Genomic DNA, 57,671 nt, shown 5'->3' with positions numbered 1-57,671 from the left:
ATTCCCGTACTTTTTTGTCAACATATCAACCGCAAATCAATCAAACAATAGCACCCCATCCCCCCTTATTTTTGCACGTCGTAGATACACCTCTCCAACTCAAATAAAAACTTTTTAAAACAACAAGTTGGAGTGAAATCAAGGAGTATTAACATCTTTAATATCGGCTATTACACTCCTTAATCTCACTTACTCATATGATAAATGCCTAACTCTGTTCCTACGATCTAAGGTGTTCCATGAGAAAGCTGCTCTATAAGAAAAGTGTACTGACCAGTTTAGTGTGTTCTTTATCCAGTATTACTGCGATGCCATCCCTTGCCCAACAATCTATTAATCCTGAAGAAGAGCTCGCTTACAATCTAGGTGTTCAAGCATTTATCTATGGTACAGGGCCATTAACCGTGGCGGCGGTTAGGCAAACAACCACATCGGTAGACGCGCCGATGGACAACGCCATGGCACCATTGAATGAGATGGGTAAAACACGCGTTCTGTCCGGCCCTCAGGATAGAATTGTGCCTACGATCAACAACGATACGCTCTACTCACAAGCTCACTACGATCTGGATTTGTCAGGCCCGATGGTGATTGATATCCCTCGCACTGATAACCGTTACTACATTGTTCAGTTATTGGATGCGTACTCAGATTCGATTGAAGATCTGCACGTGAAGAATGTCGGAGACCACGGTTCAAAAGTGCTTTTGGTCAATAAAGGCTGGGCAGGTGAAGTGCCAGAGGGAATTGATCGCGTCGTAGAGTCTCGCACTCCTATGATTTGGTTAATTCAACGAACGGGCGTGTTTGGCGAGCAAGATCTCAATGACGCGTTGGTTGTTCACGATAAATTCCTCAGCTACCCACTCGATCAACTTGGTGCAGAGCATAGCTTAGTTGAATTGGAGAAATCGACAGGTCGCATCCCACCTATGGCGAGGCCTGAAGGGTTAGAGTGGTATTCGCTAATTGACCGTGAGTTACGTAAAAATCCGATTCCAGAAGATGCCGCCATCGTTGATCAATTCCAACAAATTGGTATTGGAGGATCGACCCCCTTTAACCCTGAAGCGCTATCTTCAGCACAGAAAAAAGGGTTAATGCGCGCGATTGACTCTTCACAACAGATCATTCAATACGCAGGTCGAAGCATCGGTGATGTCAATAATGGTTGGTCGATGATGTACGAGGGAGGCCGCTACGGGAATGATTACCTGAGCCGAGCGAGCATCAATATGCGAGCGGCTGGTTTGAATGTGCCAGAACGAGCTCTTTATCCAAACCGATACACGGACTCGGATGGCGAGCAGCTGTCGGGAGACAATCAATATCGAATGACCATGCCTGCCGATGCACCCGCTGAGGCCTTTTGGTCGTTGACCATGTACGATGCTGACAACCTGTTCATGGTTGAGAACTTCATTCAACGCTACTCCATCTCAACCAATCGTAAGGATGAGCTGAAATACGCAGAAGACGGCACCTTGCCAATATGCATTCAATACGTAAAACCGTCCGATCCGACGTGTAACTGGCTACCTGCACCTCAAGATGACTTCTATCTTCACATGCGTCTGTATGAGCCGACTCAAGCCGTTCTCGACAATGAGTATCCACTGCCACAAGTTGAAAAGCTCTAGCCTCAATTAGGTTAATTACGTCGATTAATCCAACTAAGGCAATTAAGTCGATCAAGTCAATTGCCACAGTGTTCTTAGTGTTCGGTCGTGGCAATGACTTCAATCTCCAAAAACACCACTCATATCGCTAGGAGCACGACTCAAATTACTGGAAATATGACTCATACACTGAAAATGAGGTTTTACTCTTGAAAGTACATTTCATCACACTGTCTCTGTTGGTCACAGGGATAGTTAGCTCTCTCGCACATGCGGGAGGATTAAACCTATCTCAGATTGCGACGACCAAAAGCGTTGGCACAGCAGGAACAGGAAACGTAACAGCGAGCGACGCATCAGCCGTGATCACCAATGCTGCGGGGTTATCGGCCATTGAAGAAAGCGCTTGGATTCTTGGTGTTCAATACCTCAGTGTTGAAACCACTTTTGTCCGTGATGATAACTCGGCTTCGACCACGGGAAGCAGCGCAGATGTTCTCCCTCATTTGTCTTACGCCTCAAGGGTTAATGACCAATGGGTCGTGGGCGCAGCATTGCACGCTGCCGGGGGCACTGGTGTTGAATATTCACATGGCGTTGGAGCAAACCCGGCTTTATTGATCAAAGAAAATAGCATTTCAGCACTCAACTTAACGTCATCACTGTCATATCAAGTCAATGAACAACTGTCTCTTGGTGGTTCTTTGATACTGCAGCACGCAGCGCTTGAAACTCAAGCATTGAATGGTCGCGAGCTACAAGGGGATAGCCTCGACCTAGGGTTCGGCCTGAGTCTCAATCACCACATCAGTGACAACACACAATTGGGTGTCAGTTATCAGGGCCAATTTGATCACGACCTTTCCCTTGATACCGCCAACGCTTTTGGAATTAGCTCTGAATTGACGTGGGTTCGAAGCTTAAACTTAGGGTTGAAGCACTCATTAAATGACGACTTAAATCTTCTGCTCAGCTCCAACATGGAGACATGGCAAGATTATGATGACAAATACTCAACCACCTATTCTCTCGGGGTTGGTGTGGAATACGCATATGAGGATTGGTTGCTGTACAGTGGACTGAGCGGTGATACTAGCCCTGTAAGCAGTCAAAACAGGGATGTGTTACTCCCGCTCGATAAACAGTGGCGTATCGGATTCGGTGCTGAGAAAAAGATATCCAATGACTTGTATCTTGGGCTGAGCTACCAATACCAGGACTTAGGCCATGGTGAAATTAGTGCTGACTCCGGATTATTTCAGCCTTCTGGCCGCTATTCGACCAACAGAGTCCACTTCATCACGTTATCTCTTCGCCATTAAAGCGAACTCTTGATCGTTCCATTTCTAGCTTCTAGCTTCTAGCTTCTAGCTTCTAGCTTCTAGCTTCTAGCTTCTAGCTTCTAGCTTCTAGCAAAAAGTGGAACGAAAAAAGGATTGGCTGAGACAACAATCTTTGTCATTCCATGAATATTATGCTGCTAACCAGAAAGGCTCAAACATCCTTTACGCTTATGGCAATTGTCGTTATTGTGACTCTCTACGTCATCACCACAAGGACTGTCTGAGAGTTATGAACAGCACGATTGAAACTATTCTGGGGCACCGCTCCATTCGTCAATATACAAATCAACCGATTGAAAAAGCACAACTTGATGTGATTATTCAGGCTGGTCTCGCGGCTTCATCATCGAGCTTACTGCAGGCTGTTTCTATCGTGAGAGTGACAGACAAAGAGAAGCGCAAACTGTTAGCTGAATACGCAGGTAACCAAGCTTACGTTGAGAATGCGGCTGAGTTTTTAGTGTTCTGTATCGACTATCAACGCCACGCTCAAATCAACCCTGAAGTGAAAACCGACTTTACTGAACTGACCCTGATTGGCGCGGTAGATTCTGGCATCATGGCGCAAAACTGCATGTTGGCTGCTGAGTCTCTAGGTTTAGGTGGCGTATACATTGGCGGGTTACGTAACAGCGCACAACGAGTGGATGAACTGCTAGAACTGCCACAACACACCGCCGTATTGTTCGGAATGTGCTTAGGTCACCCGGCACAACAACCAGAGGTTAAACCTCGCCTTCCTGCTCACGTAGTAATGCACGAAAACCAATACCAACCGCTGAGCCTAGATGAAATTGCCAGCTACGATGATTCGATGCAAAGCTACTACGCAAACCGTTCAAGCAACCAAAAGCAGAGCAGTTGGTCACAACAGATCACGCAAAAACTGTCTGGCGAATCTCGCCCACACATTCTGCCTTACTTAAACAGCAAACAGCTGACCAAGCGATAAGTCTAGAGCAGAGCTTAATACAGAAAAGACTCAGATGAGCGAGCTCAATTTTCGCCATCACAAACAAAAATGTCAGCGCAATATACGCTGACATTTTTCATTTCTACGGTGTTAATTCTCTTACAAGTACTTCTCTATCGGTAACAACTGCAGGAAGCCTGACTGCATTCGTTCCCACTTACCTGTTTCAGGTTCGCTGTCCCAACTTTGCTCACCGGAATACCAATACACATCACCGTCTTCCAGTTCTAATCGCCAGCTGTTTTCTTCACTCATCGCTTGCTCAATGGTTTCTGCTAATGTTTCAGCGATAAGTTTATTCTCGATGATTAGAACCGACTCAGTATTAAGATACGTTGAACGTAAGTTGAAGTTAAATGAGCCGATACTCGCAATGCTGCGGTCAAATACGACTGATTTAGCATGCAGACCATAAGCGGTCGTTGGGGCGCATTTAGCCGCGTCTTGAGTCGATTCTTCACATAGCTTAGATTCTGGTTTCAGCTCAAACAGATCAATACCATGCTCTAGCATATCGGAGCGTCTTCCAGCGTAAGCAGAGTGGTTGCTCACAAGATCATTAGAGGCCATTGAATTGGTCAGCGCCTTTATCTCAACATTGTTGTTACTCAGAGATTGCCACTCATCAAGTTGACCATCATCAAACACTAGATAAGCCGATTCAAGCAAGATCTCTTGTTTCGATTCGCTCGCTAGTTTCCCAAGAAGAACCGCGGTCGCTTTCGGTTGATCGGTATTGTCTGAATCGATAGGCACTGGTGGATCGTAAACAAAACGCGCATTTACCCAAGTCATCTCACCAATCACCTCTTTCAGCAAGCTATCCGCAGCCTTACGATCTAATGGTAATTCAGGATAATTTTGATAATGCGGAACAACAATATTATCTATCTTTGAGAGATCAGGTTGTTCGTCATCACCCAACATATCGACAGGGTAAGACCAACGGCTATTCCAGTACTCGATAAAACTTGTTTGGATGGTGTTAACGACTGAGCCCATCACTAACACATCGCGATCTCGGAAGTTTATCTCGTCAGAAAGGTCGAAGTATTCATCACCAATATTACGTCCACCCACCACAGACAAGGTGCCATCTACGGTAAACGACTTGTTGTGCATACGGCGGTTTAAGCGAGAAAAGTCACCAACAAAGCTCAGCCACTTACTGAAACCACGTCGCGTTGGCGTTGGGTTGAAAATACGAATCTCGACGTTCGGGTGTGCATCTAGCGCCGACAACAAGCCTTCACGTTCGTTGAGGTTAATGTCGTCCAGCATCACTCGTACTTTCACACCACGCTCTGCAGCCGCCAACAAACGACTGGCTAAGTACCTGCCCGATTCGTCAGAGTTCCAAATGTAGTATTGGATGTCGATGGTGTGTTCTGCGCTTTCAACCAACGCCAATCGCTGAGCCAATGCATCCCAACCAGATTCTTGTAAACGAACGGCTGTAGTAGCCTGCTCTGATGCTTGAAGTTGATATTCATCCGCTAAAACCGACAAAGTGCTTGGTCCATAAGAGGTGTACGGTTCAGCTGGGTGGTCGATGCCTTCGGGTAATGAAGAACAGCCGCCGAGAATAGCGACTAAAACTAAGGTTAAACTGATGCGTTGGAGCACAGGCATGTATCTGACTTCCTTTTCACGATGGCGTCTTTAGAAACTTTCCGTACAGCTTTTCAATGAACAAGCTATTCCGATCTATTCATTGATTATTACTGCTAAAGCCTGAAATTTATAGGTAATTATCCAGTATAAATTTAAAGGTCGGTAAATTGGCCTACAGATCACTTAACTTGAGTGAGCGCCAAACAGTATAAACTCAGCGGCTTTTCGACCATTTCAATGGTGAGCTCAGTTCGGTCTGGGTTGCAGTTCAACGCCAAAGCGTAGCCGTGTAAATAATCCACCAGCAAATCCAACGCATTTTTGGTTTGCTCTTCGGTTAACGCTAACGGGCTCAACACCGCTTCAAAGCGTTCACTAAATACTTCCATTGGCCCGAGGGATTTCATGGTCAATAAGGTCTCTAACAAGCCTCTATATTCGTTGAGCATCGACAAGTAACTCACACTGAGTCGATAAAGGTTATCTCGCCAGTCTTGATTCAGCTCTGGCTGTGCCACTTCTTCAATCAAAGAAACTGTGATTGCCTCAAGCAAATCATTTTTGTTTTTGAAGTAATGGTATATGGCCATCGCATCGACCCCGAGTTCCGTCGCCAACCCTCGAATGCTTGGCACTTTGCCACTCTCTCGCATCATGCTTTTGGCAATAGTGAGTATTCTCTCGGCGCTGAGTTGGCTTGACCCACTCTTTGGCCGACCTCGTTTCTGATCCTTGACAGTCATACCGTCACCTCTTAAACTTTATTTCTACACTGTAGAATATTTTAATTTATTACCGTGTAAATGCCAAGTTTCTCATCAATATCGGAGTTAAAAATGTCAAATATTGTATTTATCGCAACTAGCCTTGACGGTTACATTGCAGACAAACAAGGCGGCTTAGATTGGCTGCAAGCGGTCCCAAATCCAGACAGTGATGACATGGGTTACAACGCCCTCACCGATCGTGTTGATGCGTTGATCATGGGACGTAATACAATGGACATGGTGTTGAGCTTTGGCATTGATTGGCCCTACAGCAAGCCAGTCTATGTACTGAGCAACACTTTGAATGAAGTACCTGAAGAACTGGAAGGTAAAGTGTTTTTGATGAAGGGCGAGCTTAAACAGATTGTTGCGGATTTGAACAACAAAGGCATGAACAACCTTTACATTGATGGTGGTGTCACCATCCAAAACTTCATGAAAGAAGACCTGATTGATGAGCTGATCATCTCGACGATTCCTATCGTTCTTGGCGGTGGTTCTCCACTATTTGGTGACTTGCTTTCTCCTCTCGACTTTACGCTGAAAGGCGTCACAACTTACCTTGATGAAATTATACAAACGCATTATCTGCGCAAGCGCTAGACTGCTGTTCATATAAGGGGAATGTAACGATCAACACTGAAAACAGTGTTCACGCTGCATAACCCTTATAGTCCCTACCAAAACCTCCCCTAAAGTAGTACCATTTATCGTATCTCATTCTTAATGGTATCTGGATCTTATGAAGCTTTTAGTCGATCGCACTGGTGAACAGTTTTTAGAAATTCTGGAAGAGTCAGGAGACAAACTGACGGTTCAATTCATTAGCAATGAAGGGAATCGAAAAGGTAAACCATTCCAAGATAGCTTGAGTGGCTTGTTCCTCACTGGTTGGAAACCTCGTACTACATCAACGGCTATTGGCTTGGAACGTTTTAAACAAGGAAAGCTTGAAGACCCAAAGGTAAGTTTTGCCTTACACCAACTCTATCCATTAGGTCGTGATGTAAAGCTACCTAGCGGAGAAATGGCAACCATTGCGAGTTACGCGAATACCCATGCCGACGGCTACTATATGTTTGTGCGCCTCAACGATGAGTTAACCCGACTCAAAATTACGCCCGATTGGGAACTGCAACCTTCTGTTCAAAGATTAGCTCTGCCCTATTATCCCTCCCCTAGAACCAAAGAAGAACTCGACAACATTGACGATTTTGATGCGTGGGCGGGCGGTTTTTAGCATTCTGCTGTATCCCGCGACCTCCCGTTTACTCGGTTTAATCGTTTACTAGCAAGAATAGTTAAAATAAAACCCGAAGCTGAAATGCCCCCCAATAGTTCGGGCTCTAGTCTAATTGGGTTTCGAGGCTAGTCGTTATCGATCGCTTTCAGCACTTTACATGGATTACCGACTGCAACCACATTGGCTGGGATGTCTTTAGTTACCACACTGCCTGCGCCAATCACGCTGTTTTCGCCAATGGTGACACCGGGGCAAATGATTACACCACCGCCAAGCCAAACATTGTTGCCGACGTTGATCGGAGTGCCAAACTCAACGCCTTCTTCTACACGGCCTTTCACATCAAGTGGATGACCTGCGGTCAGGATTTGAACGTTTGGACCAAGCAGCACATTGTCGCCAATGGTCACTTCAGCCACATCCAAAATCACGCAGTTAAAGTTAGCGTAGAAGTTCTTGCCCAACTTGATGTTCGAGCCGTAGTCACAACGAAACGGCGGCTCTAAATGTGCATTTTCACAGCCCGGAATAAGCTCTTGCGTTGCTGCTTCCCATTCAGGTGTGTCAGGAATACTGTTATTGAGTTTCTGGAGCACCTTACGACATTCGATACGAGCGGCATAAAGCTCTTTATCCCAAGCCTGATAAGGTTCGCCTGCTAGCATTTTTTGTTTTTCTGTTTTCACGTTACTTACCTGTTTTAACATTACTTATCTGGTTTCACATTACTTACCTAATGGTGGTCAATTCAACTACCAAAGAAGCAATATCGCACATCTAAATAACAGTGAATAAGGAGTGTTTAAGCTTGGTTTAAGAGATGCGCAGCTCGTCACTTTTTGTAGGTGAAATATGAAATTCGAACAGTGCTAATTTAGCTTCGCTATCGAATCACGTAACACCAAACTGCCGGTGGTTTTGATGGTGGTCGCTTGCTCTGTTTCACCGACAATTTGCAAGATCGCCTTTTGCGTCATTTGCTCTAATGGCACACTGACAGACGTTAAGCTTGGCGTTAAAAACGCGCCCACTTTGCTGTTATCAAAGCCGACAATAGAAACATCTTGAGGCAATGAGTACCCAAGTTCAGTTAACGCCTTAATCGCACCAATCGCCATATCATCGTTTTCCGACAAGATAGCAGTGAATGTGGCTTTGCTTTTTGCCAGAGCCTGAGCCGCGTGATAACCGCTCTCCATCGTCCAATCACCTTGAACAACTTTGGCCTCATCCAATGCAATACCATGTTTAGTTAGCACATTTTGATAGGCTTGGTAACGCAGCTCATCTGTCGAAGAACCGGCTTTACCTCGAATCACTGCAATGCCTGTATGGCCTTGCTCGATGATGTGTTCAACCATCAAACAAGCGCTCTGATAATGGTCGGTGGTAATGGCATGATTAGGCTTCGACGGCATTTCCCGATTGAGTACCAGAATCGGTGTGTCAGTGCTTTCGATGATCTTTGCAATCTCACTTTCGGTTAAGCACTGTGGGTAGATGATGATGCCCGCGCACTTCATATCCATCAGGAAGTTGATCGCCTTTATTTCGTCTTCAGCGCTGTGTTTGCCATCGGTGATCACCAGTTGGTGATTCGACTTTTCGCTATAAGAAGCCGCGTGATACATCAAGGAAGAAAAGTAAGGGCCATTGAACAACTCATTGGTGATTACAAAGCCGATGAAATTGGTCTTCTTGGTCGCCAATTGCTGAGCCAACAAGTTCGGTCGATAACCTGTTTCTTGAATCGCATCAAATACCTTTTTCACCACATCTGGGCGCACGATGTTCTTGCCATTTAAGACACGAGAAACGGTCGATTTAGATACGCCTGCGCGGTTCGCGACATCAAGCATGGTTACCATTGGCTTCTCTTCCTTTATAAAAAATTAGCCGACATAGGCCGACTAATTCATTGCAAAATGACAGCTCACAGTTCACATAACTGCGCTGGGAAATGCATTCTAAATAGTGGCACCGTTAGATGCAATCACGCCTTTATACCACTCGAACGACTTCTTGCGCTTGCGCTCTAGTGAGCCAGATTGATCGTTGTGCTTATCTACGTAAATGAATCCGTAACGTTTTTTCATCTCACCGGTGGTGAAAGACACTAAGTCGATACAGCCCCAAGGGGTGTAACCCATCAAATCAACACCATCAATCGCAACGGCTTTTTTCATCTCTTTGATGTGGTCGCCAAGGTAAGCAATGCGATAGTCGTCATTAATGCTGCCATCTTCTTCAATGGTATCAACTGCGCCAAAACCGTTTTCAACGATGAACAATGGCACTTCATAACGTTCATACAGAGACGCTAAACAGAAACGTAAACCCGTTGGATCAATTGGCCAGCCCCAATCACTAGACTGGATGAACGGGTTATCGACCGAGTTTTCATGACCGCCGTCCATCGCTTCATCGGTCGACTGATGCGAAGAAGAATCCAAGGTATTCGACATGTAGTAGCTAAAGCCAAGGTAATCCGCTTTACCTTCTTTCAAGATTTGCTCATCTTCAGGCTGCATCTCAATGTTGAAGCCTTTGATAGCCCAGTCACGCTTGGCGTAATTTGGGTAGTGACCACGCACCATCACATCTGAGAAGAAGTAACGATCACGCATCGCTTGCTGTGCCACCATGATGTCTTCTGGCTTTGAAGAACGAGGGTAGAAAGGCACCATCGCACACATTGCGCCGATCTGAAGATCTGGATTGATCTCGTGACCTTTCTTAACCACCAAAGCACTTGCAACAAACTGGTGGTGAACCGCTTGATACATCGCCTCTTGCGGCTTTTCGCATTGTGGAAACTTCACGCCTGAGCATAACCAACCGAAAATATCTGCCGAGGTGTTCATCTGGTTGTTGATCTCGTTAAACGTCATCCAGTATTTCACTTTGTGCTGGTAGCGTTCCATCACTGTAGTTGAATACTTAACGAAGAAGTCGATCACTTTGCGGTTCATCCAGCCGCCATATTCGTTAGCTAGATGGTAAGGCATTTCAAAGTGGCTCAGTGTGACCACAGGTTGAATGTCGTATTTCAACAGCTCATCAAACAGATCATCGTAAAATGCTAAACCCGCTTCACATGGCTCAGCTTCATCGCCATTTGGGAAAATACGCGTCCAAGCGATACTGGTACGGAAACACTTAAAACCCATCTCAGCGAATAACTTAATGTCTTCTTTGTAGCGATGGTAGAAATCCACTGCGACTTGGTTGGGATAGTTTTCACCATCAATCACACCATCGGTGATTCGACGTTGTACACCATGAGCGCCCGCTGTTAATACATCAACAACACTGACACCTTTACCATTCGCATCCCAGCCGCCTTCTAACTGATGTGCTGCAACTGCACCGCCCCATAAAAAATCGTTCGGAAATTCGTTGTTCATATCGTTACTCGCTAAGAAAAGTGATTGGTTTAGGGTCACAAACTTAAAACTCGCAACTCTGAAACCGTTTTCAACATAGAATGAAGATACACATTGAAACCGGTTTCAACAATGCCTTTTTTGATCTTTTTTTGATCACGAAGTTAGATCTAAGGAAAGTACTCATGGTTGATGGATAACGGTCGAGAACGCCTACACAGAATGCAAAAAAAGCCAGTTCAATGAGGATTGAGCTGGCTTTGTGTTGTTAGAAAAAAGAATAAATCAGACTACGACAATGGCAACTGACGGATCATTTGCTGAACCTCATTGCCATATTTTATTCGTTGTCGTGTCTCTTCGAGTGCGTACATTTGCGTCTTCTTGGCTGCAGGGTTGGCACTCCGACCTTCCGTAACCATGGTATCCGCTGAAGACTTTTCTTCATCTAATCGCCCTGGTATCGTTTTAACTGATGACCAACCTAAGCCACCAATCGAGCGCGCCGTCATTATGCCTTGATAGATGGTATAACCTCGGGCGCCCACTTTGACTTGTCCAAGAAGAATCTTGGTAAATCCACCATGGATTGGAGGAGGCGTGTACGTCATCGTCTTACCTCCTTGTGTCATTCTGGTCGCAATGACCTGTCCCTTAGAGCTGCCTATGCGCATAGCTGGGTTCGTTTTAGAGGCCCACGCAAGATTGTACTCACCAGAAGGTCTAATCTTGTTCATCAAACGAGAACCAAGACCGGGCTGAGTGACATCTTCCAATGCCCCACCCGCTCTTACCCAACGTAAGTTCTGAACCGACTTGTAGGCTGAATATCCACCACTCACCACACCAATAATATCGAATGGAATGGTCGCAATATCAAGCTTATGAGAGATGTCACCATCATCGATAACCCCCGAAGCAATTTGTAGCGCACCACTGGTCATCCCAGCAATACCACCGATAATACCCGCCGCCAATACTAAGCTAGAACCACCGGTTGGTGCCGCCAATGCAATACCCACAATACCCGCGATCACACCAAAAGCACCAAACAAGATCTTACTGATATTCAGGTGTCCGCTTGGGTCGGTGAAGTTAATCGGATCGTTATGGCAATACACATAAGCATTGTGAACCCCCTCATTGAAAGGGGCCAAACTGTCCGGTGCATTAAAGCGCATCAACTTCGGCTGGTAAACGCGATAGCCTTGGCCTAAATGGTAGCCTTGCAGGATAGGATCCAACCACTCGCCATTAAAGCCAATCTCCGAATGAGAGATGGTCATCGACTGCGCCATAGCCAAACGAACCGAAGTCGGAAGCAGTGAGATGCCACCAGCCACCGCTGCGGTTTGACCAATTTTAATCAGGAACTCACGTCGATTAAGTGGGGTAATAAATACCGAGTCTTTATTGTTCATTTGCATTCCCCGCTTGATCACGTTGCCCATATGGAGAGTAACGGTACATAGCCCCTGTTTTACCCGACGTATTTGATGCGATTACCGAACCATTTTGATCCGTGGCCAATAACGTGGTTTCCGAGTCCATCTCTGACCATTTAGGCACTCCTTCGTGATAGATATACTGAGTGAGTTTGCCATTTTCCTCGATCGAAGCGAGGTCACCCCATAGATAGTTAAAGTGACGAGATTCAGAAGCGGACTGTTGTGTAGACAGTCGGTCGTTGCTGTCATATTGATAGAGCCATTCGGCATTATCAGCTAACACACGCTGTAATCGGTCGAAATTGTCATATTCAAGAATTCGACCATCCGCATCTTCAATCATGTTGCCATTCAAGTCGTATTTCACTGTTACCTGACCGTCGAGTTGTGGGTGGGAATGAGTAATACGAGTCAACTGGCAAGGGTCATCCGACTCATAAAAGTAACGAGCGAAATCCTCAGATTCAGTAGTAGCTGTGCGTTGCGTCAGCATGTTACCTAGCTCATCATAGCTCCAATCAATAGACGTCATAGGCTGAGACCAATCGCTCAGTGGGCCCGCGCCGAAGAACTCGACTTTAGTCAACTGAGAAAGGTCATCATAGGTATAGATTTCCGTCAGATTACCTAAAGTTACACACTCCTTTTTACGAGAATTAAGCAGCCCTAACGCGTTATATTCTTGTGATTGCTCAAAGATATAATTATCGTTCAAGGCTATAGCTCGGTTGACTTCGCGACTATATTCATCCCATTCGAGTTCAGTGACTTGGGTTTGACTACCCGATATCAGTGTTTCTAATATCACTCGATCAAACTCATCATATTCGTAGTAAACCGTTGTTGAATTTGAACTCAACTTCACTAATCGTCCGAGTTCGTCGTAGCCATATTGGCGAGTGTCCGTGTCACTATCAATTGCAGCGATAACCCCACCATCGGAGTAGCTGTAATAACGAGACTGACCATCATTCACCTCGGCTTCAGGTAAGCCTTTCGTCGAGTAGGTAATGGTACTTTGATTGCCTTCACTGTCCTGACTCCCTGTCGGTAAGCCGGATATTGGGTCATGACTGTAACTAGAAGCTTGCCCATCAGACGACTTAGCACTTAGCACTCCCAATTGGCTATCGCGAGCAAATAGCCTTGTTGGGGCTGCCATGCTGGTTTCAGTTTCTGGGATATTGCTGCTATCCGCATAAGTCCACGCCAATGAAGCTTGGGGACTCGCTCCTCTGCGCAGGGATCGCGGCCGTCCCAATCCATCAATATCGCGTTGCCCTAAAGTCACCCCACCAATTTTCAGATCTACAACTTGTGACTGGTCGGTATGTTCAGCGTAAGTGATATCTTGATCGACACCGTTCGCTTGAGTCATGCGAATCACACGATCAAAACGGTCGTAATGGTAATGCTTGGATCGAGCGAGAGGATTCGTTTCTTTAATCAATCTTCCCCATGAGTCGTACTCATAATTCCAACTGTTGATGCCTTGCTCTTTTTTCTCTTCTAGCCCCCAGCTATTCAGAGAACTGACCGTCATGGTCAAACCTTCAATACCTTGGGTTTTCTTACGTGAGGCAAGATTATTGAACTCGACACGACGTTTTCCATTCGCTAACAGAGTCGCTTTAACCTGATCCCACTCATCGTATTCATAGCTTTCTGTTAAAACCACAGGCGCAGATCTAGAATGGCGATCAGGCAGCACATCGTAGGTACTCTTGCTTTGGAGTCTGCCCAACGCATCGTACATTTTGGTCCATACGACCGAGCTACCAACTTTAGCCTCTAATTCACGTCCTTGACCGTCCCAGCTTTGTTCACACAAGTTGCCTTTGCAATCCGTTAGCAACAAGGTTTGTCGACTCATACCAGTATCAACAATGTATTGATACGAACGGGCTGCACTTCCTTCAATCCGTTCTTGAGTAGTTCTACGAAGCGAATCATAAGTAAATGCACAGCTAACTCCGTCTGAATCGACATGACGCGCGAGTTCTCCAATATCAAGGTAGTGCCCAACCGCAAGATTGGTTTTCGTATTGTCGTGACAGGTCAGCTCTTCGTGTTCTTCAAGGACATCGCTATCCAACTCATAGCGATAGTGAGAAACAGCAGAATACGTGCCGTTAGGATGAAGAATGTCATTTTGGACTGAAGCCAATCGGCCGAAAGAGTAAGTCTCACCAGTATCAGTTTGATAAGCGTAATGACTTCTATAGCGTTGGACGTCTTCTTCCAAACTCAGAACCACATCACGATGGCCATTCAGCCCCTCAAGAGAAGCATATTGATAAGAGATCACTCTCTGTTCTGAACCATTGTTGAGCGTACGAGATTTGACGAAATTCACCATACCCGTTGGCGATGCGGGACAACCTGCCTCACCATTTTTAGCGTAGTATTCGTAACGTTCTGCGATGTCATTCTCATCAACGAACTTAAGCATGTTGCCATATTCGTCGTAATCCCATAATCGACTTTGAGCTTGGCTATCCGATCCAGAAAACCAGATTTGTTCCTCTTTACTGATCAAAGAATACTGAGCAGGTTGATCCGAAAACTGCTGGTTATCAATCGCTGGGTATTCCAGCCTTTTCAAATGAACAAGGTCTCCGCTTACCTGCCGGGCTTCTTCAACGAGTAGGTGAAATTGATTGTATGTTTGAGCGGTGACAATAGAGCCATTTTCGATTTTTTGTACGCGATAAGTATATTCGAAACCACGCTCAAGTAAGTTATCAAGCCCTTCACTTAATTCACCGCCACGTACACCGTAACCCATGAAATTGCGGCTATCTGTACCAACACTGTCGTAGGTTGTGGTAATAACTGGCGAATTAAGGGTAAGAACATCGAGTGCAGTAACGGCTGGTAAGTAAGTCATTGAGTTGACTCGAATACCATCAGCCTTATATCTCAAACGCTCGGTCAAGCCACAAGGATGGTTTACCTCATTGATTAACGTATATGAACCAATGCTTTCATAACCGAAACTATAGCTACCTGCTTGTTCTGGTAAATTGCATTTGACGAGCTTGTTATTGCTAAGAGTAAGACTGAAGTAAGCTTCATGGGTACTGCCAATATTAGTAAAAATATTAACGCGCCCTACCGAGATATACTCAACCCATAAAAGTGCGGTCTGTTTGGTTGTTCTGTCATCCCAAACTTTATCTAAGCGCTTATTTTGTCCCACGTTGAGCCAAGAAAAGTAGAGAGCATGACCATTACTTTGAGTGATCTTAATGATATCGCCATCTTTATCTAAAAGATCAGTACGGCCATTTTTATAGGTGATTTCATAACCATTCGCGCTAGACGATACCGAAAAATCGAGCAGTTTCTTGTAACGAATACTCATCTCTATATTGGCGTTTAATTCAGCACGGTAGGATTGCCCATTTGCAAGATAGAGCTGTTGGTTCTCGATGTCGTATCTTGGAAGATTCAATTTCCAGCCTTTACCGAAACCAAGGTTGTCTGTCGAGTAAGGTGAGAATTGAATGGATATATCGAGGTTTGGTCCCTTAAGCCAGTTACCAATAAGAGAGCCAAGTAAGATTTGATATGAATAGCTTCTGGTTCTTTGGTCTACGCCGCCCGAACAAAAGCTATCAAAGTTAAAAGCGTTTGAAGTCCAATTAGACATAAATTTCCCCTAAAGTTAATGAGTTAGCCCAAATGGCTGAGCTAACTCTGTTTTATCCGAATGTTACTGGCTAACCAGATTCCAATGGGTGTAATCCCATTTCTGGCCGCCACCGGTAAATTCACTTTGAGGATAAATAAGCTTTAGTGGTCCCTTATTTCCGTATTGGTCAAATACAGTAAATCGGTACTCTTTTTGAGAATCATTGTTCGATGTACCGCTATTTGAATAAAGCAATTGGCTCAGAGTCACTGATCTTAGTTGTTGGTTAACTCGCCATACCGCCGTGCGACCTTCGCCAGCGGCGCTATTCCAAACATATTCATCAGATACATTACGCTCTGAACTTGGAGCGAACACATAACCTTTCACTGAACGAAAGCCATTAGTACAATCAGAATAGCAGCCCAACCACTCATCGTTTAGGAACACCTTATCGCTGTCCGACTCGTCGAAGTTATCCATAGCAACCTCGACCAGTTTCACTGAAGTATCTTTGGGCGTCACATAGAAGTTATACATCTCAGCTTTTTCGAAATAGAACCCATCAGCGTTACTCTCTTCCCATACCTTGTCACCTTCTCCAATCTCTGAAAAGTCGGCGGCACTATAGGACTTAGGCTGTACGCTTTGATAGAAGGCACTTGATTCATTTGGATAAGCGCAGCTGTCGTAGTAGTTATTGTCATATTGGCTACCAGTATTGAATTTAACTTTCATACAAACTTCACGATACTGAGCTACCTCGTTGCTATAAACCCAAGCGGTTAATTTGGTATCAGATGCTGCAACCCGAGAGGTTGGTAGACCCTTAGAGTATCCATAACTGTTCCCCATTTGGTGAGAATAGTCATTTGGGTTCAATGTATACCCCCAGCAATCTCTTCCGTAGGTACAGTCTTTATTTTTGCCTAACTCTTGTTCACTATTCTTAAGGTAAAAAGATATCGCACCTTCTAAGTCACTCTTAGGTACTGTCACTGGTCTGCCGTAGCTATCAGCGAAGGAAACCGACACACTAAGTTTGGACTGCATTCTTCCATTGCCATAAAAAGGCATGGGTACACCGTTGCTTTCATTATGATCAGCCGTTAAGTCATCGGCCACCACATGATAATCACTATTAATTCCTGCAAAACTTGCACTAGAAAAAAAACACGCTGACATTGCTAGTAACAATGATTTATTCATCGACAACTTCATAGTATTAACCCTACATATTATTAGGTAAGAAATTAAAGAAAAGACAATGATATCTCTGGATATAACAATTTTTTTGATAGTTAAATTCACCCTAGGGTCTTTGCCCTATTTTAAAATTTACACTATCAACGATTACAAGTGCCATTATCCATTCTGATAACCATTGCTTACACGCCATTTAATTGATTAAACAGACAGCGCTAATTTAATTAATCAATTCATCAATGTAAAATTTCAAATTCTTCTTAGCCCTAGCCAATTAACAAAATCCAATGAAAAACTATACCCATAAAAAACAATAACTTAAAATTACATGTGTAACATTATTTCAAATTCATTCATGCAATATCCACAATCAGAATCGAGAGGGAATTACTTTTTATAAAAATCAGCCTATTTATTTGTTGTGACTCGCATCGTTACACCACCTTACTGTTAATACTATCAGCGCTTTTACATTGTTTTTATATTAAGAAGAACTATTCGAGATAATTACCCTTACCAATAAAATGGTAATATTCATTATTCAGCTGATATCCTAAGATATCTATCGCATTCGTTAATTACGTCAAAATATAAAAACCACCATAAAATTACCACTGTGTTCAATTATTAACCGACAAGATGATAATTTATATGCTTTTATCTAATTTATATTAATATAATTAATGAAAAGTTAATGAGTTCTTATTAATGATCTCTCTCAATATTTTGAAAACCTGTTTGCCCCTCTACCAGGGTAGACTTTAGACTTAACACTCTACAAAGCGAATCTCTGTTCTATGTTCTACGTTGGAACTCGGCTTAGTGGCCACGTTAGGCGCAACGATTGCCGCTATCTGCGTAAGGAAAATGGCGAATGTGGAATAGAAGGTCGTAGTGCTAGCTTATCAAGTGGGGAGAAGCGAGCATAGTTTCAAATATAGAGTACTCACAGATGATCTACTCAATGATTCTTGGTTACTGTTGTATGCCGAGTTGCCAAACACCATAGCGCTGATTGGCGCCGCGGTGATTGTTTTCAGTGCCATTATGCCTTTTGTAATCAAGCTCAAGAAAGGTCAATAATTCACGGTTCCATTTGCCCCGACCAATTCGATAGGGACGAATGGCACCCCAACATCAATGCAGCTCAAAATACTGGTCGTGTTGTGATTTGCCAGATTGGTCTTGAGTTCCTGGGTAGAACTGAACCAGCGTCTGGTCGGCTAGTGTGAGGTGAATCCAACCCTCTTTGACTTTCAGCCAATTGGTGCCGTTTGTCTCATAGACGATAGGAAAACTGCCCCAGCCTGACTCTGATACCTGCAGCTGTTGAAAGCGATTAATCGGCGTTAGCTTATTGCTGTCGAAGTTTGCGTCAGCATAGACTGATAAAGGCTCAATGGCATCGTTTGGCTTAAACGTGTAACAGCTCACTGCGGCTGAAATGCGATCAAACCACTGGTAGGGTTGTGCGCCTGTTAAATCGTAGACCGTGCAATCGTTAAATTGAATGGCCCACTCTAGATGGGCTTTGAAGCCAAGGTATCCAACGGGTTGGGATGGTTCAGGCTTCGAGTCAGCCTCTGGTTCATATACTGGTTCTGAGGTAGCACATCCCATCAGCCCAAGACTAAAAAGGAAAGTCAAAGCACGCTTCATCATTGTAATACCTCAGTTCCGTTAGTGAATTAAAAGCTATTCAAGCTCACTCCATTAAACGGTAAGTTCTAAGCGATTACCATCCGGATCGAGTACACAGCTCTCATAATAGCCATCGCCTGTTCTTCTTGGGCCATCTAAGCGCTCATAGCCGTCTTCGACCAAGCGACTTGTAAGCTCATCAACCGCTTGTTCCGAGCCTAATGAAATCGCCATATGAATGAAGCCCGTAAATTGATCATAGATGTCATCTTTCGATTCAGGAACCGAGTCCATTTCCATGATCTCTAAACGGCTCCCTGTTTCGAAAGAGAGGAAGTATGAAGAAAACCCTTTGGTTGGGTTGTGATATTTTACGTTGGATGTCGCGCCGAAATAGTTTTCATAAAACTGCTTCAACACGTCGAGTTGTTTGGTCCAAATTGCAATGTGTTCAATTTTCATTTCGTTCACCTAAGTTTGATGTCTAACGTTAGATTACTCATCAAATAAGGAACAATAAACAGAACAAAATTTATCAAAGTTGTTCCTATTTAATGGGTCAGTTGAGTTATCAAAATCACAACAATTAGCTGCACAGTATTAACATCTAAGCTTGTGTAATATATAGCTTTGATCAATAGTCGGTGTTTTACATAATCCGAGATTTGAACTGTGAGCTTTTTAAAACTGATAACGCTAGCTGCCATATGGGGAGGCTCGTTCCTTTTCATGAGAATTGCGGCTAATCCTTTAGGCCCAGCAGTCCTGATTGAAGCACGAGTTCTGTGCGCGGCGGTCACCCTACTCTTGGTTTCTTTTTATCTGAAAAGGAAGCTTTCTTTTAATGCTCACGCGAAACACTTTTTTATTCTTGGCTTGTTTAATACTGCGCTTCCTTTTTTGTTTTTCGCTTATGCGGCTCAAACTCTCAATGCGTCGACCCTTGCCATCCTTAACTCTACGGCTCCGATATGGGCAGCGATCATTGGGGCAATATGGACGAAGACTGCGCTCGAGAAGAAGGTGCTACTCGGATTAGGTATTGGGGTCACGGGCGTAGGCGTATTGGTGGGTTGGGATGCAATGAACATCGGCCAAGAAGCGGTTGTTCCTATTTTTGCCGCGGTTTTGGCGGCGTTTAGCTACGGTATCGCCTCTAACTACACCAAGACAGCACCAAAGGTTGAAGCCTTCAATAATGCCCACGGCAGCATGTGGGCCGCAGTATTAATCGTATTACCATTTGTGTTCTTTATTCCAATGAGAGAAGCACCCGATCTCACGATCGCGACTTCTGTCATCTTGCTCGGCGCGGTGTGTACTGGTTTAGCATACTTACTTTATTTCAATCTCATCTCTGAATTGGGCGCACCTTCAGCATTGTCGGTGACCTTCCTGATTCCAGTATTCGGTATTCTTTGGGGCAACTTGTTCTTGGATGAAGCCATCGGCATCAACACGATCATTGGTTCGATTCTTGTTATCACAGGCACGATGTTGGTGACAGGAATGTCGCCAATAAAAATGCTCAAAGCCGCTCGTCAAAAACGCGCGCAATAGTTGATTGTATCCAAAAGTCCTAATTAGAACCCTGATGTAACAGATACAAAAACGGCCTCTAAATGGAGGCCGTTTTTCATTGAATCGTTAACGACTTTGAGAACTCGTCATGTATTGCTGAATCTTGGTTCTTAACCATTGATGTGCAGGGTTTAAGTCTGTTCGTTTATGCCAAATCATATACTGCTTCATGGGCAAAACTTCGAAAGGCTGGTCGAGCACTTGCAATTGGAATCGCTCTGCAAACTGATTAGCAAAATCCCGAGACGTGCTACCAACACAATCTGAGCCCGCCACCAACACACACATGGTCATGATCGAGTCACACTCTGCACTCACTTTCCTTTGCTTGAGTGGAGATTTAGTGAAGTATTCTGCAGTGTACAAGCGAGTTCGACGCATCCGAAAAGTGATGTGCTTTTCGTCATAATACTGCTCTTGTGTTATCGAGCCATTGATTCTAGGGTGCCCTTTCCGGGCAATAAGCACTAGCTCATCTTGAATCACAGGCTGAGTAATATAGCCATTCACTTGCGGGTAATGGATATCGATCGCAAGATCCGCTTGCTGCATACTCAAACTCTGCAGAAGATCTTCTTCATTGCTTGGTACCATATTGAATTGAATCGAGATGTTACCAAGCGTATCGTCCTTTTCCACAAGGGGTTGCAACTTGGTTAGGCCAATTTCATTCACCAGAATTCGAAACACATGATGCTGCTGATTATCAAATGTCTTTAAGGTGCTGACTGCGCTGCTTATCCCTTCTAATGCGGGTTCAATTCGGCTTGCCAGTTGCACCGCAGCGTTAGTCGGAATGATCCCACGCCCTTCACGAATAAACAGGTCAGTATCAAGCTGAGATTGGAGTCGCTTCAAGGCTCCGCTGACCCCTGGCTGAGTCATACCCAGAGATTCTGATGCTAAGGTGATCGACTTCAATCTATACACTTCTAAAAACACATTCAGCAAGTTTAAATCTAATTTTTCAACATCACTCACAGTCACTCTCCATGTTAGGTCGCATCGAGCATACGACGAGCTGTTAGCTTCAATATGTCACTAATAAAGCATACAACACATAACGGTTCGTGATGTGTTAAATAAAGCTTACTTTATTTTTTGCTATATGTGTTAGTCATACAATTCCCTCATCAAAACGAAATCTCGAACTGAAGAGGCACCTATGACTCCATCACGCACTTTCAAAAATGCATCACTATTCCTTGCAATCTCTCTTGCGTTTCCTGCTGTTGCAGCTAACCATGACCACGCACACTTTAGTGAGATCGGTGATCAAGGTGGTAAAGATGCTACCGAGATGACGACAAAAGCAAACCAAGAATTCGCGAAAACGCTAAACTTCTCAGACACTCGCGCGTTCGACAATAACAACAAAGGTTTGATCGCAAGCTTCGACCAAGAAACTGGCGACATCATCCGTAACAGCTTCAACTTTATCGAACCAAGTGTCTCAAACGCAGACAAAGCGCCAGATTCAGTTAACCCATCGCTATGGCGTCAAGCAGTTCTGAACCAAGCAGCGGAAGGACTGTATGAAGTTGTTCCAGGGAAAGTTTACCAAGTTCGTGGTGCCGATTTAGCGTCGATCTCTTTCATCCGCAGTGATAGCGGCTGGATCGCTTATGATGTTCTTCTGACCAAGGAAGCAGCCGCTAAATCACTCAAATTCTTCAAGAACAATGTGCCTGATGGCGGTGAACTGCCAGTCGTTGCAATGATTTACTCTCACTCGCACGCTGATCACTTTGGTGGCGCAAGAGCAATCAAAGACGCGTATCCAGATGTAAAAGTGTACGGTTCAAAAAACATCACCAAAGAAATCGTCGACGAAAACGTACTGGCGGGTAACGCAATGTCTCGTCGTACCGCTTACCAGTATGGCGCAACGCTGAACCGACACGAACACGGCATTGTTGATGCAGCACTGTCTAAAGGTCTGTCAACAGGTAGTATTACTTACGTATTACCAGACTACGAGCTGAACCATAACGAAGAAATTGAAACTCTGGTTATCGACGGCCTAGAAATGCAATTCATGGACGCTTCAGGCACAGAAGCGGCATCAGAAATGGTGACGTATATTCCAAGCATGAAAGCACTTTGGACGGGCGAACTGACCTACCAAGGCATGCATAACCTGTACACACTTCGCGGTGCAAAAGTACGTGATGGTTTGAAGTGGTCTAAAAAAATCAACGAGATGCTCGTCACTTGGGGTGAAGAAACTGACGTGTTATTTGCCTCTCACTCAGCACCAGTTTGGGGTGAAAAAGAAATTTCTGAATACCTAAAGATGCAGCGTGACGCTTACGGTTTTACTCATAACCAAACGCTTCGCTTAGCGAATAACGGCGTGGTTCTGCAAGACATCGGTGACGAGATTTACAAGGTAATGCCAGACAGCATTCAACAGTCTTGGCACACAAATGGTTACCACGGTACTTACTCTCACAACGCTCGCGCTGTGTACAACATGTATCTTGGTTACTTCGACATGAACCCGGCTAACCTAAACCCATTACCAATCGAGCCAGAATCGGTGAAGTTTGTTGAGTACATGGGTGGCAGCGATGCTGTGATTGAAAAAGCGCAGCAAGACTTCCAAGAAGGCGAATACCGCTTCGTTGCAACAGCACTGAATAAGGTGATTCAAGCTGAGCCAGAGAACAAAGTTGCACGTGGCTTATTGGCAGATACGTACGAGCAATTGGGTTATCAATCAGAAGGTGCAGGTTGGAGAAACATCTACCTAACGGGCGCTCAAGAGCTTCGTATTGGCACACAACCGGGCGCACCAAAAACTGCATCTCCGGATGTATTGGCTAACATGACCATTGAGAACTTGTTGGATTACTTAGCGGTAAAAGTGGATTCATTGAAGGCGCAAAACACGCCATTTACGATGAACATTCAATTACCTGATGTTAAAGAGTTCTACTACGTTGAAATGTCTAACGGTAATCTGAACAACATTCAAGTATCAGAACTTCAAGATGCCGACACCACACTGATCATCAACAAGTCAGATGTGTCTGACATCGTACTTAAGAAAACGACACTCAATAAACTGATAGAAGCAGGTCAAGCAGGCGTGAAAGGTGACAAGTCGTCTTTGAACAAGCTGTTGTCTTCACTAACAGAAGCTGACACCTCGTTTGAGATTGTCCCACGTCCGAATAAAGGCGAAGAAATTGATGCCGAGCTATACCAAGATTCAGCTGTTCACGCTCATTAAGCCGCTCTAAGGTAAAATAATTACAACGTCAAACTGGCCTATATAGGCTGAAACAAGGCTAATAACGACCAAGCCTCAACCACTAAACCGGTTGAGGCTTTTTTGTGATTTAGGCTTTATTCAATATAAAGAACATTTAGGGAGAAATTCCACTTACAGCACTCAATAAGCATTTAGCAAACATTCTTAGCAAGCCCTGAAAAACAGTACTGTGTTTGTTAAACCACCCCCTTATTTCACGGTTTCTCAATAGCAACACACATCCGCGCTTTCTATATCTCAGCATGTGAAGTAGTAGAAACTTTGCGCAATAAAACTTTGTTATAAAAGTTGTCCGGACTCTTTATTCAAGGAAGGAAGATGCGAAAAAAGATTATAATTACAGGTGCTACAGATGGTATCGGTTTAGAGACAGCGAAAATGTTAGCCCAACAAGGGCATCACATCCTTATACATGGACGTAACCCAACAAAACTCAGCAAAGTAGAAACCGGCCTTTCTCGATTATCCAAGGATGCGATTATCGAAAGTTATGTTGCTGATCTCTCTTCTCTTTCTGAAGTTGAAGCCCTCGCCAACCAAATAAAGTCGAAGCATGAAGAGCTCGATGTACTCATTAACAACGCTGGCGTCTACAAGGTTTCCGAGATCACCACCAAAGACAATCTCGATGTTCGCTTTACCGTCAACACCATTGCCCCTTATTTACTGACTCAAAAGCTGCTACCACTTTTTGATGCCAACGGTCGCATCGTCAATCTATCTTCAGCCGCTCAGTCATCGGTCGATCTCGAGGCACTTGCCAGCCCAAACCCTGACGCTTTAGATGGCCCTATCTACGCACAAAGTAAGTTGGCGTTAACGATGTGGTCAATCCATCTTGCGCACCAATTAGGAGATCAAGGACCCCTAATCATTCCCGTTAATCCGGCCTCATTTCTTGGCAGTAAATTGGTTAAAGATGCGTATGGTTTGGAAGGCAATGACTTAGGGATTGGTGCTGATATCTTGTGCAGAGCGGCACTGTCGGAAGAGTTTTCTAATGCCTCAGGACGGTACTTTGATAATGATTCGGGATTATTCAAAGACCCTCATGCTGATGCATTAGATACGGAGAAAAATCAAAAGCTGGTGACAACTCTCGACCAGTTACTTGCAGAACAGCTCGAGCTGAAATCCCACTCTCGCTAGCCAGATACAATACAAGGAGTGCTCCATATTTAGGGGCACCAAAAACCCAAAACTGTCTGATGTCGTGACGAGAGAGCTTCAACTATTATTTCGATAGCATTGAAATGGTTCCTCTCCCAACAAATTGGCATAGCGTTAGCGAAATAGCGACATTACGCGTACTTGATAAAAGCTTGGCTCAACCGTTGAAAAAGTGAATCTACGTTGGGTAGGGTTGTGAGATGTTCGGACAATGGAGTATGAACCTGCGCATCCACCACGGTTGGGTTATCGCAAATTTGATTATAAAAATTTACGGGCGCAACGATGTTCTCTAAGTCGACGTCTAACACAATACAAGCTTGCGAAAGTACAATTTGGCCGCCCCCTTGTTTAAGCAATACGCGCTGCGCAGTACCCACTATTTTTTGTTTATTGATATTGAGGTTGTACTCACCATCACAATAAGAACCGGGGGTTGCGTGTACATCCACATCGATGCCTAGTTCTTTAAAAAACAAGGTTAAGACATCGCATAAATGTCGATACGCTTTTTGGATATTGTAGGCTTCATCACGAGGCCAATGGTAGATATGCGATAGGTTAATTATCCCCGGCAGTTGGGGAACGGGAGCGCCACCGGTTTTACGTGAGGTGAGTTGCCAACCTTGTCCCGCGAGTTGCTTTCTAGACTCTACCGTCACTGGCCACTTTTTACCTGCGGGCAAAACGAGTGTCGGCGTTTTTGCTTGCCACAGCATTAAGGCTTGCCCAATCTCACCCGCCTGTATCTGCTGCAATAATTCAGCTTCTTTTTCAAACGCACGATCAACATCAATGTGCGGGTAACGTACGAGTTTATTCGTTAACTTCAATGCACTTTCCTCTACAGATTGTAGTGACCTACCATTTCACGTTCTGAAATGCTTGATGATATATTGGACTATGTGGAATGGAAACAGCACCAAAAGTTAGTTATTGGCGCCATAATCTCTTGTCAACTGTACTACTCAGCACCAAATGGCTTAGCCGAAATTTTCATATAATTTATTGAATCTATGAACCGCTGCGCCTTTTCTAAACTTCTCGTATAAAAACGCTTAACAACCCGTTGCTCATCGTTTTTTAACTGAATGATAAACCAATCTCTTTTGCTATAGAGCTCAAGCGCCAATATCGAGTTGAAATAATATCTGGAGTTGATGTCTGATAGCCTTATGTTTGCAGACGAAATGAGTAAATTGGAAGCGTCATTATAATTGCTAACTGCCACTATTTTTGAATTGTGACCTTCAGATAATCCGATATAAGAACTGGTCACAACAAGGCCTTCAGGTCTAAATTTTGTAGGCTGTTCCATAACAACCTGTTCAATCACACTCGCCGCAACTTCTTCGCTTACCATATCGGAAGGAGAATAAGGCAGTTGCTTAGCAGCACATCCTGTAAGTAAAAGAACCAGAAACACAAACCACTTTTTCATTTTAGAAACGACCTATTTTTGTAGCAACTTGCTCGTAATTTTCATATCGAAATACAGTTAACATTTAATATCGTGCGAGCACGAATTCTTTGGCTAAACATATCAAAAAGATTGCTTATAACCAACTGAATAATATATACATAATATAAAACCACTCTACATTTTAGGTGCGGATTCGTGCAAGCACACATTTCCGCCTACGAGAGGCTCGTTATCACTCTGTACGTCCCATTGAGTTAGCTATTGATCAATACCATAAAAGTGGTTGATCGTTCTATTCGTGCTCAGCCATAGTTAAAAACCAATCTTTTTTAGGCCATGTTTTATTCTCGATAACACATGGCCTTGATAGCTTCTGTCTAGCAAAGTTGTCTGATATGGTGACGGCAGAACTTCAGCAATTGTTTAGATAGTATTGAATATGAAAACACTAACCATACTTGATGGCGGCATGGGCCGAGAACTCAAAGAAATTGGCGCGCCATTTTCTCAACCACTTTGGAGTGCTCAAGCGCTGATTGAAGCACCCGAATTTGTTAGCCAAGCGCATCAAAACTTTGTCGATGCAGGTGCTGAAATATTGATCACCAATAGCTATGCCTGTGTGCCTTTTCACTTGGGTGAAGAGCTGTTCGAGCAACGCGGTTTTGAACTAGCCGCACTGTCTGGTGAGCTGGCTAAAGCAGTTGCAGACAACGCTCCTCACACCGTGAAAGTTGCGGGCGCGATTCCACCGCCATTTGGCAGCTACCGACCAGACTTGTTTAAGGTAGAAGAAGCAGCGCCGATCATTCAAACGCTTTACGATGCGCAAGACCCAAACATCGATCTTTGGATAGCTGAAACCATCTGTAGCCTGCAAGAATTCGAATCCATTCATGCGGTACTTAAGCAGTCAGATAAGCCGTGTTACTACGCATTCAGTTTGGAAGACACCAAGGGCGATTGTGCCAATATTCGTTCTGGCGAGAGCGTAACAGACGCGATCAAACTTGCCTGCCAATCGAACGCAAAAGGCATTATGTTTAACTGCTCAGTGCCTGAAGTTATGGATCAAGCCATTATCGATGCTAAGAAAGTGATCGATGAGCTAGGCCGTGATTTAGAAATTGGTGTCTACGCCAACAATTTTGCGCCTATCAGCAACGAACATGAAGCGAATGATATGTTTCAGGAGATGCGTGAGCTGGATGGCCAAGGTTACTTAACTTATGTAAAACGCTGGCACGCATTGGGTGCGAATATTGTCGGTGGCTGTTGTGGCATCGGGCCAAAACACATTCAAGCCCTAGCCGATTGGAAACGCTCCCTACAGAGCTGATCCTGAGTTTCAGCTAGAATAAAATAAATAGAGAACAGGTTGAGAAATCTGTTCTCTATTTGTATGTGGCGTCTCTGAGTACACTGATACAAAACAACGATTTGGAGCAACTGATGAGCGACACGCAACGCAAAATTAAATGGGGCATCGCGGGCCTAGGTAATATCGCCAATCGATTCGCAACAGCTGTAACAGAGCACTGTCTGCATGGTGAACTGTATGCGGTTGCCGCGAGAGACCATAAACGCGCAGCCACGTTCGCCAACAAGTTTAGTTGCGACAAGGCTTATGGCTCTTATGAAGAAATGGCGCATGACCCAAATATTGAAGCGGTTTACATCGCTACGGTTCACCCATACCACCAGCCACTCGCCGAGTTGTTTCTAAAGAACAATAAACACGTATTGGTCGAGAAGCCGGCTTTCACCAATCTTGCTGACTGGCTTGAGATGAAAGCCCTCGCGAAACAAAATGGCGTGATGCTGTTAGAAGCGATGAAAACTGTGGTGTTTCCCGCATATCGTGAGCTTCAATCATTCTTGGTCGACAACAACATTCAGGTAGACTCAATCGAAGCCAGCTTTGGTAACCATCACGACTATGAGCCCGATTTGTTTATCTTCAATCCGGATTTGTCAGGCGGAGCAACGCTCGATGTTGGGGTCTATGGGCTTTGGTTCTTCTACGATCTGTGCCGCACTCTGGGAGTGAATCCTTCAAAACCTCAGGTAGAGATGTCATGTCTGTATGAGGGGGCGAATGTTGACACCGATGCGTGCTTTACATTCTCTGGCGATATAAACGGTAAGATATCGGCATCAACGGTGCAAAACCTTCCCCGAACAGCACACTTGACTGGGCCCAACACTAAGATCACCATTCACGAAAAATGGTGGAATCCGGCCTTTATTGAGATTGAACATCAAGGGCAGAAGTCGACCATCAACAAACGAGTAACGGGCAATGGGTTCGAATTTGAAATCGACCATTTTTCAGATTTGGTGCTTCAAGGCAAAACTGAATCGGATATCCTAAGCTCAGAGGTAACCTCTCAAGTGCTCGATACGATGGAGAAAGCACTCATTGACTCTGGCTATCAACACTTAACTCAACCTCGTCGTTAGGAAAAGCAAATTGGGCAACCTTAAGCGCAAGCTTGAACTGTATGAAAAGATATTTCAGGCTTTTGGGCCTGGAGTATCACATTGTCAGGTCAACCAACTGGCCACACTGCTGCACGTGAGTGAACGTCACGTTCAAACCTTACTCAAAGCGATGACAGCACAAGGCTGGATTGAGTGGCACGCCAGCTCAGGCCGCAGCAAGAAGGCACAACTCACGTGTCTGGTTGAGCCCATTGAGGCGTGTTACCAATACGCACAAACCCAAGCTGACGCAGGCAACATCGAACAGGTGTTTAGCACCTTGAGCTTCAATGGCCGCAATGCTGGCGCTGAGTTACAAGCCTTTCTAAGCAATACCAATCCATTGGCGCAGAATATCGCGTATATCCCATTTCACCGAGAACTCGAAGCGCTTCACCCTCAACGAGTACTTAGACGCACCGAACGTTTCTTAGTGATGCAAACTTGCCAACGCCTAACCTCCGTTCAACACGGTCAACTCAGCGGCGATCTGGCTTATCATTGGCAGGCTAATCAAGATGCAACACAGTGGCACTTTCAAATTCGCAATGGTGTTCAGTTCCATAACGGCAGAACACTCGAATCTCAAGACATAGCGCGCAACCTTAACTCGCTAATTCAAAGCAAAATATGGCGTCGTTGTTATCAGCATATTGATGAGGTCTCTGTCTCGGCAGGTAATGTAGTTGTCGTGAAACTGAATCAACCTGATTGGCACTTACCGCGCCTACTTGCCAGAGTTGAAGCCTCCATATTTGATCCCTCATCACCGACTGAAAGGCTGATTGGATCTGGCGCGTTCTCATTAGACATATTCTCGAGCAAGATGTTGAGATTAAGCCGCAATAGCGCGTATTCGCACAGTACACCCATTCTCAATCGAGTCGAATTGTGGGTCTATCCAGAATGGGCACAGAGCAAAGCTTGCGCTCAAAATCAGGTGTGCGTGAAACTGCCCGAGAAAACGGTCACCGTGCGTGGCAATGACCATTCTTCTCAACCGGATTTCGGCTCAACGTTTTTCAAAATTCAGAACCCAACATTGTCGAAAACCATTCGTGAATTCACTGTTGAAGACACCTCTGAATGCCAAACCCTTTTCGAGCAGTTGTCTGTGTCTGGCGACAACAAAACCAACGTGGAATATGGACACTACCTAACTAACTTCCTAACTACCAAAGACGTCGCGCTGTGCAGCATTATTGATGAGAACGACACCTTCACTTCGTGGTTAAGCTTTTTCATTCGCTTTCCGTTTGAGGACTTAGCTCTGCCTGCTGAGATGCTAGAGACAATCGAACAAGGCTTAGCTTCAATAAGAAACCAGCCAAACTTTGAATTAGCAGCGAACACACTGTTGAAGCTTCGGGATTGGTTGAATGACTCTGAGGTTGTGGTTGAGCTCAAGCAAGAGGTGTTCAATTTACAAGTTTCTGAAAAGATACACGGCGCGCAAGTGAATGGCTTCGGCTGGTGTGAGCTCGATCAGTTGTGGATTAACCATTTGTAAATCTAGCCATGTTCAAAAATAAGTCATTAGGCACAGCGACTTATCTTTAACACTCCCCTGCCAATAGCAAAGTGAGCGGGTGCTAATGTACTCTCGAAGTGAGACTCAACAAATATAAGTACAAACTAAATAGCCCCAATAAGAAGGTAAACCATGACTCGACACCTAAAAGGCTCATTACTATTTCTTTGCGCATTCTCTTTTAACAGCATGGCGAGCACCCAATGCGACGCGCTAACAGGCTGTGAAAAGAAGTTCTGTGAGATCGAATATCAGATAAAGAAAGCGGAGCAGTACGACAATCAGAACAAAGTAGAACGATTAACCACGGCCTTGAAAGCGGCGAAAGAAAACTGCACTAATGAAGGCTTGAAGGATGATCTCCGTGAGAAGATTGAATCCAATGAACAAGATTTAGCTGAATACCAAGCTGACCTAGAAGAAGCAAAAAGAGACGATAGAGCGGATAAAATCCGAAAGTATGAGGGTAAGATCGAAAAAGAACTGCGTAAAATCGATAAATTGAAACAAGAACTGGCTAAGATCCCTTAATCGATAATTGAAACAAAAATGGTCTTACTGCTTAGTAAGACCATTTAGAAAATACCGCTTTTTGACGACCTCAAGAATCAACCTAGCCAACGCCAGGCCGTTATTATCCTACCAGCGCTAATTCAGACTCTTTATAGATACGGTTAGCCACTTTGAAAGCCGCAGGTGACATCAATATCTCTTTACATCTGCGCTTAAACTGCTCGACTTCAATCGTTTGTTCTTCTAGTAAATAGTACAGCTCACTCAGATAGTTAGCTTCAAACACAGCTTGACCAAGTGGCGTGCATTCGTATCGGCTCGACTCTTGATAACCAATCACCGTCAGCACAGATTCTGGCAACTCCCAGAACTTAGCAATGGTGTAAGTCAGGCGAATAGAATAGCTATTCATTAAGCGCTTCAATGCTAACGAGTTAGGCGGAACAGACGGATCAACATGTTTAAATGCTTCTACCATCATTTGGAAAATGATCATCTTGCCTAAGTTGCGAATCAACCCAACAAAATATGCCGCCGCTTGATCTTCTTGGGATGAAGAGTCTTTCATCAACTCCCTAGAAAAAGACGCGGTTTGAACACTGTGATTCCAAATTTTCTCACCGAAATGACGCCAGTAAATATTGTTGCCCGGCGTGAAGTTCTTCATATAGCTATTCACAACCCCTTCAACAAGCCCTTGAGAACCCATATTTAGGAATGCTGTTTTTAGGTCAGTAACCTGTTTTTCACCACGCTTATAGAAAGCACTGTTAGACAGTTTAATCACATCGGCTGCCATACTCGGCTCGCGCTCAATCACTGTTAGTAGTGCGTCAACACCAAACTCGTCGCTCTGTAATTCTGCCATTAATGTGGTCACAGAGGCTGGCATCACTGGCAGTTCATTGAGCAAGGCTTTTGGAGACCGAATCAAACGTTCGATCTGACAAGCAACAAAATCACTAAACGGGTCCGACTCCGTTCGAAGACGAGACTCTCCAAACAAATAATCAAGGAACTCACCATCGTGAAGGCTAAGCGTCTTATCGACGATTAATGATGATGGTTGAGCTGACGACGGCGGCACAAAGGTTGAAGACTGAACGGAATCAGTAGCAACGGTTTGTTGTTGCTCTTTTTGGACAGGCTCTGCAGAGGGTTTGTTTTTTGAATCAACAAAAGGTGAGAATAATGCCTGCAATACCCTTTTAAACATCAATACGGCTCCTAGATGAATACAACATAGATAGGGATATATAACGGCGGTGATTATCGCACAGACAACTCATAAACCATACAGTGACAATTGAATCATTAACTATTTAACTGTATAGGATCTGTTACTCAACAGCCTGCGAGTCTAAGTCCTTCTATGCTCATCAGAAACAAAAGAGCGAGCAAATAACGTTTGCTCGCTCTTTCATAGATTAGCTGTGTGACACTGTCTAAAGTTAGCTCTGGGACACTTCCAACACGATCTTACCAACGTGTTTTTTCTTTAGAAACTCGTCTTGTGCTTTGTGGATATCAGCGAGCGGATAAGACTGCGCGACGATTGCTTCGATCTGCTGTTTCTCGATACGATTGACTAGATTCTGGAACACTTGTGGTTCTAAAACCGTACAACCAAAAAAGCTGAGATCTTTGAGATACAAAGTTCGTACATCGAGCTCGACCATAGCGCCACCAATTGCGCCAGATACGGCATAACGACCGTGTGGTTTTAGCACTTCAAGGAATTCCGGCCATTTATCACCGGCGACTAAGTCGATAACCACATTCACACTGCTTTCGCCTAGCACTTTAACCAAATCCGCATCACGAGCAATAACTTCATCAGCACCTAGTTCAAGTAACTGTTGGTTCTTGCTTGGGCTAGTGATGGCAATAACATACGCGCCACGAGCTTTTGCTAGCTGAATAGCCGCAGAGCCCACACCACCCGATGCACCTGAGATAAGCACGCGATCAGCTTCAGCCACGTTGGCACGGGTCAGCATGTTTTCTGCGGTCGAGTAAGAACATGGGAAAGACGCTAGCTCAACATCCGACATGGTGCTGTTCACCGCATAAGCGTGTTTCGCCGCCACTTTGGTGTATTCAGCAAAACCACCATCGCATTCCGAACCGAAATACCATGGTTGTGGTAAATCTCGTCCGTACACTTCAGTCAGACAAGGTTCAATCAGAACACGTTCACCAATACGATCAGCAGAGACTTCATTGCCGACCGCCACGATGAAACCACACACGTCAGCACCTTGAATACGAGGGAACTTCAACGCTTCACCCGACCAACTTGCGTCGTCTGAATCGTCGCTTTTTGAGTACCAGCCGATTCGTGTGTTGATATCCGTGTTGTTTACGCCCGCAGCCATCACTTTGATCAGCACTTCATTAGGTTCAATTTCAGGAACAGCGATATCTTCACGGTAACCAAGCATTTCTGCTCCGCCGTGTCCTAGCATCTCTACGCCTTTCATTGTTTTAGGTAGTTCGAATTTCATCGTGTTTCCTTGAGTAATTTTGTCACCATATTCTGTGCTGATGTCACCGCTTCTTCGCCTAATACTGGCCACGCGCTTGATACACCTTCATGAAGTAGAAAAAGCTCTGAAGCCAGATCATCTCGTTGACTCTGCTTACCCAGAAGTGCTTTTACTTCTCGTTTATGTTCAGTAACAGCTTGGTTAATTATCTCGTTGTCAGGAAAAGCCGCCATCGCATTCATCGACATACAACCGTGTGGCGCATACTCTTCCATCCACTGTTGTAACTTGTTGAAGATATCAAGCATCGACTCAAGGCCACCAGCAGGTACATTTTCTAATAGGAAATTTAGGTAACGGTGATGACGGTGCTCTAAGGCGCCCACTATCATCGCTTCTTTCGATGGAAAATGTTTATAGAGCGTACGTAGGCTCACGTTACACGCCGTCTTCAGTTGAGCAACGCTCGGTTCCGCAAAACCTTGCTGGCTAAACGCCACTTCAAGACTTGCTGCAATCTGTTCTCTTAACAAGCTGACCTCTTAATACTGAATACCAATCGTAGTAAGTAACAGTGATAGGTATAACAACAGGTAGAATGATTGTTCTACACATATAGTAGAGCGATCATTCTACCCATGTCAATATCCAAATTTACGAAGGGATAAAATGATAAATCCCGCATCAAATAAGACGCGGAATTTATCAATATGAATGAGAGACTTACCGTTAAATCTAGAGTCGACTGCGTATCAACATCATCGGAAACAAGAACCAGATAGTTAGTTCACTCAGTTGGAGAAAAGACCAAAACACTTACTCGATTATTCAAAGCCAAAACAGGCATTACTGTTCAAGAATAGCGATGCAATGGCGCCTTTATTGCTTTTTTCAAACAACAACAGGACAAACACCGCTGGTTTTTACTAAATCAGGAACGTGATTCTTTTTGTACCCACGCATTGACTTTGCGGATGACAAATACAAAAAAAACCAGAACGTGGGTTCTGGTTTTTGTTCGATATCTTGGGTTAATCAATCAACACCAATGAATCGAGAATGCCTTTTCCGCTGTGGATCCCGCCTTCGTTTTCGCTGGCTGGTTTGCTGCGGATCAAGTAGCCCGCGTAGCCGTCTAATTCGGTAACTGGCTTACCTTGGTAGTAAGCGGTGAATAGGCCGACTTCGCTGACTAAGTCTGTCACTAACATTTGCTGAGTGTCACGAACTGCAATGGTAGGTACGTCTCGTTCATGTGGGTACAAGCGCTGCATCAATGCCCATGCATCGTATTCTTCTGGCTTAAGTTGGCTCAGTTTTTCACTGATATCGTCACCGAATACACAATGGCCACCGCCCTCGCCTTGGTTTTTCAGCACCCACTCTTGCTTGTCGGCTTGCGTGTTAAACCATTCAATCGATTCACTGGTGATTGGTTTCATGTCCGCCAATACACTCTTCACCAATTCAGCCTCTTCTAGTGTTAAACCCCAACGTGCGTATTCTGACGCAGACATCATGGTCAGCAACATTTGCATGGTTTTACTGGTGGCGAGTTGTTGGCTTATCGTTGCATTCATTGCCACATGGTGCTGCTCTATGAACAAGCGAGTTTGGCTAAGCGTATGACAACAAATAGATTCGTTTAGCTCTGGAGCCCAATAGTCAGAATACTGATAGCCGGCGCGCAGATACACCACATCAATAGCGCCAATGCCTTCAAGTAATAAACGTTTGTTATCACCTGAAGAAAGCTGAGAGCTGAGCTGCTCAAAGGTACGTCGAACCGTGCGAATACCCTGCTTCTGCAGTTCCACTTCTAGTAAGTGTTGGTCATACACATTGTCTTCATTCTTCTGCACCACCATCAAAAATGTTGGTTTTTCAGGAGCATTTTTGTCTGAACAATTGAAGTCCGCTCTCACCTTTCTCGCAGAAGTCGCAATACCGAAAGCCAGTTGCTCAAGACCTTGGTTTCCTGCCGGAGTCGCCGATTTATCTTCCAACCATTTTTGGTAAGTTTCAGGCCATTGATTTTGCATATAGGCATGAAACTCTGTCGCTTTCTGACCAAACGGAGCCATGCCTGCCGCAATACCATTAAACTCAATCACTTTTGCACCGTGTTGACGGTCATCCATGAAATCAGTGCGCATTAACAACAGTGGCTGACGAGCAGGATTCAAGCGTTCATCAGCACTGCCATGCGCTTGTAAATGCAGCTCCATCAAACGACCAAAAAACGGGTCAGCCTTAGCCATATCGCTCAATGATAACTGCAAGAAGTCATGATCCTCAGAGACGTTACTCACCAACTTAGTCATCAGAGGCGTAACCTTACGTAAGTGCTCATATACCTTACGTTCCATTGTCATTGGCGCGATACTGAAAGGACAATGCCTCGCCGTATTATCAGCCTGACGGAAAGCGACACCATGCATAATTGCCCATTCGCAAGCGTCTTCAATCGTTTGTTGTGAAATCAATGATGCTTTTTCGATATTCATTATTTTTACTCTCAAGTATTAATGATTAGCCGTGTCATTCTTCTAATAACACGCCCATCAACTATGCTGTGGCAGCCGACAATCCTAGCTTGCTGCTTAGGTGTTCTTGTTCTTCTTGCGCCTTTTGGGCTAGATATAAATCACGGTAGTCGCCATCTTGAGCAACCAATTCGTGATGTGTGCCGCTTTGAACAATTCGCCCTTTGTTCATCACCAAAATTTGGTCAGCGTGTTTGATCGTTGAAAGTCGGTGCGCCACCGTTATAACCGTTCTGCCTTCTTGGATTTTCTCTAAAGCTATCTTCACTGCCTCTTCCGTATCACTATCAATGTTAGCGGTAGCCTCATCTAACAGGAAGATTTTAGGATCATGCGAAAGCGCTCTTGCTAACGCCAACAGCTGTTTCTCACCAACGGAAAACGAGGCTCCACCGTGACTGGGTTGATGGTCATAACCATTGGTTAAACGTTCAATAAATGAGTGCGCTTTGACTTGTTTCGCTGCATCGATAACCTTGGCTCTTGTTGCTCGCTCAGCTAGGTAGCTTCCAGACAGGTCTATGTTCTCAAGCACTGAACCACTGAATATGGTCGGATCTTGAGACACTAAACCAAACAGTTGCCGCAGTTGCTCCTCTGGGAATGCCGATAAAGGTTGTCCACCCACCAAAATTGCACCCTTTTGATGATCGTAGAAACGCATCAGTAGGTTTATCACCGAACTTTTACCACTTCCGCTATGACCAACAATCGCTGTGAATTGGCCGCCTTTAGCCGTAAAACTGACGTCGTTGAGTACTAGCGAACCTTCTTCATAGCTTAATTGAACATCTTTAAACTCAATGTCATACGGCTCTGAAACCTCTACCAACCGGTGAGAGTATCGATGATGTTCCGATTCATCATCCAGCAGCTCGAATACACGCTTAGAAGAAACCGTCGCCACCTGTAGCTTTCTTAGTTCCATGGATAACTGGCGGAATGGGTCGAAAAATCGTTCTATATAGTTAAGAAAAGCATACAAAGTACCGACTTCAACGACCGTGCTAAACGAAGCACCAGCAAACCAAGCCACAATGCCCGCAGCCGTTAATGTAGAGACTAAACGAGTGAGCGGGATCAGCATGAAGCTGTCTATTGCGATCGATTTAGCTCTAAATTCAAACCAGCTTTGATTTTCTTTTTCAAACTTTTCTTTAAACGACTTTTGCTGGCGGAAAGCTTGAATGAGCGCCATTCCCTGCAAAGATTCATTCAATCGACCATTGATGTTACTCACTTGAATGCGAATGCCATCAAATACTGACATCGAAATTTTTCGATACAAATGCATGGTCATCAGCAGAATTGGGATCAGCACTAAACTCAATAGCATCAAACGCCAATCAAGTAGTGCAATAGCAATGAAGATCACCGTAATACGTAGTGCACCTTGGATAATAGTCGGAAACGTAGAAACAAACATGTTGCGCATCGCTTCGGTATCATTGGTGATGTACGACACCAGTTTACCCGCCGCTAACTTATCAAAAGTATTGATTGGAAAGTTGAGCACATGGCTAAACAATTCTCGGCGAATATCATTAACCACCAGCAGTGCGCTATGGCGGAATGTGACAGCCTGCAGGTAAGTAAACAGGGCGGCAATGATGTAAAACATCATCACTCCCCCAGTTAATATAGCAAGGTGTTGCAACTCAAATGTCTGAGGGACAATCACATCGTCTAAGATAATTTTAGCGAGCCATGGGATCGCCATCTCAGCACTCACGGCAACGGTCAACATCGCAAAGGCCAAGATAAAACGTGCTCTATGTGGCAATGAATAAGCCAACAACCGACGGTACATTGAATTGGCCTTCATATCTGTTTGGCTTTGAGACCGTTGAGTTTTTTGTGTTGGCTTAAACATAACTTGCTCCAGTTTCAACAGCCTTAGAATTAAACGTGTGAGCCGTTTCTGTAACATCGATAATGGTCTGAATATCGTCTTTACCGAGCTGGCTTTGACGTTGATAAACCATTGAGTACCAACCTTGCTTAGCAACAAGTTCGTGGTGAGAGCCTTGCTCTTCAATTTGACCTTGATTCAATACCAGAATATGGTCAGCCTCTATCAAGTTGGTTAAGCGTTGAGTGACCAACAACATCGTTTTGTGGCCGTAATGCGCCTTTAAGTTTCGGCGAACCACCACTTCTGTTTTCATGTCCAACGCACTGAACGGGTCATCAAGCAATAAAATATCGGCACCTGAAAGCAATGCTCTCGCAAGGGTTAACCTTTGCTTTTGACCTCCAGACAAATTACTACCACCTTCGCGTAGTTCAGTATCAAACCCATCAGCCATAGCTTCAATCTCAGCTTGGATACCAGCCATTTTCGCCACATGCTTTATCTCTTCATCGGTAGCGTCGGGCTTTGCTAACGCAATGTTCTCAGCAATCGTCCCTGAGAATAAAAATGGTTTTTGAGGAACCCACGTCACTTTGCTTCGCAACGAATCAAACGTCAGGTCATCGATCGAATTACCGTCCAACGCCACCTTCGAATTTCCGTCCAACGGAAACTGCCTCATCAACAATTGCAATAGCGTACTCTTCCCTCCACCAGTCGGGCCCGTAATGCCGACTAAACCGCCTTCACTCACGCTGAATTTGATCGCTTCTAACGTTCGTCTGTTTGCACCTTGGTGAGTAAATGAATGAATGTTGACGTCAAGGCTTGATCTCACGTCGTCTGATAGGGTTTTTGTTCCTTCCGTTACGTCTTCTGGCTCTGATAGTAGGCTGTCGAGGCGTTCCCATGATTTACTGCCACGTTGGAATACATTGAACTGCCAACCAAACTGTAAGAATGGTCCTAGCAACTGACCAAGATACAAAGTGAACGTTGTGAACAAGCCCACCGTAATGCTGCCTTGCTCAATTAACCAAGCGCCATAACCCAACGAAATCACAAACGACAAGCCATAAACCAATTGGATCGTTGGAGCAAATGCCGAGTCCACCTTTGCCACTTTAAGGTTCGCTTCCAACGTCTCATCTAACGTCTTACCAAAACGTTGCTCTTGTCGTTGACCAATACCATGTGAACGGACGGCACGAATACCAGCAACGGTTTCACGAGTCTCTTCGCTTAGTTCAGAGAAGCTCGCTTGCGCATGTCCAAAGGCGGTATGTAAACGAGCACCATAACGACGAGTAAAGTAAACCAACAGCGGGAATGGTAATAACGCCACAGCGGTTAAGTGACCACTGACGACAAAAATCATCCCGAAGATCACGGTAAAACCAGCGATAAGAGAGTCAACCAGCGTCATGATGCCCATGCCTGTCGCCTCTTCCACGGCATTAAGATCATTAGTCGCATGCGCCATCAAATCCCCCGTACTGCGACGAGAATAAAATGATGGCGATAAGCGTGAGAACTTATGGAAAAGCTCGCTACGAATGACTCGTGTAATACCAATCGCCGCGCCATAGAGTTTGCTCTGCCATACATAACGCAACCCGTACATGGCAAATGCCGAACCCGCTATACCACCCACATAAAACATGAGCAATGATAGAGTCAGTTCACCATCACTGATGCTATCAACGATTCGACCAATCAGCCATGAGGGCACTAGGTTGAACAATGCGACCACTTGTAAAACAACAAAGGCGATCAAATATTGGCGGCTGAACATTTTAATGTAGCCACGTAATTTCCAAAGAATATCCATAACTTGTTAAACCATCATTTCTTGTTGTTTGCAGTCGCGCTGTAGTTGATTTTGCTTTTTCAAAAAATCATCAAAACTGATGTCTGGCTGCCTTTCCATTTGTTGCTGCTTGGAAAGCGATTCATCAACCAACGCTGTTAAGTTGTCCATTTTTTCCGTCTCAACTTGGTGTTGCAAATGCACTAACAAGTGCTCATCAGAAAGACGTTGCATTAAGCCTTGATGACTCAATCCTTGGTCTTTCATTTGTGCCAACAGTTTTGCCGAAGGGGTTAAGTCACTGTTTTGCAGTTTCATACGTTCACTGAAGATACTGGTTTGGTATGAATCCGTAGAAAAAGCATCATCAAACAGCGCTGCTATTTCTTGGATAGCGTCCAACAGATCAAGCCCCAAAGTTTCTAATGACACTTCGCCTTCTAATGTAGGAAGTGTTAAGTCCGGTTTTCGGCCTTGTGTTGCCACGAGTTCTTGACGTTGAACGACAATGGCGCGTTCCTCTTCGGTCAACTCGGGGCTTGGCGCTAATGCACTGTAAACCAGAAAAAGATCCAAAAAGTGGCTTTGCTCTTGCGCAATACCAAGTGGTAAATATGGATTGTTATCCATGCTGCGCAGCTCAACATACTGCACACCGTAATGACACATCGCATACAACGGACGCAATGTATCGTTAACGATTTTTGGCCGCACCGAGCCATACAATTCGTTTTCCAGCTGTAACACAGAACCATTCATTTGCTGATCGATGTCTAGATGTAAGTAGCGATCACTTGGACGAGTCAAAGCGTTATACAAATCAGATAAATACTGCTGCCTGTTATTAAAGCTGATTGGGTACGATGACTGCTCATCACTGCTGTAACCGAGATTACTCAGACGCAATGATGTCGCCCACGGTAAGTAACAAGTCTCGTCATCAAACACTTCAAGCGCATGTGCTTTGCCTTGCAAATAACTGTTATCTACCGCAGGGGAAGCACCAAATAAATAGGGTACTAACCAACCATGACGCAGCACGTTACGAATCATATGAAAGTAGCGTTCAGAAACGAATGCTTCCAGAGGCATTTGAGCGACACTGCTATCGATGCTCTTCTGGTGATCGTACAGCGCAATCCAAAATGCTTCCGGCAGAGAAAAGTTGTAATGAATTCCAGAGATAAGCTGCATGCGTTTGCCATAACGATTGGCTAGCCCTTCTCGATAACGTTTTTTCAGTAGGCCAGCATTCGAAGTGCCATAGCTAGCGATTCTAATCGCGCCCTCACTTTCCGCCTCATCATTCGGCAATTGTGGTGGCATGCTCGCACCCCATAAGGTTTCACCCTCAGGTAGGCGAGTCGCAACAAAATGATGCAGTGAAGCGAGCGAATCGAATGTCGCGGTTCGGTCATCCATCGCTGGAGTCACTAACTCTAACTGAGCCTCGGAAAAATCAGTGGTGATATAAGGATGTGTGAGCGCAGAACCAAGTTCGACTGGATGAGTTTTATCTGAGATACCACCGGTCGCTTGTGTGCGAATTAACTCTCGTTCAATACCGCGACGGATACCCGCCAAAGAAGCATGAACTTGTTCATTTTGTAGGAAGGAAGCAAGATTGGCTTCAATTTTTAATACTTGATTATTTTTCATTGTTTCGTCTTAAAAAATCTATAGCAACGTAATTAAGACGAGGCTCATGATAAAAAGACGAAATAAAAACAAAAAATATCCAACTAGTTTCTAATTCGATGTTTTTCTTTTAATTTTCAATAAGTAACTAATATTTACTCTTAATTATATTATTGTTTATTATTGAATCTGTTCAATGATCAAATCGCGAAGCCACTTATGGCTCGGCTCTGAATCGAAGTATTTGTGCCATAACAAGAATAAACCTCCCGGCACCAAATCGACTGGAACAGGCTTCATCACCAGTTCACCGCTATCAATGTAATCACGTACCGAGTTGTATGGGTAACACATCAGTAAATCACTCTGCTTACACAATTTAATGGCGCTGGTGATGTCTGACACGTTAGCGGCTTTATTGATTTCCAACTGCTTAGAGTTCAGCACTTCCATCAATAGCCAATCCCCCGCTCCACCCGTCACCAACTGTATGTGTCGATACTTCAAGAAGGTGTCGAGGTTCCACTCTTCCTTTAACGCCGGATGGCCATTACGCATCAAACACACAGAATAGTCCAAGCACAGTTCTACGTAATCCAGATCATCGGGAATACATTGCACATGGGTAGATGCTCGCTCATCCAGCTCAAAAATACCGATGCCAAAATCCACTTCACGTTTTAGCAAACGCTTGAAGCTGTCGCTGCTCCACGTTGAGCTGTTGATGGTAATGTGAGGCGCCTCCGCGAGAGCAGTCGGCATAAAGTGCGGATAAATCGCTGTGTAGGCGGTTTCGACAAGGTCTATAGTGAAAGTACGCTCACTGGCTTTAGGATCGAAAACTTCGGGAACGGTCAGCTTTTCAATTTGCAGTAGGATTTGGTGGACCTTAGGTGCCAAAGCGAGTGCTTTGGGCGTTGGGAACAACCCCTTTGATTCTCGCTCAAATAGCGGATCATCAAACAAAGCTCTGAGTTTAGTGAGCTGTTTACTTACTGCAGACTGGCTCAAAAAGAGTCGATCTGCCGTTTTGCTCACACTTCGCTCTTCAATAAGAACGTGTAAGCAAAGTAGCAAATTCATATCGCATTTAAGTAAGCTTTTCACATCTACCATGATATTCCCTAAATTCAGGTTAATGATGATTAATTGTCACTTTAAATCATATCATTGTCTTGGTAAATTTAGCGCATGTGAGTTAATACACTCAAAGAATAATAGAATTAAGGAATACTCATGGATTTTCTAGCACTACCAAAGATTGATTTACACTGCCACCTAGACGGAAGTGTTCGTCCAGATACGATTATTGACCTAGCAAAACAGTACAATATCGAACTACCTGAAGATCGCGATGCGGTTGTTCAATCTCTAACGGTGCCAGAAGATTGCAAAAACCTAGATGAGTACCTAGCTTGCTTCAGCCTGCCGCTACAAGTGATGCAGACTGAAGAAGCAATTGAACGTATCTCTTTCGAGCTTTACGAAGACGCAGCACTAGAAAACGTTAAGTACCTAGAAGTTCGCTTTGCACCAATCCTGCACGTAAACAAAGGTCTGTCTCTTGATACGATCATTGCAAGCGCAGTTAAAGGCATGAAGCGTGCTGAAGAGAAATACGACATCAAAGGCAACTACATCATGTCTGTGCTTCGTATGTTCCCTAAAGACTCTATCAAAGACGTGATCGATGCAGGTCAACCCTACCTAGGTAAAGGTGTTGTAGCATTTGATATCGCTGGCGGTGAAAAGCCAGGCTTCTGCGCTGAATTCCCTGAGTACACACAGTACGCTCTTGAAAAAGGCTACCGCATTACCGTGCACGCTGGTGAGCAATGGCATGGTCAAAACGTTTACGATGCAGTGACAATGCTTGACGCTGAGCGTATCGGCCACGGTGTTCACATCCAAGGTAACGAAGACGCGTACAACATCGTGAAAGAGAAGCAGGTTGCGCTTGAAACTTGCCCAACAAGTAACGTGCAAACTAAGTGTATTCACAAATTCAGCGACCACCCAATTGCTGAATTCAAGAAAGACGGCATCGTTGTTACGATCAACACAGACAACCGTACTGTGTCGAACACAACCATGACCAACGAAGTGAAGCGTGTGTGTGAAACATTCGGCCTAACAAAAGAAGATTACGCAGAAATCTACAAGTACTCTGTGGAGAGCGCTTTTGCTTCAGACCAAGTGAAACAGCATCTAATGGGTTTTGTTGAACAAATCTAATTTGTAGAGCGCGCCTTTTGCTGAATAGCTGGGCTCACTTAGCATTAGTGCTTAAAGGTACAAAATAGGAAGAGAAAGGCTGAGGCTTTTCTCTTTTTTTATATCCAAAAATCGCTAATCTTGCAGTATTCGTCATTTAGACCGAGACTCTCGGAAAGTGGGCAAGCATGAGTAATACAAACGATAAAACTGAACTGGATAAAATGTTATCTGGGCAAGTGTATGATGGTGCAGACCAAGAAATTGATACCATGCGTACCAATGCCAAAAAGGCGTTAATGGCCTTCAACAACCACCAAAACCCAGATCAACAACACACATTGCAAGAGCAGCTATTCGGTAAGGTTGGTAGTAGCAGCTTAATCCAGCCCCCTTTTCATTGTGAGTTTGGTAAAACCATCGAGATTGGTGACGACACCTTCATCAACATGAACGTGGTGATGCTGGATGGTGCGAATATCAGAATTGGTAATAATGTATTGGTGGGGCCAAGTGCCCAGTTTTACACGGCCTCTCACTCACTGGATCACCTCAGTCGCCGTAAGTGGGAAACGTTTTGTCTACCTATTACAGTAGAAGATGATGTGTGGATTGGTGGAAACTCGGTCATCAACCAAGGCGTGACGATTGGGGCTCGTTCGATTATCGCGGCTAACTCTGTGGTCAACAGAGATGTTCCGCCAGACTGTCTATACGGTGGCACGCCAGCGAAGTTGATTCGACACTTGAATACTGAACAATAGAGTTAAGTAGAAGATAAACTTATCTAAAAAAACGAATAGAAAAGAGGCGATGTCCATGATGAAACATCGCCTCTTTTTAATCGATTCGTTTTAGCTTTTATCAGTCTTTTCTATCCGTCGTTTTTCTACTTATCTTGCCTACCTAGATTATCTGTATAGATAAACCTGACTAAATATAGATAGCTTGAGCACTTCACTACATGGTCACGTAAATTCGATGCCAAGAGCACGCAGTTCGTTCTCGCATTGCACAGAATCGATAAACTGAATGCCTGCCATGCCTACGGCCTTTGCCCCTTCTACGTTGTAAGGCATATCATCAATGAACACCGTTTCTGAAGCTTCAAGTCCATTATTAGAAAGCAACGCTTGGTAAATCTCAGGCTGTGGTTTAAGCATGCCAAGTTCAGTGGATACGGCTGTGCCATCAAACAAAGGCCAAAATTCGTAGGTGGTTTTTAGGTGTTCAACAATCTCGGCCACGTTGTCGGTAAGTGCATACACACCATACCCAGCACGCTTTACACGCTCGATGAGGTCGACAGAACCATGCAATAAGATCTGCGTTTGCTTAACGTAATAAAACAGGCGGTCGCACTCTAATGAAGATAAATTGAGCTCTTGTTGGTAACGAAATTTTGCTTCACTTTCGGTTAAAAGGCCTTTGTTCAAATCCAACCAAATTGCGCTTTGGAAAATCGAAAGCGCTCGGGCTTCAGGGTCGGCAATATTACCAAACGTTAGTTGAGTAATTTCCAGCGGCGACCAACGCACAATCACATTACCCACATCAAATACGACATTTTTGATTTGATTCGAACTCATACCCTACTCCTGAATTATTCACTTAAAATAGCAACAACACAGACATTAAATGCCGCACGTTAAAGTTCATAATCTTGTTTTACAAAATGAGGACTAAAACCACAATATGTCACAGAGCTGGCACAAAGAAGACCATCACTAATGTACCTAGCTACCCTCAATTATCATCCCCCATTTAACCTTCTATGTTATAATTATCAGTCATTCAGAGCGTGCTGAATCCTTGATTTAGTTCACTATTCTTTAGTCACAGTGAATACACTTTAAAGTGATTGATCTATGAAAAAGTACGAGTTAGTTGTTCAAGATATTGTAAGCAAAATTTGCCAAAACAGTATCAACCATAAGCTTCCTTCAGAAAGAGAACTATCTGAAATATATGGATTATCTCGTTTTACGATTCGTAAAGCACTAGCCAAGCTAGAGGCCATTGGCATGGTGAAATCTAAAGTAGGTTCTGGTTACTTCGTAAACACTTCTCTCATTGGTACACCACTAGTGTACAACTCCATCACTGAAAACAGTTTTGAAGAAATCACTTATAAAAAGCTCCAACTGAATAAAGCGCTACCCGATAACCACGAACAGCAGATTTTTTCTTTAGACGACAATGACTACATTTGGAAAATTAGACGACTTCGATTAATTAACAACAAAGTAGTCCAGATTGAAGAAGCCAAGATACCTGTCAGAGTCTTCCCAGAGATGAATGCCGAGATCATTGAAAGCTCAATCCAGAAACATGCGCTAGCGAAAGGCCTTCAGATCGATAGCTACTTAACGACTTATCAAGCGATCAACGTTTCTAAAGAAGACGCAGAGCTACTCGGCTGCAAAAAAAATGCAGCAGCGATGAATATCACCAACCGAGGTTTCTTGGCATCGGGTGAACTGTTCATCGTCAGCGATATCATCGACATCAACTATCAATGCACCTACCACACGCCTTTTAACAGTGAGAGCATGAGCTTCCGAGACAAAAAGTAACGGTTTGGTTGGTATTCAAACCACTTTGCCTTCCCACATTTATTTTCCGTAGCTATCCTCCTCCCCAAAAAAACAACAACCCGCACAGTGGCGGGTTGTCAGTAGAATTGAATCAACTGTTATTAGAATTCGTAGTACAGACGTACACGAGCACCAAAATCATCGTCTTCAGAGAACGCAGACGTGTTCGTCGTTTTGTTATCGACTGTTGTGTAGTAAGTACCAAGAAGAACAGAGAAATCTTGTACTTCGAGCACATTCTGGAACTCATAAGATGCGTAGCCTGTGTTAACCGTCACATCGCCTTTCGCCCATGTCGAGTCATATTCGTTCGCACCATAGATGTAGCCGATCCCGAAGTTGTTATAAAGCGCGTTCAAACCCACAGTTGCATTAGCCTCATCGACAGCATCTAAGTAAGCAAAGTTAGCGTTAACGTTCCAAGAACCATTAGACCAATTACCTGTTAGACCGTAGCCAGTTCGGTCAGAGATATCTTTACCCGAACTGTCGACAACGGCATCGCTGACTAAGTTAGTTTCCATTGAGGCTGCAATAGCAAAGTCACCCATTTTATATGACACAACCGGGCGAACAAGGAACGCATCTTTAGCGTTGTCGTGGTCTACTTCCACACCATGGTAGCTATCAGAGAACAAGTCAGAGCGATCACCGATCATCGTTCCTAGTTCGACATACAAATCCCCAAAACTTTGGCTATACATCAACTGACCATCAGAACCACGACCGCGCGCTTCTTTCATCTGGTACACATAAGCGCTGCCACCCGTATAAAGTTCATTTGAAGTATCGCCTGAATATTCAAGGAAAACATCGAGGCCCACAGGGAACATATCGTAGGCTTCAAAACGACCCGCCTTTATCGCCCACCCGTCTTTTTTGCCGAACTCAAAATAGGTATCATCGAGTGCGACATTGCCTGTGCTTTCAAATAGAGGCTGCGCTTTAACCCCAACATAGTGACCATTACTGGTGTACTTTTGACCAGCGAATTCAATCAGAACTCGACCATCTTGGTTGAACTCTGCGTCACCGTTATCGTTAGACTCTCTATCTTGGTAGTTGAAGTTCAGCTCAACGTTACCACCGACAGAGAAGTTGCCTTCTTCTGTATCAACAATGGCAATGCCTGCATGAACCCCCATTGCAGAAGTAACTAAAACAGCAGCTAAAGACAGTTTGAATGTGCTTTTCATATAAACCCTAATATTATTTTATTGTTATTAGTTGCATAGCAACTTATTGGTCTTCAAGTTGAAATATATGGACAGTATTCGACTCGATTTCTAGGGCGTATATTTACTAATTAACTCCTCACCCACAATATTATCCATCTGAAATTGCAGACCTAAATCACTGTTTTATGTTCATCAAAATAACCTTTAAATTCAATACTTTAAATGTAAAATGCAAAATTAAAAACTAAAATAACCTCTATTACACAACACAGATTAAATAACAACCAATAGATGTGTGGTTTTATAGAAAATACGCTAAATCACTTAACTTTTAATACCATTAATCTATTTTAATAACAGCCAGTTTGTCGATTGAACTTTCAATAGCTAAAGGCGAATGAAACCGTATTAAAAATAATAACAGTGATAATTAATGTACATCACTACTTTTCCATTAACCGATCAAATAAAAATTAAAATCGTATCGAAAAGACAAGCCTAGAAAGTGGGGAAATTAACGTAAACTTATAATGAAATATTTTTCATGATAGTCAGCCTGTTATTACTGAACGATTTAAAGTCAGTTAATTGAAATTATATGAGAGATAATACTAAGAATTTAGATATGAAAAATTTGATAACTTTCTGATTAACTGTCTAGGCAAGCAACAGCAAAAAATCTAGAACGAACACTGACCCTGAAGCTAAAACCAGCGAGAAATCTCAGATAAAAAAACGGCCGCTTTAAGCGGCCATTTTGATTAACTCAATGAGTTATGGAGTGTGGATCGCGCCATCAGGAAGGCGACTTTGAGTCCACTCATGGGGGCGGTACATAACAGGGAACTCGGCTGCAACCTCTCGGTCGATCTCAACACCAATACCTGCGACTTCTGAAGCGTATAAGTATCCATTAATGGGCTCTGCAGCGTTCGGGAATACCTTGTGTGTGTTCTCGTTGTATTCAACATGCTCTTGAATGGCCGCATTGTGTAAATGCACATTCAAATGTGTGTTTACCGCTGCACCAATTGGCGTCATATCTGGCGGACAATGCCATGCAATACGAACACCGAAGTTCTGACATAGATGGCCTAGTTTCAGAGCAGGAGTAATCCCACCAATTTGTGAAACATGGCAACGAATGAAATCAATGCGGCGGTTAGCAATCAGAGATTTCCACTCTTCAGGGTTATTAAACAACTCCCCTAAACCTAATGAAACTGAGCTTTGACTACGAATATTATCCAACCATTCAGTTTGATTGGGCGGCAGAATATCTTCAATGAAGTAAGGCTTGTATTGCTCGACTTCTTTGGCAAATTGTATCGCTTGATTTGGGAAAAGGCGTTCATGAACATCATGCAGAATATGGAATTGGTTACCATATTTTTCTCTCAGCGACTTAAACATCGTTAGAGTATTGTCCATGTACTGATCTTGGTCGTAGTACGAACCTTCAGTCGGGTTTTGAGTGGTATGCAAATCGGTTGGAACACCGCCATAGAAACCAAGCTGACAACGAATGTGCTTATAGCCTTTGTCTAGGAAAGACTCCACCAGCTCATAAATACCTTCCATCGTGTCGCTAGTCGCATGTGTGTATACAGGAATAGCATCACGAGACTTACCACCAAATAATTGGTGTAACGGCATACCCGCCAATTTAGCTTTAATATCCCACAGTGCCATATCAACACCGGAAATTGCATTATTGATGACAGGGCCATTTCGCCAATAAGCGTTGACCATCATCATTTGCCATAAGTCTTCAATATTATTGGCATTTTTACCAATAAGAATAGGTTTTAAATATTCATCGACCATTGTTTTTACAGCAAGTGGTCTCTGTTGGAATGTCGCACAACCAAATCCAGTCACGCCTTCATTCGTTTCAACTACCACGGTAATGAGATTGTGTCTGTCTGGTTTAGTAATAATACAATGGATATCAGATATAATAGTTTCTTTCACAATTAAATAACCTAAACTTAAGTCAACTCCTATTATCTAACCGCTTTAAAAACCACATTTCAAGCGCTAATTTTTCGTAAAAATAATTGGTACGTTAAGAGTATTTTTTTGATAAACAAAACATACCAATTGGCTAAAAACGGTGGAAAAATAATTTTTCGAATTTTAAGTGTGATTGAGATCTCTTTTTACTGCGTTGGATTTAAATTGATTGTCGTTATGATTGCTCGAGTTAAATATATTCCAATAACAGGTGTAGTATGCAAATGGTAGAAAAGAGTGATGCCGTTATTAATAACTCGAAGTCATCATCGAAAAATAAAAATTTCAAAGAAAATATACAGTTATTAATCACTGCACTTGGTGGTGAAGACAATATCGTGAGTATCACGCACTGTATGACAAGGCTACGATTCAAATTGGCAAACGAGTCTCTGGTAGACGAAGAGGCTATCAAGAAGATCGCTGATGTGAAAGGTGTGGTCCTTCAACAAGGCCAAACTCAAGTTATCATTGGAGTTGAGGTAGAGAAATGGTTCAACGCGCTCTCGAATACTCAACAAGCTGACGCTAATCCGGCCGATGAGCTAGAGAAAGGCAAGCTGTTCCAAGGCGTGATGCGCATTGTCGCGGGCATCTTCGGCCCTGTAGTTCCAGCGATTGCCGGTGCAGGTATGTTGATGGGTTTACTTTCTGGCCTTATCGCAACCAATGTTATCTCTGAAACCTCAGACACGGTTTATTTCTTCCGCTCAATCTCTGTTGCTGTGTTCTTCTTCTTACCTATGCTGGTTTCTTTCTCTGCCGCTAAGGTATTCAAAGTAAACGAGTACATAGCACTTGCTGTCTCCTCTGCAATGCTAGCACCCAAGCTAGTAGATAAAGCGGCGATGCTAAAAGAGGCTGGCGCTGCACCTGAGCTGACGGTGCTAGGCGTAGTACCCATTGAGCTGCTCAACTACGGTGGCGCTATCGTACCCGCTATTTTGGCGATTTGGTTGTTGTCTAAAGTCACGCCGATGGTTGACCGACTGGTACCCTCTTCAGCGAAACCAGTATTTACGCCACTGCTTGCGTTTACTGTGACTTCTACCATCACGCTATCATTTGTTGGCCCTGCTGGTATCTGGCTAAGTAATGGTGCAGGTTGGGTTATGAGCTCGCTACTGGAAATCTCTCCGACGTTAACAGGCTTTGTGTTTGGTCTGACTCGCCCGATTACGATTGTGTTTGGTATTCACCACAGCATGACACCAATCAGCCTGAACAACTTTGCACTGTATGGTAAGGATTTACTTATGCCGATCATGTGTTTAGGTAACATGGCAATCGCTGGTGCAACAATGGCCATCTGGCATAAACAACGCAAGACGGTTTCTAAAGAGCAGTCTTCAATTACGATGGGCTCAAGTGTTACCGCTATCTTAGGCATCACGGAGCCGGCTCTATTTGGTGTCCTAACGAAATACACCAAAGCAATGATGACGGCGAGTTTGGCTGCGGGTGTGTTCGGTGCTATCTCGGTAACGATAGATACTCACTTAACGAGCTACATTCTTTCTTCTGTCTTCAGCTTACCGGCTTACCTTGCAGGCGGTACGCAGAACTTTATCCAAGCGATTATGGGTGTGGTTGGTGTGTTTGTACTGTCTTACGTATTAACACTGTTGTTCGTAAAGCTAGACAACAAGTAACACTTCATCCCAACCTATTGGGAAAAGAATCAACGTGGCTACCTTCCTTGTAGCCACGTTCCATCATTTATTCCTAGCAATACCAATCTTTCTGTAAGGGCACACTATGAGCCACATTGCGATTATCGGCGAATGCATGATAGAACTGAACGGCGCTCCATTCGGTTCCATGCAACAGACCTATGGTGGGGATACGCTCAACGCCGCTGTTTATTTGAACCGAAGTGCCACCAGCTATTCCTGTTCGTCAGACGCACCTATGATTCGTACCAGTTATGTCACAGCGCTAGGCTCAGACGCTATCAGTCAGCAGATGCTTAACCGATGGCAGGATGAAGGGCTATCAACTGATTTCGTACTGATTGACGAGCAGCGCTCGCCAGGCCTGTATCTGATTCAATTAGATGACGTTGGTGAACGCACATTTCTGTATTGGCGTAATGACTCGGCTGCTCGCTACATGGTACAGCACCCAGATTTTGACAAAATAACCGCCCAACTTGAAGATGTCGATATGGTGTTTTTGAGTGGAATCTCTCTGGCGATCTTGCCTCATGGCGATCAGCTAAAGTTACTCACTATCATCCAAGGTCTACGTGAACGCGGCGTTGCCATCGCCTTTGATAGCAACTATCGACCAAAGTTGTGGAGCTCACAAGACGCAACCAAAGAAGCTTATCAGCTGGCCTATCAAGCGACCGATATAGCCCTAGTCACGTTCGATGATGAACAACTGTTGTGGAGCGATCAAACGCCACAAGACACCATAAAAAGACTGCATACACTCGGCGTCAAAACCGTTGTTGTAAAGCTTGGTGCTGAAGGCTGCTTGATCAGTAAAAACCCCAAAGATGTACCAGTAAAAGTCACAACGACACCTGTCGAAACTGTGGTTGATAGCACCTCTGCAGGCGACTCTTTTAACGGTGGTTTCTTATCTTGCTATCTCGCTGGAGGTTCTGTTTCAGAAGCCTGTCAACAAGGTAATGCACTAGCGAGACTAGTTATTCAACACCACGGTGCAATTATTCCAAAAGCCATCACCGATACTCTTTCAAACCCTATTAAGAAGTAAACCATGCCTACAATTAATGACCAATTAAAAGCACTTAAAGTTATCCCTGTTATCGCGATTGATAACGCAGAGGATATTATTCCACTAGGTAAAGTCTTGGCTGAAAATGGGCTGCCTGCAGCAGAAATTACTTTCCGTTCTGACGCCGCAGTTGAAGCTATTCGACTGTTACGAGAAGCTCAGCCAGACATGCTGATTGGTGCTGGCACCATCTTAAACCGTGAGCAAGCACTGGCCGCGAGAGAAGCGGGCGCAACCTTTGTGGTATCACCGGGATTTAATCCAAACACGGTTAAAGCATGCCAAGAGATAGGCATTGATATTATCCCGGGAGTGAACAACCCAAGTACAGTGGAAGCGGCATTAGAGATGGGCTTAACAACCTTGAAGTTCTTCCCAGCAGAAGCTTCTGGCGGTATCAGTATGGTGAAATCGCTAGTCGGACCTTATGGCGATATTCGACTGATGCCTACTGGTGGTATCACGCCATCAAACATTGGCAACTACCTAGTCGTTCCTCAGGTATTGGCATGTGGTGGTACGTGGATGGTGGACAAAAAGCTCGTTGAAAACGGAGAGTGGGATGAGATTGCCCGCCTAACGCGAGAGATTGTTGAGCAGGTGAATCGCTAAGCTAACTAAGCCAAGCCAAGCCAAACCGTTAGCGGGATTTGAGAATACAACGCATACAAAAAGAGCGAGAAGCTTGCCTCTCGCTCTTTTTTCTAAGCACAGAAATTATCCACCAGCACCTTGATTGAGTAACCAATAGCTCACCGGGTTATCCGGACACTGATATGGCCCACACTCCACAAACGTAGCAATAGCATTCAAGGCTACCACCGCGATTGCCAGAAGACACACAATCCGCCCGAAATTACCCATCTTGTATGGTTCATGAGATTCGGTCTTATTGGTCAGTATCAAAATAACCGACACAGCAAGAATCGTCGCCACAAATAGTACAAATGCCCATGTGTAATAGTGCATTCCCAAAATAGGACTGCCGTAGCCTGGAGTTCCGGGAATTACGTGCAAAGAGACTTGTCTTAGCGATGTGGCCACACCATACAAAGCGCCAATCAGAATGACACCATAGTGACGAGATTGAGGCCCATAAACCACATTCAGCATGAAGCCAAACGCCACCATCACAAAACCAATGCGCTGCAACAAACACAAAGGACAAGGGAGTTCATTTAACACGAACTGCAGAACAAAGCCGATCAATAAAACGGCTGTCATGCCTAGCAGGCCAAGTGTATTCAAGAGAGTTAACTGATTTCGATTCATGTTAGCTCCTTACAATAAGATCGAGAGTGGGTCAGTCGCATGATGATTGAACCAATACAAACCAAGGATCACTGAGCTAGCGAAAAAGCCATACGCAGCGGTCTTTGTACCAAAAAAAGCACATATCATCGCTACAAGTAATAACAAAAACAGTAAAGACATCATAAGGGGCATCCCCTCCTTATTTATCGAGTTCAGTCATATTGAACATCATAAAACACCCGCACCTACGTCCTTAGTCATTCAACTTAGGTGAACCAATGGATTACGGATTAAAAATCATCAACTTAATAGTTGTTAGTAACCTCCAAACTGTCAAGTTAGAAGCTACGTTCTGATATCTATTCGAGCTAACCTTCAGAGGTAAACCCAACCTCAATACCGTGCTTTGCTACACTGACATAGCGTGAGATGCTTAATTTGGCTGATATTAAATCGCTCCCATTGTGGCTAGGAAGCTTGATGAAAAAACACCGTACTCGACTACTATTGGCCCTTCCCTTTACATACCTTGTGTCTTCAAACACTAGCTTGGCAAGCTATACCATTGTGCTACCAAGCCAACATGAAAATGGGTTCAACTTACATGGCTCCCCCTTATCAGCCAGAGAGGTGATCGATTGGGAGGTCAACAATAGTGACTTGGTGTTTGGGGCTTACGCCGATAAAAATGATAACGAAAGCGTCAGCGCGATTGGTTATATGTACAACCAAAAATTGGATCTGAATTCAGGAGAATTAGAAAACGAAATTAGAAATGCCGCAGAGCGAAATGGCATTGATTACGAAGACTTTTTCCTACACTTTTCAGAAGATACTATTCTTGCAGAGCTGGATACAACGCACGGTGAAAATACGCTTTTAAGCCGTAAGCCTATGATCGTTGGCTATACCGCAGACGAAAAACATACGGGCTATGCACTTTATCAGCAGCCGCCTTGGGATGCTGATGTGTTTGAACATTTCGAACGTGGCGGAGCACTCTACGTTTACCATTCGGAGAAGTTAGATAGCTTAACATTCGAATTTTCACGCTTTGCACAAGGCGGAGAATTCCATATTGAATATCCAACATCGACGAATGATCTAGGCCAATCTACGACATGGGCTCGCTTAGAAATAATTAACGATCACACACAGAATATGACCCAAAGCCAAGCTTTGAGCTGGCGAGTGCCCTCGAATTGGGTCAGAGCAACAACTCATGATGGGAGTGGCCAGAGTTACGGTGGCGGGCAGTATTTTGGTTCTACATTTGTGCGAGATGGCGGCCGTTTATACGTTGTCAGAATCCGTTGGCAAGGCAGTTCAAGCGATATTCGACCTCGCTTAAATCAAGTTCAATTAAAAGACAGTTTCCCCAAGTTCGATATCAAGAACCTACCGTTTCCCATTTCAAATGTAGATTCGAAATCATCCGGTAAAGCCAAACATTGGCGCAAGATCCGTGGTTTTGACCAATCAGCCGATCTCGACCAAGACAACTATTTATCACCTTCTGAATATGAAAATAGGAACAACAAATTAGCTACAGCTCGCTTTCGCTGGGAGTCACGCGTCATTCCTTTCGGCCGAATGTGGAACCAAAACTCATCATGGTCATTGACCAACCTTGCTAACCCAGATCTACTGATGTTGATGCGAAACTACTATTCCAAACATTGGGGGCAACAAGGGCTCAATGGTGCCTACAACGACGATACCAATAAGCTTTTAGGCGGCAATCAATTTGAGGTTCATTCAGGAGGAACCATTCAAGAGCTTGGTCTTGTCGTAGGGTCTAATGAAGCAGATAAGCAATACAAAACGCAATTCGCAGCCTTTCTCAAACAGTTATCAGCTAACGACGATACTCTTTCAATTGGCCTTAATATTGGAACGGCCAACCTTTATGGCCAAAACGGGCAATCACACTTAATTGACTCAGGAAACCTGTACTTTAGGGAGCACTACTTATTCCCCTCCACAGGCTTTAGTGGTTATGCCGGATTGTCTAAGTTTTGGGATAACTCAGCGTTAGCTAACACTGATTCAAACGTTATATTCCAAGCCACTACTCGCTATGGGCGCGTTCAATACCTAGGTAACAGCCAAGATAACTGGCAACAAGACCAGTATTCAACCCTCGCTATTTATTACCTCAGCTACCAGCCACAACATAGTTATTTTAACCAGTGGAATAGCAGTTATGTGTATGGCAGCGGCAATACTACCGAAGAGAGTTTTTGGAAGAGTGGTGTGCCGAAAAACATGGCTTACCAACCGACACAGCTGCTCAAGGCCGACCTAGGCTTTCCAGCCAACCGGATTCCGAATAAATTAGAGCCCATTCCGTTGATGCTTTCGACCACACACTCAACACCCAGTGACTACACCATTGTCGGCGATTCAACCAAGCATCAAGTTGTGCATGCTGATCTGCCAAACGGTAAGGTTCAGCTGTTACCAACCTATACCTATTTTCTTTATCGTTCGGAAACAAACATCGTAGAGGGCGGTCCAGAAGAGATGGTGCTCGCGAGAGAGTTTGAGCATGGGCGCGTACTTTATCGAACCGATTTCTATGGTAAAAATCGTGACTTCTATTCGGCACCGAAACTCAGTATTCCATTAAACAAGCCAATGAGGCCCATCGATATGAATGGCAAGGTTGGTGAGTATGTGAAAGAAGTTAAGCTTGGGGGATATCAAGGGCTATTTCTGCTTTATTGAATACACTAAAACTAAAAATGACGTATCCAAAAACAAAAACCTAACGAGAGCTCGCTAGGTTTCTTATCTAACATGTCTGTGAATAATGCACTCAGATGAAACGAGATCAGAAATATTCACTTGGAAAAGGGTTACTTCAGGGGGTCATTGTCAGGCAATGCTTTATGTATCCATAGCGCCAGACGCTTTTTAATGTTTGCCCCATCAAGCTTACTTTCTGGTAACGGCGTGATCTGATTTACTTCAACAAGAAACAAATACACCGCTTTAACCTTTATTGGTTGAGATGAATGTGGCAAATCAAAACCTTGTAGTTTTGCCATCTTAAAACCGACCTCAACTGCTTTTTTTACCAACTTATCTTCATTAATGATCTTCGCGGTTTTCGACATATCATCTCCATCACATTTATCGAATATACATTGAGTATATCAAACAGAATTACGAACGAGATTGCCGCGATCTCAAATCAAAAAATCTCTTTGATAAATAACATAAAACCCATCACAGACTAAAAACTGATTCTAATTATGTAGACATTGACGAGACAAATAATGATAAGCAAACGGTCTCTTAATAGAACACTCAATAAATGAGACCTTCAGTCAAGAAACCAAAAATCGAACAATTTTTGACTTATCATCATAAAGAATACGGAATATTATGAATTATCATATAGATGGTAACCATTCTATCAACAAGCGATAACTTTATGTTATTTAATCAGTTTTATAACACAAAGGCCTAGATCATATTTACAGTCACCTGTAGTGAAAAAGATATTTACAAAACACTCACTAGGGAAATAGAATAAACCCACTAATATTATACTGGTGTTAAAAATGCGTTACCTATGGGCTTCATTCTGTCATAAAAATCCAATCCCCGGTCGGATCGTTCATATCTTTATTATCTTAGTAGCGTTAGCTTCTATCGTCGTTCCACTGGTTTCAAAAGACGCAACAACGATCTTAGTATCACTAGGTGTCGCTCTAGTCTGTTTTGCGCTATTTGTCTTCTTTGCACTTGCCGATAAAATGCGCTCAGGCATGCACTAACACCCTTCAGTTCCTATTCATTCGCTCGTCTATTTTCCAACCTTGATGTTAGTTTACAAATCATCAGATACAAAAACGCCCAAAGCGCTTTGCTTTGGGCGTTTTTGCAAACAGAGACTAAAAAATACCCCAGCCATTCAGTCTTATCGCACCATTCATGATAACAATTGGTTTATGACTAACAATCAATATAATTACAAAATGACAACCTGTAATTATATTGACAAACTTGCAGGATGTCATATTATTTAATGACTCAATAATTAATGATAGTAAACATAATTATGGTTACTATTGGTGCTAACAATGCGTTACATGTGGGCTTCATTTTGTGCTAACAATCCAAATTTAGGCAGAAGCGTTCACCTTCTTGTGATTCTCCTTGCCATTACCTCTATTATTTTGCCTCTAGTCTATGAAAACCTACTGGTGATCAGTACCTCATTAGTCCTAGCACTGATATGCGGTGCTCTCATGATATTCTTTGGCCTCTGCGACAAAATACGCTCTGAGATGCGCGATCACTAACCACTACGTTTTCAGTAATTGGTACTAAAACGCCCAAAGATATTAGTTTTGGGCGTTTGTTAAGCCGCTGTGGTTGATTGTAGCGCAGTGATACAGCTACCAATATCGACAACGTAAGGTGCATGATTGGAAAGGAACCAATCAATCAATC

General features: G+C 43.9%; 48 protein-coding genes (1 of these 48 cut by a window edge). 20 read left to right on the top strand and 28 right to left on the bottom strand.

From position 1 onward, the window contains the following. Positions 1–239: 239 nt before the first annotated feature. From M4S28_RS19360 to nfsA, 3 genes are all read left to right on the top strand, one after another. On the top strand, positions 240–1,640 hold the full coding sequence (locus M4S28_RS19360; RefSeq protein ID WP_249633560.1) for a DUF1254 domain-containing protein: 1,401 nt from the start codon (positions 240–242) through the stop codon (positions 1,638–1,640). A gap of 188 nt (positions 1,641–1,828) precedes the next feature. Continuing rightward, positions 1,829–2,941 carry an OmpP1/FadL family transporter gene (locus M4S28_RS19355; protein ID WP_249633559.1) on the top strand — a complete coding sequence of 371 codons (1,113 nt, stop codon included), beginning with the start codon at positions 1,829–1,831 and terminating at the stop codon, positions 2,939–2,941. Positions 2,942–3,191: 250 nt separating this feature from the next. Continuing rightward, positions 3,192–3,914, top strand: a complete 723-nt coding sequence (nfsA, locus tag M4S28_RS19350; RefSeq protein WP_249633558.1) for an oxygen-insensitive NADPH nitroreductase — start codon at positions 3,192–3,194, stop codon at positions 3,912–3,914. Between the two features lie 120 nt (positions 3,915–4,034). Here the strand turns inward: nfsA and M4S28_RS19345 are convergent, their stop codons facing one another. Continuing rightward, complete coding sequence (locus M4S28_RS19345; RefSeq protein ID WP_249633557.1) at positions 4,035–5,567, bottom strand: phospholipase D family protein; 1,533 nt, start codon at positions 5,565–5,567, stop codon at positions 4,035–4,037. Between the two features lie 161 nt (positions 5,568–5,728). Continuing rightward, positions 5,729–6,292 (bottom strand): TetR/AcrR family transcriptional regulator, encoded by a 564-nt coding sequence (locus M4S28_RS19340; RefSeq protein WP_249633556.1) that lies wholly within the window; start codon positions 6,290–6,292, stop codon positions 5,729–5,731. 93 nt (positions 6,293–6,385) lie between these two features. Between M4S28_RS19340 and M4S28_RS19335 the strand changes: the two genes are divergently transcribed. Together M4S28_RS19335 and M4S28_RS19330 are read left to right on the top strand one after the other, a co-directional pair. Further along, positions 6,386–6,919 (top strand): dihydrofolate reductase family protein, encoded by a 534-nt coding sequence (locus M4S28_RS19335; RefSeq protein ID WP_198596578.1) that lies wholly within the window; start codon positions 6,386–6,388, stop codon positions 6,917–6,919. A gap of 139 nt (positions 6,920–7,058) precedes the next feature. Continuing rightward, on the top strand, positions 7,059–7,556 hold the full coding sequence (locus M4S28_RS19330) for a hypothetical protein (RefSeq protein WP_249633555.1): 498 nt from the start codon (positions 7,059–7,061) through the stop codon (positions 7,554–7,556). A gap of 128 nt (positions 7,557–7,684) precedes the next feature. On the opposite strand, the gene M4S28_RS19325 is transcribed toward M4S28_RS19330, so the two are convergent. The 8 genes from M4S28_RS19325 to M4S28_RS19290 all read right to left on the bottom strand — a co-directional run bounded on the left by M4S28_RS19325 (position 7,685) and on the right by M4S28_RS19290 (position 19,339). Next, the gene (locus tag M4S28_RS19325; protein ID WP_249633554.1) at positions 7,685–8,245 is read right to left on the bottom strand and encodes a sugar O-acetyltransferase; all 561 of its coding nucleotides are present in this window, start codon (positions 8,243–8,245) and stop codon (positions 7,685–7,687) included. A 183-nt stretch (positions 8,246–8,428) separates the two neighbouring features. After that, entirely contained in the window at positions 8,429–9,427 is a 999-nt protein-coding gene (locus tag M4S28_RS19320; protein ID WP_249633553.1) for a LacI family DNA-binding transcriptional regulator, read from the bottom strand. A gap of 99 nt (positions 9,428–9,526) precedes the next feature. After that, on the bottom strand, positions 9,527–10,966 hold the full coding sequence (locus M4S28_RS19315; RefSeq protein ID WP_136982443.1) for a 6-phospho-beta-glucosidase: 1,440 nt from the start codon (positions 10,964–10,966) through the stop codon (positions 9,527–9,529). A 269-nt stretch (positions 10,967–11,235) separates the two neighbouring features. Further along, positions 11,236–12,366 carry an RHS repeat-associated core domain-containing protein gene (locus M4S28_RS19310; RefSeq protein ID WP_249633552.1) on the bottom strand — a complete coding sequence of 377 codons (1,131 nt, stop codon included), beginning with the start codon at positions 12,364–12,366 and terminating at the stop codon, positions 11,236–11,238. Beyond that, entirely contained in the window at positions 12,356–16,048 is a 3,693-nt protein-coding gene (locus M4S28_RS19305) for an RHS repeat domain-containing protein (protein ID WP_249633551.1), read from the bottom strand. The genes M4S28_RS19310 and M4S28_RS19305 overlap by 11 nt, the downstream gene beginning before the upstream one ends. Positions 16,049–16,111: 63 nt before the next feature. Continuing rightward, on the bottom strand, positions 16,112–17,239 hold the full coding sequence (locus M4S28_RS19300; RefSeq protein ID WP_249633550.1) for a hypothetical protein: 1,128 nt from the start codon (positions 17,237–17,239) through the stop codon (positions 16,112–16,114). 1,134 nt (positions 17,240–18,373) lie between these two features. Next, positions 18,374–18,898, bottom strand: a complete 525-nt coding sequence (locus M4S28_RS19295) for a hypothetical protein (RefSeq protein ID WP_249633549.1) — start codon at positions 18,896–18,898, stop codon at positions 18,374–18,376. 51 nt (positions 18,899–18,949) lie between these two features. Further along, entirely contained in the window at positions 18,950–19,339 is a 390-nt protein-coding gene (locus M4S28_RS19290; RefSeq protein ID WP_017078507.1) for a VOC family protein, read from the bottom strand. A gap of 267 nt (positions 19,340–19,606) precedes the next feature. Between M4S28_RS19290 and M4S28_RS19285 the strand changes: the two genes are divergently transcribed. Further along, complete coding sequence (locus M4S28_RS19285) at positions 19,607–20,437, top strand: DMT family transporter (RefSeq protein ID WP_249633548.1); 831 nt, start codon at positions 19,607–19,609, stop codon at positions 20,435–20,437. Between the two features lie 87 nt (positions 20,438–20,524). Here the strand turns inward: M4S28_RS19285 and M4S28_RS19280 are convergent, their stop codons facing one another. Next, the gene (locus M4S28_RS19280) at positions 20,525–21,439 is read right to left on the bottom strand and encodes a LysR family transcriptional regulator (RefSeq protein ID WP_249633547.1); all 915 of its coding nucleotides are present in this window, start codon (positions 21,437–21,439) and stop codon (positions 20,525–20,527) included. Positions 21,440–21,623: 184 nt separating this feature from the next. On the opposite strand from M4S28_RS19280, the gene M4S28_RS19275 reads away from it, so the two are divergent. Beyond that, entirely contained in the window at positions 21,624–23,696 is a 2,073-nt protein-coding gene (locus tag M4S28_RS19275) for an alkyl/aryl-sulfatase (RefSeq protein ID WP_249633546.1), read from the top strand. A 360-nt stretch (positions 23,697–24,056) separates the two neighbouring features. Continuing rightward, the gene (locus tag M4S28_RS19270) at positions 24,057–24,887 is read left to right on the top strand and encodes an SDR family NAD(P)-dependent oxidoreductase (protein ID WP_445329538.1); all 831 of its coding nucleotides are present in this window, start codon (positions 24,057–24,059) and stop codon (positions 24,885–24,887) included. Between the two features lie 152 nt (positions 24,888–25,039). Here the strand turns inward: M4S28_RS19270 and M4S28_RS19265 are convergent, their stop codons facing one another. After that, positions 25,040–25,741, bottom strand: coding sequence for a lipoate--protein ligase family protein (locus M4S28_RS19265; protein ID WP_249633544.1), 702 nt, complete (start codon positions 25,739–25,741; stop codon positions 25,040–25,042). A 131-nt stretch (positions 25,742–25,872) separates the two neighbouring features. Beyond that, entirely contained in the window at positions 25,873–26,349 is a 477-nt protein-coding gene (locus tag M4S28_RS19260; protein WP_054545951.1) for a hypothetical protein, read from the bottom strand. A 421-nt stretch (positions 26,350–26,770) separates the two neighbouring features. Between M4S28_RS19260 and M4S28_RS19255 the strand changes: the two genes are divergently transcribed. The 4 genes from M4S28_RS19255 to M4S28_RS19240 all read left to right on the top strand — a co-directional run bounded on the left by M4S28_RS19255 (position 26,771) and on the right by M4S28_RS19240 (position 30,877). Then, complete coding sequence (locus tag M4S28_RS19255; RefSeq protein WP_249633543.1) at positions 26,771–27,670, top strand: homocysteine S-methyltransferase family protein; 900 nt, start codon at positions 26,771–26,773, stop codon at positions 27,668–27,670. Positions 27,671–27,783: 113 nt separating this feature from the next. Beyond that, positions 27,784–28,794: a Gfo/Idh/MocA family protein gene (locus tag M4S28_RS19250; RefSeq protein WP_249633542.1), complete on the top strand. Its 1,011-nt coding sequence runs from the start codon at positions 27,784–27,786 to the stop codon at positions 28,792–28,794. Positions 28,795–28,804: 10 nt separating this feature from the next. Continuing rightward, positions 28,805–30,325, top strand: a complete 1,521-nt coding sequence (locus M4S28_RS19245) for an SgrR family transcriptional regulator (protein WP_249633541.1) — start codon at positions 28,805–28,807, stop codon at positions 30,323–30,325. Positions 30,326–30,478: 153 nt separating this feature from the next. Next, complete coding sequence (locus M4S28_RS19240; RefSeq protein WP_249633540.1) at positions 30,479–30,877, top strand: DUF1090 domain-containing protein; 399 nt, start codon at positions 30,479–30,481, stop codon at positions 30,875–30,877. Positions 30,878–30,980: 103 nt separating this feature from the next. Here the strand turns inward: M4S28_RS19240 and M4S28_RS19235 are convergent, their stop codons facing one another. The 8 genes from M4S28_RS19235 to M4S28_RS19200 form a co-directional block, all read right to left on the bottom strand. Beyond that, positions 30,981–32,075: an HDOD domain-containing protein gene (locus M4S28_RS19235; RefSeq protein ID WP_249633539.1), complete on the bottom strand. Its 1,095-nt coding sequence runs from the start codon at positions 32,073–32,075 to the stop codon at positions 30,981–30,983. A 235-nt stretch (positions 32,076–32,310) separates the two neighbouring features. Next, positions 32,311–33,366, bottom strand: a complete 1,056-nt coding sequence (locus M4S28_RS19230; RefSeq protein WP_249633538.1) for an alcohol dehydrogenase family protein — start codon at positions 33,364–33,366, stop codon at positions 32,311–32,313. Further along, positions 33,363–33,881 (bottom strand): TetR/AcrR family transcriptional regulator, encoded by a 519-nt coding sequence (locus M4S28_RS19225; protein WP_145562754.1) that lies wholly within the window; start codon positions 33,879–33,881, stop codon positions 33,363–33,365. Before M4S28_RS19225 ends, M4S28_RS19230 begins: the two co-directional genes overlap by 4 nt. A 498-nt stretch (positions 33,882–34,379) precedes the next feature. After that, positions 34,380–35,855, bottom strand: a complete 1,476-nt coding sequence (locus M4S28_RS19220) for a glutathione synthase (RefSeq protein WP_249633537.1) — start codon at positions 35,853–35,855, stop codon at positions 34,380–34,382. Positions 35,856–35,916: 61 nt separating this feature from the next. Further along, complete coding sequence (locus M4S28_RS19215; protein WP_445329546.1) at positions 35,917–37,719, bottom strand: ABC transporter ATP-binding protein; 1,803 nt, start codon at positions 37,717–37,719, stop codon at positions 35,917–35,919. Between the two features lie 40 nt (positions 37,720–37,759). Further along, complete coding sequence (locus M4S28_RS19210; RefSeq protein WP_249633535.1) at positions 37,760–39,580, bottom strand: ABC transporter ATP-binding protein; 1,821 nt, start codon at positions 39,578–39,580, stop codon at positions 37,760–37,762. 6 nt (positions 39,581–39,586) lie between these two features. After that, positions 39,587–41,218 (bottom strand): glutamate--cysteine ligase, encoded by a 1,632-nt coding sequence (gshA, locus tag M4S28_RS19205; protein ID WP_249633534.1) that lies wholly within the window; start codon positions 41,216–41,218, stop codon positions 39,587–39,589. Between the two features lie 159 nt (positions 41,219–41,377). Next, the gene (locus M4S28_RS19200) at positions 41,378–42,313 is read right to left on the bottom strand and encodes a LysR substrate-binding domain-containing protein (RefSeq protein ID WP_249633533.1); all 936 of its coding nucleotides are present in this window, start codon (positions 42,311–42,313) and stop codon (positions 41,378–41,380) included. Between the two features lie 120 nt (positions 42,314–42,433). Here M4S28_RS19200 and add point away from each other — a divergent pair, with 120 nt between their 5' ends. Continuing rightward, on the top strand, positions 42,434–43,432 hold the full coding sequence (gene add, locus M4S28_RS19195; RefSeq protein WP_249633532.1) for an adenosine deaminase: 999 nt from the start codon (positions 42,434–42,436) through the stop codon (positions 43,430–43,432). Between the two features lie 167 nt (positions 43,433–43,599). Then, positions 43,600–44,175, top strand: a complete 576-nt coding sequence (locus tag M4S28_RS19190) for a sugar O-acetyltransferase (protein WP_249633531.1) — start codon at positions 43,600–43,602, stop codon at positions 44,173–44,175. Between the two features lie 204 nt (positions 44,176–44,379). Here M4S28_RS19190 and M4S28_RS19185 read toward each other — a convergent pair whose 3' ends face one another. Beyond that, the gene (locus tag M4S28_RS19185) at positions 44,380–45,000 is read right to left on the bottom strand and encodes an HAD family hydrolase (RefSeq protein ID WP_249633530.1); all 621 of its coding nucleotides are present in this window, start codon (positions 44,998–45,000) and stop codon (positions 44,380–44,382) included. Positions 45,001–45,279: 279 nt separating this feature from the next. Between M4S28_RS19185 and M4S28_RS19180 the strand changes: the two genes are divergently transcribed. Continuing rightward, a complete protein-coding gene (locus tag M4S28_RS19180) occupies positions 45,280–45,987 on the top strand; it encodes a GntR family transcriptional regulator (RefSeq protein WP_249633529.1) in 708 nt (235 codons plus the stop codon). A gap of 122 nt (positions 45,988–46,109) precedes the next feature. Here the strand turns inward: M4S28_RS19180 and M4S28_RS19175 are convergent, their stop codons facing one another. Together M4S28_RS19175 and M4S28_RS19170 are read right to left on the bottom strand one after the other, a co-directional pair. Beyond that, complete coding sequence (locus tag M4S28_RS19175) at positions 46,110–47,204, bottom strand: carbohydrate porin (protein ID WP_249633528.1); 1,095 nt, start codon at positions 47,202–47,204, stop codon at positions 46,110–46,112. Positions 47,205–47,960: 756 nt separating this feature from the next. Next, positions 47,961–49,160 carry an enolase C-terminal domain-like protein gene (locus M4S28_RS19170; protein ID WP_249633527.1) on the bottom strand — a complete coding sequence of 400 codons (1,200 nt, stop codon included), beginning with the start codon at positions 49,158–49,160 and terminating at the stop codon, positions 47,961–47,963. A 260-nt stretch (positions 49,161–49,420) separates the two neighbouring features. Here M4S28_RS19170 and M4S28_RS19165 point away from each other — a divergent pair, with 260 nt between their 5' ends. The 3 genes from M4S28_RS19165 to M4S28_RS19155 all read left to right on the top strand — a co-directional run bounded on the left by M4S28_RS19165 (position 49,421) and on the right by M4S28_RS19155 (position 52,562). Next, entirely contained in the window at positions 49,421–50,854 is a 1,434-nt protein-coding gene (locus M4S28_RS19165; protein WP_249633526.1) for a PTS transporter subunit EIIC, read from the top strand. 106 nt (positions 50,855–50,960) lie between these two features. Beyond that, positions 50,961–51,929 carry a sugar kinase gene (locus tag M4S28_RS19160; RefSeq protein ID WP_249633525.1) on the top strand — a complete coding sequence of 323 codons (969 nt, stop codon included), beginning with the start codon at positions 50,961–50,963 and terminating at the stop codon, positions 51,927–51,929. Between the two features lie 3 nt (positions 51,930–51,932). Next, positions 51,933–52,562 carry a bifunctional 4-hydroxy-2-oxoglutarate aldolase/2-dehydro-3-deoxy-phosphogluconate aldolase gene (locus tag M4S28_RS19155; RefSeq protein WP_249633524.1) on the top strand — a complete coding sequence of 210 codons (630 nt, stop codon included), beginning with the start codon at positions 51,933–51,935 and terminating at the stop codon, positions 52,560–52,562. Positions 52,563–52,667: 105 nt separating this feature from the next. Here the strand turns inward: M4S28_RS19155 and M4S28_RS19150 are convergent, their stop codons facing one another. Together M4S28_RS19150 and M4S28_RS19145 are read right to left on the bottom strand one after the other, a co-directional pair. Next, positions 52,668–53,222 carry a disulfide bond formation protein B gene (locus M4S28_RS19150; RefSeq protein ID WP_249633523.1) on the bottom strand — a complete coding sequence of 185 codons (555 nt, stop codon included), beginning with the start codon at positions 53,220–53,222 and terminating at the stop codon, positions 52,668–52,670. A gap of 9 nt (positions 53,223–53,231) precedes the next feature. After that, positions 53,232–53,387 (bottom strand): DUF5993 family protein, encoded by a 156-nt coding sequence (locus tag M4S28_RS19145; RefSeq protein WP_004732395.1) that lies wholly within the window; start codon positions 53,385–53,387, stop codon positions 53,232–53,234. A 297-nt stretch (positions 53,388–53,684) separates the two neighbouring features. Between M4S28_RS19145 and M4S28_RS19140 the strand changes: the two genes are divergently transcribed. Next, positions 53,685–55,934 (top strand): hypothetical protein, encoded by a 2,250-nt coding sequence (locus M4S28_RS19140; protein WP_249633522.1) that lies wholly within the window; start codon positions 53,685–53,687, stop codon positions 55,932–55,934. A gap of 131 nt (positions 55,935–56,065) precedes the next feature. Here M4S28_RS19140 and M4S28_RS19135 read toward each other — a convergent pair whose 3' ends face one another. After that, positions 56,066–56,326 (bottom strand): DUF5062 family protein, encoded by a 261-nt coding sequence (locus M4S28_RS19135; RefSeq protein WP_010431978.1) that lies wholly within the window; start codon positions 56,324–56,326, stop codon positions 56,066–56,068. A gap of 450 nt (positions 56,327–56,776) precedes the next feature. Between M4S28_RS19135 and M4S28_RS19130 the strand changes: the two genes are divergently transcribed. After that, positions 56,777–56,992, top strand: coding sequence for a hypothetical protein (locus M4S28_RS19130; RefSeq protein WP_029222555.1), 216 nt, complete (start codon positions 56,777–56,779; stop codon positions 56,990–56,992). Positions 56,993–57,665: 673 nt separating this feature from the next. Here the strand turns inward: M4S28_RS19130 and M4S28_RS19120 are convergent. Further along, positions 57,666–57,671, bottom strand: the 3' end of a protein-coding gene (locus M4S28_RS19120; protein WP_249633521.1) for a Qnr family pentapeptide repeat protein. 651 nt of this gene lie beyond the right edge of the window; only the last 6 of its 657 coding nucleotides appear in the window; its start codon lies beyond the right edge, outside the window; its stop codon occupies positions 57,666–57,668.

It is taken from the genome of Vibrio sp. J383 (genome assembly GCF_023503985.1).
Lineage (GTDB): Bacteria > Pseudomonadota > Gammaproteobacteria > Enterobacterales > Vibrionaceae > Vibrio > Vibrio splendidus.
This window is presented reverse-complemented; position numbering and strand designations above follow the sequence as displayed.

What these genes read in the sequence shown, in the direction of transcription:
- M4S28_RS19360 (WP_249633560.1), top strand. Translation starts at nt 240, where the DNA reads ATGAGAAAGCTGCTCTATAAGAAAAGTGTACTGACCAGTTTAGTGTGT.
- nfsA (WP_249633558.1), top strand. Translation starts at nt 3,192, where the DNA reads ATGAACAGCACGATTGAAACTATTCTGGGGCACCGCTCCATTCGTCAA.
- M4S28_RS19345 (WP_249633557.1), bottom strand. Translation starts at nt 5,567, where the DNA reads ATGCCTGTGCTCCAACGCATCAGTTTAACCTTAGTTTTAGTCGCTATT.
- M4S28_RS19340 (WP_249633556.1), bottom strand. Translation starts at nt 6,292, where the DNA reads ATGACTGTCAAGGATCAGAAACGAGGTCGGCCAAAGAGTGGGTCAAGC.
- M4S28_RS19335 (WP_198596578.1), top strand. Translation starts at nt 6,386, where the DNA reads ATGTCAAATATTGTATTTATCGCAACTAGCCTTGACGGTTACATTGCA.
- M4S28_RS19330 (WP_249633555.1), top strand. Translation starts at nt 7,059, where the DNA reads ATGAAGCTTTTAGTCGATCGCACTGGTGAACAGTTTTTAGAAATTCTG.
- M4S28_RS19320 (WP_249633553.1), bottom strand. Translation starts at nt 9,427, where the DNA reads ATGGTAACCATGCTTGATGTCGCGAACCGCGCAGGCGTATCTAAATCG.
- M4S28_RS19315 (WP_136982443.1), bottom strand. Translation starts at nt 10,966, where the DNA reads ATGAACAACGAATTTCCGAACGATTTTTTATGGGGCGGTGCAGTTGCA.
- M4S28_RS19310 (WP_249633552.1), bottom strand. Translation starts at nt 12,366, where the DNA reads ATGAACAATAAAGACTCGGTATTTATTACCCCACTTAATCGACGTGAG.
- M4S28_RS19305 (WP_249633551.1), bottom strand. Translation starts at nt 16,048, where the DNA reads ATGTCTAATTGGACTTCAAACGCTTTTAACTTTGATAGCTTTTGTTCG.
- M4S28_RS19300 (WP_249633550.1), bottom strand. Translation starts at nt 17,239, where the DNA reads ATGAATAAATCATTGTTACTAGCAATGTCAGCGTGTTTTTTTTCTAGT.
- M4S28_RS19295 (WP_249633549.1), bottom strand. Translation starts at nt 18,898, where the DNA reads ATGATGAAGCGTGCTTTGACTTTCCTTTTTAGTCTTGGGCTGATGGGA.
- M4S28_RS19290 (WP_017078507.1), bottom strand. Translation starts at nt 19,339, where the DNA reads ATGAAAATTGAACACATTGCAATTTGGACCAAACAACTCGACGTGTTG.
- M4S28_RS19285 (WP_249633548.1), top strand. Translation starts at nt 19,607, where the DNA reads ATGAGAATTGCGGCTAATCCTTTAGGCCCAGCAGTCCTGATTGAAGCA.
- M4S28_RS19275 (WP_249633546.1), top strand. Translation starts at nt 21,624, where the DNA reads ATGACTCCATCACGCACTTTCAAAAATGCATCACTATTCCTTGCAATC.
- M4S28_RS19270 (WP_445329538.1), top strand. Translation starts at nt 24,057, where the DNA reads ATGCGAAAAAAGATTATAATTACAGGTGCTACAGATGGTATCGGTTTA.
- M4S28_RS19260 (WP_054545951.1), bottom strand. Translation starts at nt 26,349, where the DNA reads ATGAAAAAGTGGTTTGTGTTTCTGGTTCTTTTACTTACAGGATGTGCT.
- M4S28_RS19255 (WP_249633543.1), top strand. Translation starts at nt 26,771, where the DNA reads ATGAAAACACTAACCATACTTGATGGCGGCATGGGCCGAGAACTCAAA.
- M4S28_RS19250 (WP_249633542.1), top strand. Translation starts at nt 27,784, where the DNA reads ATGAGCGACACGCAACGCAAAATTAAATGGGGCATCGCGGGCCTAGGT.
- M4S28_RS19240 (WP_249633540.1), top strand. Translation starts at nt 30,479, where the DNA reads ATGACTCGACACCTAAAAGGCTCATTACTATTTCTTTGCGCATTCTCT.
- M4S28_RS19235 (WP_249633539.1), bottom strand. Translation starts at nt 32,075, where the DNA reads ATGTTTAAAAGGGTATTGCAGGCATTATTCTCACCTTTTGTTGATTCA.
- M4S28_RS19230 (WP_249633538.1), bottom strand. Translation starts at nt 33,366, where the DNA reads ATGAAATTCGAACTACCTAAAACAATGAAAGGCGTAGAGATGCTAGGA.
- M4S28_RS19220 (WP_249633537.1), bottom strand. Translation starts at nt 35,855, where the DNA reads ATGAATATCGAAAAAGCATCATTGATTTCACAACAAACGATTGAAGAC.
- M4S28_RS19215 (WP_445329546.1), bottom strand. Translation starts at nt 37,719, where the DNA reads ATGAAGGCCAATTCAATGTACCGTCGGTTGTTGGCTTATTCATTGCCA.
- M4S28_RS19210 (WP_249633535.1), bottom strand. Translation starts at nt 39,580, where the DNA reads ATGGATATTCTTTGGAAATTACGTGGCTACATTAAAATGTTCAGCCGC.
- gshA (WP_249633534.1), bottom strand. Translation starts at nt 41,218, where the DNA reads ATGAAAAATAATCAAGTATTAAAAATTGAAGCCAATCTTGCTTCCTTC.
- M4S28_RS19200 (WP_249633533.1), bottom strand. Translation starts at nt 42,313, where the DNA reads ATGGTAGATGTGAAAAGCTTACTTAAATGCGATATGAATTTGCTACTT.
- add (WP_249633532.1), top strand. Translation starts at nt 42,434, where the DNA reads ATGGATTTTCTAGCACTACCAAAGATTGATTTACACTGCCACCTAGAC.
- M4S28_RS19190 (WP_249633531.1), top strand. Translation starts at nt 43,600, where the DNA reads ATGAGTAATACAAACGATAAAACTGAACTGGATAAAATGTTATCTGGG.
- M4S28_RS19185 (WP_249633530.1), bottom strand. Translation starts at nt 45,000, where the DNA reads ATGAGTTCGAATCAAATCAAAAATGTCGTATTTGATGTGGGTAATGTG.
- M4S28_RS19180 (WP_249633529.1), top strand. Translation starts at nt 45,280, where the DNA reads ATGAAAAAGTACGAGTTAGTTGTTCAAGATATTGTAAGCAAAATTTGC.
- M4S28_RS19175 (WP_249633528.1), bottom strand. Translation starts at nt 47,204, where the DNA reads ATGAAAAGCACATTCAAACTGTCTTTAGCTGCTGTTTTAGTTACTTCT.
- M4S28_RS19165 (WP_249633526.1), top strand. Translation starts at nt 49,421, where the DNA reads ATGCAAATGGTAGAAAAGAGTGATGCCGTTATTAATAACTCGAAGTCA.
- M4S28_RS19160 (WP_249633525.1), top strand. Translation starts at nt 50,961, where the DNA reads ATGAGCCACATTGCGATTATCGGCGAATGCATGATAGAACTGAACGGC.
- M4S28_RS19155 (WP_249633524.1), top strand. Translation starts at nt 51,933, where the DNA reads ATGCCTACAATTAATGACCAATTAAAAGCACTTAAAGTTATCCCTGTT.
- M4S28_RS19150 (WP_249633523.1), bottom strand. Translation starts at nt 53,222, where the DNA reads ATGAATCGAAATCAGTTAACTCTCTTGAATACACTTGGCCTGCTAGGC.
- M4S28_RS19145 (WP_004732395.1), bottom strand. Translation starts at nt 53,387, where the DNA reads ATGATGTCTTTACTGTTTTTGTTATTACTTGTAGCGATGATATGTGCT.
- M4S28_RS19140 (WP_249633522.1), top strand. Translation starts at nt 53,685, where the DNA reads ATGAAAAAACACCGTACTCGACTACTATTGGCCCTTCCCTTTACATAC.
- M4S28_RS19135 (WP_010431978.1), bottom strand. Translation starts at nt 56,326, where the DNA reads ATGTCGAAAACCGCGAAGATCATTAATGAAGATAAGTTGGTAAAAAAA.
- M4S28_RS19130 (WP_029222555.1), top strand. Translation starts at nt 56,777, where the DNA reads ATGCGTTACCTATGGGCTTCATTCTGTCATAAAAATCCAATCCCCGGT.